This window comes from Kocuria sp. ICS0012, assembly GCF_001665945.1.
GTDB lineage: Bacteria > Actinomycetota > Actinomycetes > Actinomycetales > Micrococcaceae > Kocuria > Kocuria marina.
Genome location: NZ_LZMM01000024.1, coordinates 57,113 through 114,579, shown reverse-complemented (window position 1 = coordinate 114,579; position 57,467 = coordinate 57,113). Strand labels below are relative to the sequence as shown.

The window sequence follows — 57,467 nt, the reverse complement described above, 5'->3', positions numbered from 1 at the left end:
CACCATCGATGAGCTTCCCGGTGAGATCGTCGCGGACCTGCGTGTGAGCGATGCCCGTCCCCTGAGCGGCGGGGACACCGCCCACGCCTACTGGCTCGAGACCCCGGACGGGCCCCTGTTCGCCAAGACCATGCCGGGTGCCCCGGCGGGCGTGTTGGCGTTGGAGGCGGCGGGACTCGAGGCGCTGCGCGCCGTCGCCCCCGCCGAGGTGCGGGTGCCCAGGGTGCATCACGTGGGCGATGAGGCCCTGGTGCTTGAGTGGATCGACGAGGGTCCCGGACGGCAGGACCGTGCCACGGAACGCAGCATGGGGGCCGGTCTCGCGGCCATCCACCGCGCGCGAGCCCCGCACGTCGGGTGGCTCTCGGCGGAGCTGCCGGAACGCATCGGCTCGTTCCCGGTGGATCTCACGCCCACGGACGACTGGGCCGACTTCCTGTTGCACCGCCGCATCGAGCCGTTACTGCGCGCGGCGATCGACGCGGGACACCTGGACCCCGCGGCGTCGGACCTGCTGGCGCGCGTGGCGCCGCGAGCGGACGAACTCGCGGGCCCTCCCGAGCCCCCGAGCCTGCTGCACGGTGACCTGTGGGCAGGCAACCGCGTGGTCGATCGCAACGGGACGAACTGGCTCATCGATCCGTCCTCGTTCTACGGACACCGCGAGTACGACCTGGCCATGATGCAGCTCTTCGGCGGTTTCGGGCGGGAATGCTTCGCGGCGTACGACGACGTCTACCCCCTCGCGGACGGCTGGCACGACCGGGTGCCGTGGTACCAGTTGCCGCCGCTGCTGGTGCATGCGATCAGGTTCGACGGTGGTTACGGCGGGGCGGTCCTGCGGGCCCTGCGCAGTCTGATGTGACACTACGGGGCGCGTCCATCACCCGCTGAGGACAGGGCGTTCTCGGCCGATGACCGCGACAAGGCAGGTGCGGACAACGTTTTCCACCCGCGTGACATGGTTGGACACGTCCCCCGCACGTGCAGCATGATGTTTACTAGATTGTCTAGTTACCCACAACGCGAGGAACGCGATGGAGAGCAGTGCAACGTGGTACGGGCCGGTGAGCCCGCAGTCGCGTGCGCTGCGCCGGGTGGTCGTGCTCAACGCGGAGATCGCGTACGAGATCCGCCGCATCTTGGGGCTCAAGGGAACCGATTACGCGGCCATGGCCATGCTCATAGTCCATTCCATGGGGCCCACGGAACTGGCTCACGCGCTGCACATCACGACGGCCTCCGCGACCGCGGTGGTGGACCGACTGGTGCGCGCGGGTCACGTGGTCCGGGAGCCCGTGGAGGGGGATCGACGCCGGATGACTGTGCGCGCGGTGACCTCGTCCAGGGAGCGGACCCGGGAGCACGTCGTGCCGGTAATCGGGATGGTCGAGGACGAGCTCGACGCCTTGGATGAGCCCGGGCGTGAGGCCGTCCTCCGGTTCCTGAGAGGTACCGAGTCCCGTCTGGAGGAGTACTTGGAAGACTTGCGCGGGCGCGCGGACCAGGCGTCCCAGGACGATCCCAGGGCGGGTGGGTCATGACCGAACGCGTACGCACCGCCCGGTCCCGTGAATCCCACCGAGCGGCTCTGGGGATCCCGTCCGTTGCCGATCCTGGGGCCTCCCCGAGTGTCGCCCCCGCTGACGACGCCGCCTGGCGCCGTTTCCGCACCGCCGTGGGGGAAGAGCTGGACGCGTTCTTCGCGGCCCCCGCGAATCGAGTTCCCACCAGCCCGGGTTTCGGGGTGCTGTGGGAGCGGGTGCGCGAGCACATGGTGGGCGGCAAGCTCATCCGGCCGCGACTGACGTGGATCGCGTGGTCCTCCTTCGCCGGGGGCGCGGGGGATGAATCGAGCGCGCCTGACCCGCTCGTCGCGCCGGACGCCGGGGATGCCGCGGAGACGCCGGGTGTGCGCGACGCGGCCGGAGACGGGAACCACACGGCGGGCGACCGAAAGACAGAGGCGCCGGACCCCGAGTGCGTGCGCCTGGCGGCGTCGTTCGAGATGCTGCACGCGGCCCTACTGGTCCACGACGACGTGGTGGACCGCGACTGGCTGCGCCGGGGCATGCCCACGGTGGGAGAGCTGTTCCGCCGTGACGCGGCCCGCGCCGGCGCACCCGAGCACGAAGCGGAACACGCGGGGGCCTCGGCGGCGATCCTCGCGGGGGACCTGTTGTTGGCGGGGGCACTGCGGCTCGCGACCACGTGCGCATCGGACCTCGCGCGGTGTCGCGCCGTGGCGGACGTGGTGTTCGACGCCGTGACCGCCTCCGCGGCCGGGGAGCTGGATGACGTGCTGTTGTCCCTGCATCGCTTCGGCGCCGAGCACCCCGGGGTGCAGGACATCCTGGACATGGAGCGGCTCAAGACCGCCACGTATTCGTTCGAGGCCCCGCTGCGGGCCGGCGCACTGCTCGCGGGTGCTCCCGCGGACGTCGCGGAGCGGCTGGCCCAGGCCGGCGCCATGCTGGGCGTGGGGTACCAGGTGGTGGACGACGTCCTGGGGACGTTCGGTGACCCGGGACTGACCGGCAAATCGGTGGACGCGGATCTACGTTCGGGCAAGGCCACCGTGCTCACCGCCCACGGGATGGGAGTACCCACGGTCCGCCGGGTCCTCAGGGACCTCGCGGCGGAACGCACCACGGTGCATCACGCGCGGGAAGCGCTCACGGCCTCCGGCGCCAAGGACGTGGCCGTGGAACTGGCCACGGATCTCGTGGACCGCGCCCGGACCACCCTGGACGAACTGCCCCTGCCCGCGGCGCAGCGCGATCAGCTCGTCGCGCTGTGCCACCACGTCCTGAACAGACACTCGTAGTGAGGACCCCCATGCCGGATTCGGACGCGCCGCCCCTCGCGTCGCTTCGCCTGTACACCGCCACGGCCCTCGCGGCCTCCGGGTCGGTCATCGGCCGGTACTCCACCTCCTTCTCGCTGGCGTGCCGCACCCTGCCGTCCGCCGTGCGCCGGGACATCGCGGGGATCTACGCGCTCGTGCGCGTCGCGGACGAGGTCGTGGACGGCACCGCGGGCGCCGCGGGCCTCGAAGCCGCCCGCGTGCGCACCGCCCTGGACGGGTACGAAGCGGCTGTGAACTCGGCCCTGGCCACGGGATTCGCCACGGACCTGGTGATCCACGGCTTCGCGGACGTCGCCCGCCGTCACGGTTTCGGGCGGGAGCTGACCGAACCGTTCTTCGCGTCCATGCGCGCCGACCTGGACGTGGCCGAGCACGACGGCGCGTCGCTCGAGTCGTACATCTACGGTTCCGCGGAGGTCGTGGGACTCATGTGCCTCGAGGTGTTCATGGACATGCCCGGCACACGGGCGGACACCCCTGAGCAGCGGGACATGCTGCGGGCCACGGCCCGGCGGCTGGGAGCGGCCTTCCAGAAGGTGAATTTCCTGCGTGACCTCGGGGCGGACCACGACCAGCTCGGTCGCACGTACTTCCCGGGCGCGGACCCCGCCCACCTGGACGAGACCCAGAAGGCGCAGCTGCTCGCGGACCTCAATGCGGATCTCGACGCCGCGATGCCCGGGATCCTGGCCCTGGACCGGCGCGCTCGCCGGGCGGTCCTGATTGCGCACGGACTGTTCGCGGAACTGTCCCGGCGGATCGAACGCGTCCCCGCGCGGGAACTGACCAGACAACGCATCAGCGTGCCCACCGCGGTGAAACTGCGGATCGCGGCGCGCTCCCTCTCGGATTCGGTGGTGACACGATGACACGGACGGTGGTGATCGGCGGCGGTTTCGCGGGCCTGGCCACGGCGGGGCTGCTCGCCCAGGACGGGCACCGCGTGACCCTTCTGGAACAACAGGACATCCTGGGTGGGCGCTCCGGGCGGTGGTCCGCGGAGGGCTTCTCGTTCGACACCGGCCCCAGTTGGTACCTCATGCCGGAGGTCATCGACCGGTGGTTCCGGCTCATGGGCTCCAGCGCCGCAGCAGAACTGGACCTGCGCACCCTGAGCCCGGGCTACCGCACGTTCTTCGAGGAGCACCTGGACGAGCCACCGACGGACGTGGTCAGCGGGCACGCGGAGGAACTGTTCGAGCAACTGGACCCGGGATCCTCCCGCGCGCTGCGCATGTACCTGGACTCCGGCGCGGAGGTCTACGAGCTCGCCAAGAAGTACTTTCTCTACACGGATTTCGCGCACCCCCGTGAGCTCATGACCCCGCAGGTGCTCAAGAACCTCCCGCGGCTCGGCACACTGCTGACCCGGTCCATGAAGGGCTACATCGACCAGCGGTTCACCGATCCGCGGGAACGCCAGATCCTGGGGTACCCCGCGGTGTTCCTGGGCGCCTCGCCCTCGAGCGCTCCGGCCATGTACCACCTCATGAGTCACCTCGATCTCACGGACGGAGTGCGGTACCCCGTGGGTGGGTTCAGCGCGCTCGTGGACGCGATGGTCGAGCTGGTGCGCGCGGCCGGGGTCGAGATCGTGACCGGGGCGACCGTCACGGGGATCGACGTCGAGCGGGCACCGCGCTCCGTGCGTTCCCAGGTGGCGGCCGCCCGTTCACGACGTCGCTCGGCCGGCTCCGTGCGCGGCGTACGCTACCGCGCGACGTCATCGGCCTCGAATGCGCCGCGGACGGCGGCCGACGGTGCGGAGACCACCGTGCCCGCCGATCTCGTGGTGGGTGCCACGGACCTGCACCACATCCAGACCAGGTTGCTGCCCGAGCGGTACCGGGCCCCGGAATCGCGGTGGAAGCGCCGGGACCCGGGGCCGTCCGGGGTGCTCGTGTGCCTGGGCGTGCGGGGGAAATTGCCGCAATTGGCCCACCACAACCTGCTGTTCACGGCGGACTGGGACGACAACTTCGCGCGCATCGGTACCGGGCGGGAGCTCGCGGAGGAGACCTCGATCTATGTGTCCATGACGTCGGCCACGGACCCCGCCACTGCGCCCGAGGGGGACGAGAACCTCTTCATCCTGGTGCCCGCACCGGCCGTCCCCGAGTGGGGTCGCGGCGGGATCAGCACGCCGGAACGCCACGAACCGGGTTCGGAACAGGTCGAGCGGGTCGCGGACGCGGCCGTGGCGCAACTGGCCCGCTGGGCGAAGATCCCGGATCTCGAGTCCCGGGTCGTGGTGCGGCGCACGTACGGGCCGGGGGACTTCGTCGCCCAGTTCAACGCGTGGCGCGGTTCCCTCCTGGGCCCTGGTCACACGCTCGGCCAGTCCGCGATGCTGCGCCCCGGTGTGACCGATCCCGGGATCCGGGGCCTGTTCTACGCGGGGTCCTCGGTGCGCCCGGGGATCGGCGTGCCCATGTGCTTGATCTCATCCCAGGTGGTGTGGGACGCCATCCGCGAGGACAGCGGGGTGTCCTGATGTATTTGCTCATGCTGCTCGTGTTCCTGGGGTGCTACGCGCTGATCGACCGGCGGTGGAACCTTTACTTCTGGTCGGGGCACAAACTGCGGGCGTGGCTCGTGCTCGTCGTGGGGGTTCTGTTCTTCCTCGCGTGGGACGTTGTGGGGATCGTCAACGGGCTGTTCTGGCACGGCGAGAACTCACTGACCCTGGGGATCTTGGTGGCCCCCGAACTGCCCCTCGAAGAGGTCTTCTTCCTGGCATTCCTGTGCTACCAGACCATGATCTACGTGATCGGGGCACCCGTGCTGTGGCGGTGGCTGCGCGACCGGCGGGGCACCGCGGCGTCGTCGTCCGAACTGCGAGGAGGTCACGGATCGTGACGTACTGGAGCGTGAACTTCATCTTCTTGGGCATCTCGGCAGTGGTGCTGCTCGTGGCCGTGCTCGTGCGGCGGCCGCGGGGGCTGTTCTGGGGATCCCTGGTGGCGTCCTTCGTGCTGCTCGGGGTGCTCACCGCGATCTTCGACAACCTCATGATCGCCGCCGGGATCATGACCTACACGGAGCACAACATCTCCGGCGCGCAGATCGGACTGGCCCCGCTCGAGGACTTCGCGTACCCGTTCGCGGGGGTGCTCCTGCTGCCGGCGCTGTGGTTGTTGCTCGGTGGTGCCCGCCAAGAACGCGGTGCCCGTGAAGAACGTCGTGTCGGCGACGGACGCGGGGCGCACGACGGACGCGGCGCTCGCGGTGCCCGAACGCCGGGGGCTGAGGAAAGGGGAGTCCGTGCTGAGTAAGCTCTTCTGGGCCTCGCGCCCCCTGAGCTGGGTGAACACCGCGTACCCGTTCACCGCGGCGGTGCTGTTGACCGGGGGCATCCCGTGGTGGCTCGTGGTGCTCGGCACGGTGTTCTTCCTGGTGCCCTACAACCTGGCCATGTACGGCATCAACGACGTCTTCGACTACGAGTCCGATCTGCGCAATCCCCGCAAGGGCGGTGTGGAGGGTGCCGTGGTGGACCGTGCCGCGCAGCGCCCCGTGTTGCTGGCCTCGTGCCTGGTCCCGGTGCCCTTCGTCCTGGTGCTCCTGGGCTACGCGGTGGTCACGGGCAACTGGGTGTCCATCGCGGTGCTCGCGGTCTCGCTGTTCGCCGTGGTGGCGTACTCGTGGGCCGGGCTGCGGTTCAAGGAACGCCCGTTCGTGGACGCGATGACGAGTGCCACCCACTTCGTCTCGCCCGCGGTCTACGGCCTGACGCTGGCGGGCGCCACGTTCACACCGGGACTGTGGGCGCTGCTCATCGGGTTCTTCCTGTGGGGCATGGCCTCCCAGATGTTCGGCGCGGTCCAGGACGTGGTCCCGGACCGGGAGGGCGGACTCGCGTCCGTGGCCACGGTGCTCGGGGCCCGGCCCACCGTGTGGGTGGCCGCGCTGCTGTACGCCCTGGCGGGCGGGCTCATGATGTTCACCGAGTGGCCAGGCCAGCTCGCCGCGCTGCTCGCGGTGCCGTACCTGCTCAACGTGCTGCGCTTCAGCGGTGTCACGGACACCGATTCCGGGCAGGCCAACGCGGGGTGGAAGACCTTCCTGTGGTTGAACTACCTCACCGGTTTCCTGGTGACCATGCTGCTCATCTGGTGGGCCGCGGTGCGCCCGGTCTGACCCCGGCCGGTCGCTCGACGCCGCTCGCCCCCTCCCGGGGGCGGGCGGCGTCGTCGTTCTCGTCCTGATCCGATCCGTGAACCCTTGACCGCCTCGCCGGTTATGTGGTTCATTAGTAAAGTAATGAACCAAGGAGCTGGAAGTTCTCCATGACACCCAAACAAGACGGTCGCCCGATCTTCATGGTCCTGGCCGACCAGATCGCGGACGACATCCTCCAGGGCAACTACCCGGTGGATTCCGCGGTGCCATCCACCAACGAACTCGCCGCGTTCTACCGCATCAACCCCGCGACGGCGGGAAAAGCGCTGGGACGCTTGGTGGATCAGGGAGTCGTGGAGCGGCGTCGTGGGATCGGGACGTTCGTGGCCGCGGATGGCCCGGACATCCTGCGAGCGCAGCGCCGGGAGGCGTTCCATGAAGACTTCATCCAACCCGCCGTGGCCGAGGCCCGGAGGCTCGGACTCACACTCGACGACATGGTCGCACTCATCAGAAAGGTCTCGCCATGAGTTCTCCCGTACGACACGCGGATCACCGCGAGAGCGCGCCGGGGCAGGGGATCCGGATCAGGAACCTGAACAAGTCCTTCGGCAAGAAACACGTGCTGCGGGACATCACCGTGGATTTCGCGCCCGATCGGGTGCACGGGCTGCTCGGGGCCAACGGCGTGGGCAAGACCACGCTGATGTCCGTGATCCTCAATCACACGTTCCGCAGCTCCGGTGAGGTGCTGATCGACGGTGAGGATCCGCGGGAGAACGCGCGGTTGCTCGAACGCACGTGCTTCGTCCACGAGGACCAGAAGTTCCACGACGACGACACCCCGGCCTCCCTGCTGCGCATCCTGCCCACGTTCTACCCCACGTGGGACACCGACCTGGCCGAGCGCCTGGCGCCCCGGTTCAAGCTGCCGATGAGCACGCGCACCACCAAGCTCTCCCGCGGGCAGCGCAGCGCGCTGGCGATCGTCATCTCGCTGGCCGCGCGGGCGCCGTACACCTTCATGGACGAGCCGTACCTGGGGCTCGACCCCGGGCACCGCGCCCTGTTTTACGAGGAGTTCGCCCGCGCCATGGCCGAACACCCGCGCACCGTGATCCTCTCCACGCACCTGATCGACGAGGTGTCCGACCTGCTCGAGAACGTGGTCATGATCGAGGACGGCCGGGTCACGGTGGACGCGGACATCGACGACGCCCGGGACAGCGCGTTCGTGCTGCGCGGACTCGAACCCGTGGTCCGGGACGTCGTGGGCGCTCGCAGGGTCCTGCGCGAGTACCGACTCGGCAACATCCTCTCCATCACCGTGGACGGCACCGCGACCGCTGAGGACCGGCGCCGCGCGGACGCCGCCAATGTCTCGTTGGAACCCGTCACCTTGCAGGAACTCGTGGCCGCGCGGGGCATGCGCGGCACCGACGACGCAGAAATGAGTGTGTGATGCAGTACGCCCGCCGGAACCTCGCGCTGTACCTGACCAACCGACTCAACTCCTTCGTGGTGGCCCCGGCCATCCTGATCCTGGTCGCGATCCTCACGGTCGTGATCGGGCTGATCATCGGCATCCGCACCGGTCTGCCCCTACCGCGGCCTGTCCAGGACGGATTCCAAGCCAACCTGGCCGTGTTCTGGGCCCTCCCGGGCTTCCTGATCTCCCACGGCGCGCTGACCGCCAACCGGGGTTTCGCCGGCGCGCTCGCGTTCGGCAGCACCCGCCGGAACTTCTGGGCGGGCACGGCCATGGGTTTCATGATCACGTCCCTGGTGGTCGCAGCCGTGGGTCTCGTGATCCTAGCCGCGGAGGCCGCGACCGGGTTCGGGCTGGGGATCAGTTTCCTCACCATTCACGCCCTGGGTGACGGCAACCCCCTGATCGTGGCCGTGACATTGTTCCTGCTGAGTCTCATGAGCCTCTTCGCGGGCATGAGTTTCGGCGGGATCTACCGCGCGGCCGGGGTGATCTGGACCGTGATCTCGATCGTGGCCGTGGTGCTCGTGGCACTGGGTCTGCTCGCCGCGATCGTGGCCTGGCCGGACTTGTGGTTGGACCTCGCGAGCGAGCTCGGACGGTGGGGCATCCCGCTCGGCCTCGTGGTCGTCACGCTGATCGCCGGTCTCGCGAGCCGCGCGGTGGTGCGGTACGCGGAGATCTGAGCTCCCGGTACGACGCCGCTCGCTCTCTTCCCGGGGGTGGGCGTCGTCGTCGTGTGCGGGCCGTGTCGTGCGGGCGGTGCGTGGACTGCACCCCTGACATCACCCGCTCCCGGGCCACCCCACCTGACATCATGGCCCCATGAGCCGATCGACATTCACCACGCACACCGCCCACGTCAACGACACCGAGCTGGCCTACACGGACGAGGGCCGGGGCGAGTCCGTCGTGCTGCTGCACGGCCACGCGTACGACCGCTCCATGTGGGACGGGCAGGTCACGACTCTCGCGGAGCAGGGGTGGCGCGTGATCGCCCCGGACCTGCGCGGGTTCGGCGAGTCCCAGGTCACCGAGGGGATCGTGTATACCGAGGAGTTCGCCGCGGACATCGTCGCGCTGCTGGACGAGCTCGGCCTGGAGACCGTGATCCTGTTGGGCTTCTCGATGTCCGGTCAGGTGGCCATGCAGATCGCCGCGTCGTACCCCGAACGGGTGAGCGCGCTGATCATCAACGACACGGTGCCCACGTCCGAGGACGCGGCAGGGCGGCGGCGTCGTCATGTGGCGGCGGACGGGATCGTGCGGGACGGCATGGAGACCTACGCGCAGAACGTGCTGTCCAAGATGATCGCGGAGGAGAACGTGGAGCGGCTGCCGGAGGTCGCCGAGCGCGTGTGTGAGATGATCCGGACTGCCCCGCTCGAGGGCTCCACCGCGGCCATGCGCGGGCGGGCCGAACGCAACGATTTCACCGAGACGCTGCGCGCGTGGGAAAAGCCCGCGCTCGTGATCGTGGGGGACTCGGACGCGTTCGACAACGGCGCGGGCCAGGTCATGAGCGAGCTGCTGCGCCACGGTGAGCTCGTGGTGGTCCCCGCGAGCGGGCACACGCCCAACATGGAGAACCCCTCGGAGTACGACGCCGCTCTGGGTGCCTTCCTCTCGCGCCTCGTCTGATCGGGCGGCTCGCGGGTGCCGCTCACGGGCGGAATGGCGGGCGAACATCTGAGTCCCGAGAATGCCTCGGAATCGCGATCCGGGTGCTTTATCGGGGCATGGATGTACCCGGGGATGCCCGGCGCTCAGTTCCAGTTGTCGGCGAGCAACTCCATGGCTGTGAGGACGTCCGGTTGACGCGTGGCGGTGGGGGAGATCATCAGCTCGTCCGCATCAGCGTGTTCTGCGAACCGGTGCAGGTAGTCCACCACGGTGTCCGGGGTGCCCGCGCCGGTGTAACTGATCATGTGCAGGATCTGCGCGGCAGCGGGGGAGGCCATGACCATGTCCATCTCCTCGTCCGTGAACTCCCGGCCGCGGCCCACCATGGCCTTGACCCGGGAGCGCTGGGTCGCTTCCAGCTGACGGGCGGCGTTCTGCGCGTCCTCGGAAATGATCACGTTCACCGCGGCGATCACGTACGGCTCCGCGAGCTGTTCGGACGGCTGGAACTGGGCCCGGTACGCGGCCACGGCGTCCACGAGGGCGTCCGGCGCGAAGTGCGATGCGAACGCATAGGGCAGCCCGTAGGCCGCGGCCAGCTGGGCCCCGAACAGGGACGAGCCCAGGATGGTCAGCGGCACGTCGGTCCCCGCACCCGGCATCGCCTGCACTCCCGGGATGAGTGAGTTGCCGGTCAGGTAGCCCCGCAGTTCCTTGACGTCCTGGGGGAAGCTCTCGGCGGATTCGGGGGAACGACGCAGTGCGCGCAGCGTGCGCGGATCCGTCCCCGGGGCGCGACCGAGCCCCAGGTCGATCCGGCCGGGATGCAGCTCCGCGAGGGTGCCGAATTGTTCCGCGATCGTGAGCGGGGAGTGATTGGGCAGCATGACGCCGCCCGAACCGAGCCGGATGCGTTCCGTGTGCGCGGCCACGTGGGCGATCAACACTGCCGGTGCGGAGGACGCGATCGTGGGCATGTTGTGGTGCTCCGCGTACCAGACCCGCGTGTATCCCAACCGCTCCGCGTGCCGGGCAAGGGTCACGGAATCCGCGAAACTCTCACCCACCGATTGGTTCTCGCGCACGGTGGCGAAGTCGATGACCGATAGAGGCAGTGCCATGAATGAAACCCTTTCCAGAGAAAACTTGCTGTAGGAATAACGGGCTCACGGGGCCCGATATTCCGCGGGCCGCTGCTCTCCCGGGTGTGCTGAACGGGTTGCTTGGGGTGGGAGGGGATGAGCGGGGGAGCGGGATGAGGGAGCGCCTACCCGCAGACTCGGGGCCACCACCGGACCCGGACTTGCCGGTTCAGTTCTCGGGGCGCCCTGCTCGGATCGCCCCAGCCGGCGCCGGGCGGCGCGCGGTGTGGGTGTCGGGGGTCGGTCCTAGGCTCACGGGCATGGCCGAGTACGAGGTCACCGAGCTGTTCACCGTCCCCCGCGAGCCCACCGTGCTCGCGCCCGGGGCCGTGCACGTTCCCGATTGGCTCCCCGTCGCCCGGCAGCACGATCTCGTGGCCGCGTGCCGTGACTGGGTGCGCTCGGCCCCCATGCGTCACCAGGTGATGCCGGGCGGCGGTCGGATGTCCGTGCAGTCGGTCATGCTCGGCGCGAATCGGACCCCCTACCGCTACGGGGCCACCGGGGGAGCGGAGGTCGCGGCCCTGCCGGACTGGCTCGTGGACCTGGGTGCGCGGGCCGTGGCGGACGCGTACGGGGTGGTGGACGCGGGAGATGTGGGCGTCCCCGAAGTCGAGGACGTCGTCCGCGGTTTCGTCCCCGACTCCGCGCTGGTCAACTACTACGACGGCGCCGCGCACATGGGGATGCACCAGGACAAGGACGAGTTCTCGGCGGCGCCCATCGTGTCCCTGTCCCTGGGGGACACGTGCACGTTCCGCTTCGGCAACACCGAGACCCGCACGGCTCCGTACCGGGACGTGGAACTGCGCTCGGGGGACCTGTTCGTGTTCGGCGGACCCTCCCGGTACGCGTTCCACGGCGTGCCCAAAGTGTTCCCCGGCACGGGTGGCCTGCACCTGGGGTTGAAGAACGGCGGGCGGTTGAACATCACGCTACGCATGACGGGTGGACACCGGCGAGCACGCTGACGTGCTGAGAGCGACCCCGTCTGTCGGCAGACGGGGTCGGGCGCCCCGCTCGAACGCGAGGGTCTGCGTGCGGCTCGGCCACGAGAACCGGTGCCCCGCTCGGACCCGGGGCCGCGACGAGCGCGATGACACACTGGGGTCATGCAGAACGAGACCCTGGATCCCCGCCCCACGGACGTGCAAGTGGAGCGCTACCGCACCCTGGCCGCCGATCACGCGGTGGGGGTGGGCGTGGTGTGCTCGCGCTACCGGGGCAAGGACCACGCGATCACCGTCACGGCGTTCGCGGACGTCTCCTACGATCCGCCCACCATGCTCGTGTGCCTGTACGACATGGGGCGGATGTGCGAGGCCGTGGAGGGCTCCGGATCCTGGGCACTGTCCCTGCTGAACGCGGATCAGCGCTCCGTGGCGAATTGGCTCGCGAGTCCGGGCAACCCCGTGGACGGACTGCTGGACACCGTCCCGTTCCACCGCACCGAGCGCACGGGGACGCCTGTGATCGACGGGTGCCTGAGCTGGTTCGAGCTGGACACCGTGTCCACCCACACCGCGGCAACCCACCTGGTGGTCGTGGGGCGTGTCACGGCCATGGGCCGAGGGGTGGACGCGGGTGCCGCGGACCGTCCCCTGATCCATTTCGCGAGGGAGTACAAGAGCATCGGGTGATCCCGGCCGCGGGTGAGCGTACGGTGAGAAGTGGGGGATCGCTCGTCGCACGGTGCGTAGCGGTGGTGTCCCCCCAATGTGACGTCTCATTGCGCCGTGTGGCCCAGAATGTGGACTACGAAACCATGTGTTGGACATGAGATGCCTGGCAGGATTTAGCCTGTCCGGATAACGGCGGCCGGACCGCCGATCCGGGAACACAGCCGTGTGAGAGGACCCACCATGCCGGACCGCGTCAGCCAGAACACCTCAGCCGATCCCGAGACCCCCGACCCCGACCAGGGGTTGGACGGTGTCCCGGCATCCGGGGGTGAGGCAGAACGGGTCGCCGCACATGCCGTGGACCTCGTGGCCCCCACGGAGGCGCTGCACAGCGATCCGCGCCTGACGGAAGGGTTCAAGTCCGCGTTCGGTCAGCATCCTGCGGGCATCGCGATCATCACGGTCGCCGGGCCGGAAGGCCCCGTGGGCCTCACGGCGTCCTCCGTCTCCTCCATCTCCGCCGACCCCCCGATCCTCGGCTTCTCACTGCAGGCCAAGCGCGGTTCGGCGGCCGTCGTGGCAACGGCCGATTCCTTCGTGGTGCATTTCCTGGATTCGGACAACGTGGAACTCGCACGTTCCTTCGCCATTTCGGGTGCACCCCGTTTCGGGGACGACATGGAGTGGACCACGCTGTCCACAGGCGAGCCCCGCTTGCTCGGGGTGCGCCGCGTGCTGCGGGCCATCCCGCTCGCGCGGATCAAGGCCGGGTCGGCGCTCGTGTTCAATGCCGCCGTCGTGGAGGTCCTGGGTGAAGAGGGCTCGGGCAGCCCGCTTGTGTACCACCAGCGGCAGTTCCACGGCCTCAGCGACAGCTCGGTGCTGGACCTACACCTCTGACGGGCGGGCCTTCGCCGTGCCGTGTGTGACGCTGTTCACCCAAAGTTTTCTCCAGAATAGGTTGACGCATCAAACAGTGGGTCGTAAATTAGTTTCCGAAGCAACCAATTGGGCCGTCCGACGACGGCCCGCCCGATGCCAAGGAGGAACGAATGACCACGCTCGAAGGTATGACCCCCGGAACCTGGACCCTGGACCCCGCCCACACGGAGGTCGCGTTCTCCGTCCGCCACGCCGGTATCTCCAAGGTGCGCGGCGTGTTCAGCGACGTCTCCGGTGAACTCAACGTGGCCAAGGACGCTTCGCAGTCCAACGGCCAGGTGACCGTGGGGATGAACTCCGTGGACACCAAGAACGAGACCCGCGACAACCACGTGCGCTCGGCCGAGTTCTTCGACGTGGAGAACCACCCGCAGATGACCTACAAGATCACCGGCCTGGAGCTCAACGACGGTGAGGGCACCGTGACCGGCGAGCTCACCCTGCGTGGCGTGACCAAGCCCGTGAAGCTGGACGCCGAGTTCAACGGCGTGGCCGTGGACGCCTTCGGCACCACCCGCGCGGGCTTCACCGCCTCCACCTCGATTTCCCGCAAGGAGTTCAACGTGACCTGGAACGCAGCCCTGGAGGCCGGCGGGGTCATGGTCTCCGACAAGGTGCGCATCGACCTGGACGTGGAGTTCACCGCTCCGGAGTCCACCAACTGAACGACTCGCACCTGAGCATCTCGCGCCCGAGCGACTCGCTCCCCGCGTGAACAGTGCCCCACCGGTTGTCCGACCGATGGGGCACTTGCGTTCCGCGGGGCAGGAGCGCGGCTAGCGCAACGACTGCACGATGAAGTAGATCAGCGGCACGAGCACGAGTCCCACGAGCGCGATGCGCCGCACCCGCACCTCCATACGCGCGGGGTTGATCCGGTACCCCTCGCGGCGGGTTCCGTTCGCGCCGCGGCGCGACGACGCCTCGGACAGGGGCCCCGGAGCGGCGTCGTCGTCCGGGAAGTTCCGATCGGGGGGCCCGGCGCCCCGCCCGTCATCGGGTGACGAGGGGTGAGGGGAAGTGTTCACGAGGCCTCCTGCGGGGCGCGAGTGCGGATCGGTGGCAGGGTCAACGCCATCTGGTGGTCATGATGAGCCCCGCCAGCATGAACCCGAGCCCGATCACCAGATTCCACACGCTGATCCCGGGGATGGGCACCATGCCCTGGAACAGGTAGTAGGTGATGATCCACAACAGCCCCAGGATCATCAACCCGATCATGACCACCTTGTACCACAGCGGCGTGGGCTGGTAGTCGGTGGACCGGCGCTCGCGCTTCTCCGCCTTGGCGGCCTTCGCCGCACGACGTCGCTCGTCCCGCTGCAGCTTCTTGCGCGCCGCGGGCGTCTCCGCGTCCTCGCTCGTATCGGACGTGCCGGCGCCCGGCTCGTCGGTGGACCCGGCCTCGCCGGATGCGTCCGCTCCGGACGTACCGGCCCGGGCCACCTTCATGCCGGATTCGTTCGCTACAGCGGTCCCGGAAGCGGACACGGATGCCGCGGTCGCCCGCTTCTTCCCCGCCCGGCCCTTACCGACGGACGTCGTCTTGCCAGCGGGCACAGCCGGGTCACCGGACGCATCCCCGGTACCGGGCGCAGCGGCGTCGTCGGCGAGACCGTGGTCGGTCGCCGCATCCTTGGTGGAGACGGCCGAGGACCCGGACTTGCGCGCGGCAGAACGCTCGAAGGACGCGGCGGCGCTGTTGCGGGGAAGGCTCTCCGCCGCGAGGGCGGCGAGTTCGCGGTCCCGTTCCGTGAGGGCGAAGTCCTGTGTGTCGTCCTGCGACTTACGGGATCGACCGAAGCGCTTCTTGGGCTCAGACACTGGCGTTCTTTCCTCCTGCTGCGTGGGCACCACGTCCGGGCGTGGCCCGGGGGTGGGTTCGCGGCCGTGGCGGCCCGCGGGTGCGGCGGGGACCGGTTCCTGCCGCGAGATCGGCGTTCAGTCTATCCGCCCGAGCGGGCGTAGACTGGCGCGAGTTCTGTCAATTGGTGAACGTGCAGGAGTTCTTGAGTGTCTGTGAAGATTCTCGTCGTGGATAACTACGACAGCTTTGTCTACACCTTGGTGGGGTATCTGCAGCAATTGGGGGCCCAGACGACCGTGGTGCGCAACGACGACCTGGACGTCGCCGCGGCCACCGCTCTCGCCGGTGAACACCAAGGTGTCCTGCTGTCCCCCGGCCCCGGTGCCCCCGCGGACGCCGGCGTGTGCGCGGACCTGATCCGCTGGGCGGAGCACACCAGGACACCGTTGCTCGGCGTGTGCCTGGGCCACCAGGCGCTCGGTGAAGTCTACGGCGCTCGCGTGGGCCACGCCCAACAGCTCATGCACGGCAAGACGTCCCAGTTGGTGCACCACGGGGACAGCGTCTTCCCCTCGGTCCCGTCGCCGTTCACCGCGACCCGGTACCACTCGCTCGCCGTGGCCGCGGACACCGTCCCGGACTGCCTCGAGGTCACCGCGACCACCGAAGACGGGCAGGTTGTCATGGGTCTCAAGCACCGCTCCGCCCCGCTGCACGGCGTGCAGTTCCACCCTGAGTCCGTGCTCACGGAGGGTGGCTACCTCATGCTCGGCAACTGGCTCGAGGAAGTGGGCCAGCACGGTGCCGCCGCAGCGGCCGCGGGGTTGTCCCCGCTCATGACCGCCTGAGAACCAGTTCCGTCAGAGGCACCCGGACCGCACACTCCGTCGGAGCGAGGTCCGTCGAAGCAGGGCCCCGCACAATAAGACCCGGCCGATCTCAGCCGTCGCCCCCGCGGGATGCGGTGGGGCGACTCGTGGGCTGGGGCTGCGTGGGTTGGGGTGCGGCATCCGTGGGTTCGGCGGGAGTCGTGGGTTCGACGGGAGTCGTGGGTTCCGCCGTGGGCTCGTCCTCGTTCGTCGGGGACGGGGTGGGGCTCGGCGTGGGCGTCACCTTCCGGGCCACCGTGAGCGTGATCGTGGACCCCTGGCTCACGGAGGACCCCGCGGGAGCGGACTGCCGCAGCACCGTGCCAGCCTCAGCATCCTCGGTCTCGCGGATCTCCACGTCGTAGTTGAGTCGCACGTCGTCCGCCCGCAAGGCCTGTTCGGCCTCCGCGCGGCTGCGGCCGACGACGTCCGGGACCGTGACCTTGCCCGTGGACACCTGCAGTTTGACCGCGCTGTCCCGGGCCACCGAGGCGCCCTGTCCGGGATCGGTCGAGAGCACCACGTTGTGGGGCACGGTGGCGCTGTTGACCGTGCTGACCGGGCCCGCCGTGAGGCCGGCCTGCTGCAGGGACTGGCGGGCGTAGTCCAAGGATTGGCCCACGAGATCGTTGGGCACGGTCACGTTCTCGGGCCCCTCGGAGACCACGACGGCCACCGAGGACCCCTGGTCCACCTGGGCCCCCGCGGCGGGGCTCATGCTGATCACGTGCTTGTCCGGCACACTGTCACTGTGCTGCGTGGTGAACGTGGGGTTCAGCCCCGCGTCCCGCAGGGTGTTCTCCGCCGTGGTGCTGTCCATCCCCGTGACCTGGGGGACGCTCACCTGCGCGACCTGTTCGACCTGCTGGTCCTGCCACCACCGCACGCCCAGCACGGTTCCGCCGACCAGCAGCGCGAGCACGAGCAGCAGCACCACGGGCACGACCCACAGGGGCCTGCGACGGCGCCGTTCGTACCGCGCGGAGGCGGACGCGGGGGCGGCGACGGGCGCTGGGTCGTCGGCCGCGGCGTCGTCGTCGAACCGGCCGTACTGTGCGGAGACGGTGGGCTCGGCGTCTTCGCTGCGTCCCGCGGCGGTCACGGCGGCGCCCGGGGTACCGGCGCCCACTGCGGGCAGGGTCTTGGTGTGAGAGTCGGCAGTGTGGGCGACGTTGATGGGCTGGGTCGCCCCGAGGTTGCCGGGCAGTTGCCCGCCGAGTTCCCGCAGCGCCCGGCGCATCTGCCCGGCGTCCACGAACCGGTCCCGGGGGTCCTTGGCCAGGGCGCGCTCCATGAACCGGTCCACGGCGGGCGGCAACTGCGGGTTCACCGCCGACGGCGCGGGCGGCGCGTCCCGCACGTGCTGCGCGGCGATCGCCACGGAGGATTCCCCCACGAACGGCGCGCGCCCGGTCAGCAACTCGAAGAGCACGCACGCGGCGGAGTACAGGTCCGAACGGGGATCCACCGCGGCCCCGCTGGCCTGTTCGGGGGAAAGGTACTGTGCGGTGCCGAGCACCGCCTGGGACTGGGTCAGCGCGGCCTGCGTGTCCTCCACGGCACGCGCGATCCCGAAGTCCATGACCTTGACGCTGCCGTCCGGGGTGACCTTGACGTTGGCGGGTTTGATGTCCCGGTGCACGATCCCCGCGCGGTGGCTGAAGGACAGGGCGTCCATGATGCCGAGCATGTACTCGATGGCCTGTTCCGGAGTGACCCCCGGCCCGTGCATGAGTTCCCGCAGTGTGCGCCCGGGGACGTATTCCATGACGATGTAGGGGCGCAGGACACCGTCCGGGCCCTGGGGGCGGATTTCCCCGGTGTCGTAGATGGCCACGATCGAGTGGTGGTTGAGGGACGCCACGGCGTGGGCCTCGCGCTGGAACCGCTCGTGGAACGTCTCGTCCGCGGCCAGTTCCGGACGCAGGATCTTGATGGCCACGCGGCGGCCCAGGCGCACGTCCTGTCCCACGTGCACCGTGGCCATGCCACCGCGGCCGATGACCTCACCGACCTCGTACCGGTCGTTGATCAGATCCGGCAGTCCCGACGTCCCCATGCGTGTCAGCCGCCCGCGCCGCTGCCGGGAGCGCTCGGAGCCGCGAGCGCCCCGTCACCGGTGCCCTGCACGGGGTTGGACTGCCCGGATCCTGCCTCGGTGCGGGCGCTCTGATCCGTGGTCCCCTGGGCACCGGTGTCCGCCTGGGTGTTCGCCCCGTTCTGGCCGGTCTCCCCGGCGCCGTTGGTGGCTCCGTTACCGGCCCCGCCGTTGTCCGCGCCGTCGCCGTTACCGGCGCCGTTGCCCCCGCCGTTGGTGGGAGCGGGCTGAGCGGTCTGCTGCGGTGCCTGGGTGTTCTGGTTCTGCTCGGGCTGTTGCTGCGGTGACTGCGTGGCACCGGTGCCCCCGGTCCCGGCACCCGGGGTCGTCTGGGCACCCGGGGTCCACGCGACGTACATCACCACGGTGGAACCGACCTTCACCCGCGAACCGGCCGCGGGTTCCACGGAGACCACGGTGTTCTCCGCCTGACCCGTGCTCTGCTGCAGCCGCTTGTCCACGTTCACGCCCATGGCGGTGATCTCGGAGGCGACCTGGTCCGCGTCGCGGCCCACCATGTTGGCGGGCAACACCATGGTGTTCGCGGTGGGGCTCACGGTGGAGGACGTGACGGTGCCCGGTGCGGGGGAGCCGGAATCGTCCCGCGAGGAGAAGAAGTACACCCCGGCCACGGCCAGGGCCACCAGAAGTGCAAGCAGCGGCAACAACCACGCCCACACGGACGTCTTGCGCCGCTCACCCTGCGGGGTGGAACCGCGCTGCGAGCTCGGTGGCCGGTTCACGGCGTCGAACTGTGCGGTAGAGGGGTGGGCGCTGTACTTGGGGTCCGGCTGGGCCGCGGCCGCGGCCGAACCGGTCACTCCCGCGGCGGCCGTCCCGGACATGGGCCGGGTGCTCGGTCCCGAGACCGGTGCGATGGCCTCGGTGGGTTGCTCGTCGGAGAAGTCCTGGGACAGGAACGGCTGCATCCCCGGGACCATCGTGACCGCGGCCGTGACGTCCCCGCGGCGCAGCGCATCCACGGCGTTGGCGAGCTTGCCCGCGTTCTCCGGGCGTTCCTCCGGGTCCTTGGCGAGCATGGACATGATGAGGGCGCGCACCGGGTCCGGGATGGAGTCCGGCAGCGCGGGAGGGTTGTCGTTGACCTGGGCCAGGGCGATCGCGATCTGGGATTCCCCCGTGAAGGGGCGCCGGCCGGCGAGCAGTTCGTAGCCGATGATCCCCAGGGAGTAGATGTCCGAGGAGCCCGTGGCGGTCTGACCGGTGGCCTGCTCGGGGGCCAGGTACTGGGCCGTGCCCATGACCTGGCCGGTGGCCGTGAGCGGCACCTGGTCCGCGAGCCGGGCGATGCCGAAGTCGGTGACCTTGACGCGGTTGTCCGGGGTGATGATCAGGTTGCCGGGCTTCACGTCCCGGTGCACGAGCCCTTGCGCGTGCGCGGCGGCCAGGGCGCGGGCGGTCTGGCCGATGTAGTTCAGGACCGTGTCCGGGTCCAACGACTTCTGCCGGTCGATGATGTTGGACAGCGGTTCGCCGGGCACGAGTTCCATGACCAGGAACGCGGAGCCCTCGTCCTCGCCGTAGTCGAAGACGTTGGCCACACCCGGGTGGTTGAGCAGGGCGGTGTGGCGGGCCTCCGCCCGGAACCGCTGAAGGAACGTGGGATCCCCGTTGTACTCGTCCTTGAGGATCTTCACCGCGACGATCCGACCCAGGACCTGATCCTTGGCCTTCCACACCTCGCCCATGCCGCCGATGGCAATTCGTTCCGTCAGGGCGTAACGACCGCCCAGGGTGGTGTTCGACGATGGTCTCACTTGTTCAACACCGCCTCGAAGAGTTGCCGTGCACTGGGGCTGGTCAGGGAAGACCCTGTGGTGACGTCCACGTCCTCGACCACCACGGCCACCGCCAACTGGGGGTCGTCGGCGGGCGCGAATCCAGTGAACCACGAATCGTTCAATCCGTCCCTGCCGATCTCCGCCGTGCCGGTCTTCCCGGCCACCTGCACGCCGGGCACGGCCGCGCCGGACGCGATGCCGTTACTGACCACGGAGGTCATCAGGTCCTTGACGGTGCGCGCGGTCTCTGCGTCCGTGGAGCGGCGCAGCTGCTCGGCCTGGAACTGGTCGATCACGGACAGGTCCGAGGAGCGCACGGTCTTGATGAGGCTGGGACGCATCATCACACCGTCGTTGGCTATAGCCGCGGAGGCCATGGCCACCTGCAGCGGGGTGGTGCGGACGTCGTACTGCCCGATCGAGGACAGGGCGAGTTGGGCCTGGTTCATGTCCTCGGGGAACACGGACGGGGTGACCTGCAGCGGGATGTCCAGGTTCTGGCCGTAGCCGAAGTTCTGTGCTGTCTGGCGGATCTTGTCCTGGCCCAGGTCCATGGCGATGTGCGCGAACGGGGTGTTGCAGGACTGCTCGAGCGCGAAGCGCAGGTCCACCTGGGAGCGCGCGGCACACCCGCCCTGGCGGTAGTTGGGCAGGCTAACTGTCGTGTCCGGGAGCGGGAGCTCATTGGGGTTCGGCAGCGTGGTGTCGGTCGTGTACTTCCCGGACTCCAGCGCGGCCACGGTGTCGATGATCTTGAACGTGGAACCGGGGGAGTACAGGTCCCCGCTGATCGCGCGGTTCACGAGCGGCTTGTCCGGGTCCGCGTTCAGGGACTGGGCGGCTGCGACCACCTGGTTCGTGTCGTGCGAGGACAGGGCGTTCGCGTCGTAGCTCTTGCGGGAGACCATGGCCTTGATCTCGCCGGTCTTGGGGTCCACGGCCACGATGGAGCCGTTGTGACCCTCCAGTGCGTTGTACGCGATGCGCTGCAGCTCGGGGTCCAGGGTCAGCTCCACCGAGGCGCCCTTGGGCTGGTTCCCGGAGAACAGGGACACCACGCGGTCGTAGAACTGGTCGTCGGACGCGCCCGAGAGTTGGTCACCCATGGCGGATTCGAGTCCCGTGGCCCCGTAGACCAGGGAGAAGTACCCGGTGAGGTTCGCGTACAGGGGGGAGTCCGAGTAGACGCGCTGGTGCGCGAAATCGCCGTCCGCGGGCACGGAGCGAGCGATCTCCTTCCCGCCCACGAGGATCGAGCCGCGGTCCCGGCCGAACTGTTCGTACAGCGTGCGGTTGTTCCACGGGTTGGCCTGGAGGGCGTTGGCCGCGAAGAACTGCACGTACGTCAGTGTCAGTAGCAGCACCACCATGATGGCCACGGCCATGAGCCACATGCGCCGGATCGCCTTGTTCATCGGGTCCCCCCTTCCTGATCGTGCGCGTTGCCGCCGGATGCGCCGCGTTCACCGGACGACGACGCCGCGTCACCCCCGGTGCGGTCGCTCCGGGAGGCGCGCGTGGCGCCGTGGCCGGCGGAACCGCTCGAGCGATGCGTGATCCGCGAGATCGCCTCGGTCGCGGATGCCGATTCCACCGCGCCCGGGGACTCCGCGGCGTCGTGGGATACGGACGTGGTCCGCGACAGCAACGGGGTGGGCTCCGTGGCCGGCCCCCGGCCCGGGGCGGCGTCGGCGCCGTCGGTGCGGGTGCGCTCGTCGTCGCGGCGTTCCTCGCGGGCGCGGAGGCGGCGCTCGAAGGTCGCGAGGTCCTCGTCCGTGGCGGGGCCGGTGACCACGGGGCGCCGCGCGCTGTGGGAGATGGCCAGCAGAATCGCCACGATGATCCAGTTGGACAGTAGGGACGAGCCACCGGCGGACATGAACGGGGTGGTCAGACCGGTCAGCGGCAGCAACCGCGTGACACCGCCGATCACCACGAGCAACTGCAGCACCATGAGCGAGGACAGGCCCGCGGCCAACAGCTTGCCGAACGCATCACGGGTACCCAGGGCCGCGCGCAACCCGCGGGTCGCGAAGAGCAGGAACATTACCAGGATCGCGCCGAGCCCGATCAGCCCGAGCTCCTCGCCGAACGCCGTGATGATCATGTCCGAATTGGAATAGGAGACCAGGTCCGGGCGCCCCTGACCCAGGCCCTGACCGAACAGTCCGCCGGAGGCCAGACCGAACAGTCCCTGCACGATCTGCGCCGAGCCACCGGGGGAGCGGTTGTAGACGTCCGGGTTGAAGGCGTCCAGCCACGCGTCCAGGCGCAGGGCCACGTGGGAGAACATGCGGCTCGCGGCGAAACCTCCCACGGCCATGAGCAGCACGCCCAGCACGATCCAGCCCAGGCGTCCCGTGGCCAGGTAGACCATGGCCAGGAACAGGCCGAAGAACATGATGGCGGTACCCATGTCCTTCTGCAGCACCAGCACGCCGATCGCGATCACCCACGCCGCGAGCATGGGGGCGATGTCCCGGAACCGGGGCAGGCGCACGGGGCCGATCTTGCGCCCAGCCAGCAGGATCAGGTCCCGGTTGGTCGAGAGGTAGCCCGCGAAGAAGATGGCCAGCGTGATCTTGGCGATCTCACCGGGCTGGAACGTGCGCCCGGCCACCGAGATCCACAGTCGGGCGCCGTTGATCTCCACGCCGAGGCCCGGGATCATGGGCAGCAGCAGGAGCACGGCGGAGAGCAGCAACATGATGTACGTGACGTTGCGCAGTCGCCGGTGGTCCTTGAGCAACCACAGCACCACGCAGCACGCGAGCATGGCCACGCCGGTCCACACCACCTGGGTGTTGGCGGCACTCTGGTTGGTGGACAGGTCGATGCGGTGGATCATCGCCAGCCCGAGCCCGTTGAGCGCCACGGCCAGCGGGAGCAGGTAGGGGTCCGCGTAGCGCGCACGGATCCACAGCACCACGTGCACCAGCAGGGCGCCCACGCCCAGCACGGTGCCGCTCATGATGATGTGGCGGGGATCCGCTTGGGCGCGTTCGGGATCCACCAGGATGTTGGCGCCCACGCCGATCGCCAGGGCCACGAGCAGCAACAGCAACTCGGTGATCCGCCGCGGCCTGGGGCGCACGGGAGCCTCTGTGCCGCGCTCGGGCGCGGCGTTCACGGTCGAACTCATCGGTTCTCACCCCCGGGGGTCCCCGAGGCACCGGGGGACGTGCGCGGGGTGGCCGAGCCACTCGGCGACGCGCTCGCGGACGGGTTCGGTGTGGGGGTCGTGACCGTCACCCGGCCCGTGGGGCGGGGTTCGGGTCCGCGCGAGGACTCCAGGTCCGCGACGATCTGTTCGGCCTCCTCGCGGCTGCCCGCGGGGATCGTGGCGCGCACGCGGTCCTGCGCGTACTGGGACAGGGAGTCCACGGGGATCTCGGTGGTCGCGCTCAACTCGCTCAGCGAAATGGGACCCAGGGACTGCGAGACCCCCTGGAACACGGCCACGTGACCCCGGTCCTCACCCACGTAGTACTGGGACGAGGTCCACGCGCGCGCACCCCACCCGCCGAGCAGCAGCGCGAGGGCGAGCACGACGACGCCCACGATCCACGCCGCACGACGGCGTTTGGTCCCGCGCGCGGGGTCGTCACCCTTGCGACGCAACAGGCTGCGTACCTCGGCGGGATCGGTGGTCACGTCCAGCGTGGAGGTCGCGAGCATCGTGGCGCGGCGCTGGATCGCCGAATCCGAGACGGTAGGGATACGCCCCGTCTGGGTCGCGTTCGCCGCGGCACCCACGAGCAGGTGGGGACGCTCGGCCAGGTCCCGGCGCAGCACGGAGGCCGAGGACTGGGTGGGCTGCGATGTGGTGTGGGGGTAGCCGGGTTCGCGGTAGTCGGTGCCGCCGCCGGCCACGGGGGAGTCCATGGGTCCGTCCCAGTGCTCCACCTCGGACTCGCTCATGAGTTGCTCGTCCGACGTGCGGGACTGATCCGGTACGGCCCCCTGGCTCTCCCCGGTCATGGGGTGGGCCTCGCTGCCCTGGGGGATCTCGTCCACCTGCACCACAACCACGGTCACGTTGTCCGGGGCCCCGCGGTCCAGGGTCAGTTCCACGAGGGAGTTCACGATCTGGTTCAGATCCCCCGTGGAGCGCATCACGTTCTCGATGGTCTGAGCGTTCACCACCGCGTTGAGGCCGTCGGAGCACAGCAACCAGCGCTCACCCACGGCCGGGCGCACGGTGCGCACCTCGAGTTCGGGGGAGGCGTCCACGTCACCGAGCACCCGCATGAGCACGTTCTTGTGGGGGTGGGTCTCGGCCTCCTCGGGCTGCAACCGGCCCTCGTCGATCAGCCGCTGGACGAACGTGTGGTCGGTAGTGACCTGCTCGAAACCCTCGGCCTCGGACAACCGGTACGCGCGGGAGTCCCCGATGTGCGCCACGCAGATCACGTCCCCGTCGATCAGCAGGGACGTCACGGTGGTGCCCATCCCGCCCAACCGTGGATTGGACTGCACGAGTTTCGCGAGGTTCTGGTTGGCGTTCTGGATCTCGTCCGCGAGCACGGTCTCGGCGTCGCCATCGTAGCCGGCGTGGTCCAGGTGGGTCAGGTCGATCACCGCGGAGGCCGAGGCGACGTCACCCCCCACGTGACCACCCATCCCGTCCGCGACGACGGCCAGGTAGCGGCCGGCGTAGGCGGAGTCGTCGTTCTTGGAACGGGCCCGGCCCACGTCGGAGCGAGCAGCATATCGGAAAGCAATGGGCATGGGCTACGGCCTCAGTTCCATCACGGTGCGCCCCACCCGGAACCGGGCGCCCGGGTCCACCACGGTGGCGCGGGACAGTCGCTGGTCCTGCAGGTAGGTGCCGTTCGTGGACCCGAGGTCCTCCAGGAACCACTTGGATCCCTGCGCGAACAGGCGGGCGTGGCGCCCCGAGGCGTAGTCGTCCTCGAGCGGGATGGTGGCCTCTGTGGAACGGCCCAGCATCACGGGGGCCGATCCCAGTTGGAAGCTACGCCCGGCGAGCGGGCCGTCCACGACCACGAGCTGTTGCGCGCGCGTACGCGCACCCCCTGTGGTGGGGGCGGCGGGGCGGGGGTTCTGGGGTGCCTCCTGGCGGGGTTCCCGTGCGCGGGCGTCACGCAGTTTCTCGCGGCCACCGCGCACGGCCGCGCGGGCCTTGCCGCCCACGGTCAGGTCACGCGCCTGGGAGAAGACCACGGCGGCGATGAAGATCCACAGCAGCGCCAGGAATCCGTAGCGCAGCAGGGTCACGGTCAGTTCGGACACGTCAGCGCCTCTCCCTCGGGAGCATCAGTCGGAAGGTCAACCTGGTGCGCCCCACGGTGATCACGGAACCGTCCACGAGCTGGGCTCTGCCCTGGATCCGCTGGCCGTCCACATAGGAACCGTTTGTGGAACCGAGGTCCACAGCCAGGAAATGGTCCCCTTGGCGCCGGATTTCGAGGTGCTCGCGGGAGACCCCCGTGTCCTCCACGGTCACGTCCGCCTGCGCGGAGCGGCCCACGCTCACGCGGTCCGCGTTGAGCGTGAAACGTTCGGCGCCCACCTGGATCACGGGCACCGGTTGCAGCCCGGCCTGGTCGTCGACCGGGTCGTGGTAGCCGCCGGGAACGTGGCCCGCAGCGTTGTCGTCGGTCGAATGAGCGGCTTGGTCCTCGCGCGGGCGGGCGTGCGGGGCGGGCGCCGGGGGTTGGGGTGCGCGCGCGGAGGTCCCGGCGTCCGCGGGAACCTCCGGTGTGCTCGTGCGCTCGAACGAGGACAGGATGTCGAAGTGGCCGGCCTCGAGTTCGGACTGGCGCGTGAAGCTCACGCGCACCGCGCCCTGCAGGGTATAGGCCTGCGAGCGCGCGTGACGGATGACGACGTCGCACAGTTCCTCGGCCAGTTGGACGCCCCATTCCTGGGCCCGGGGGAAGTCGTCGTCGGAGAACTCCACGGTGAAGACGTTGGGTGCCATGGTGCGGCCCGCGGGAACGGTGAAGGACTCCTGGTCCAGTTCACGGCGCAGGGCGCTTGCGATCTCCACGGCCTCGACCCGCTTGCGAGAACCCGCGGTGAAGGCGGTGCGGACCACCTTCTCGATCCCGTTCTCCAGCCCGGTCCAGAAACCCATCCCGCCTCCTTCCTCGGTCAGCCAGTGGCGCTGCGCGGCGTGCGACCGCAGGGGGCGGCGGTACACACGGTCATGGACAGTGTTCAGAATAGTAGCCGGGCAGGCTGAGTGGGCGGTGACAGCGCGCGTGATCCCGCTGGGAGCGCGCCCGGCCGGGCAGGACGCGGTGGCCGGCCCGGCGCGTCGCGGCGTACCGCGGTGCAGCGCGGGTGGTCAACACACTGCGACTTCTACCGACGGACCCTCGACCCGGTCCCCCGGGGCGGGCGATACTCGGGACCATGAAGCGACCCCAGAAGATCCTGACCCTCGGTTCCGCCGCACTGCTGAGCGCCTCGTTGCTCGTGGGCTGCGGGAACACCACCCAGAACCAGGCCCCCGCGCAGAACGCGACCCAGGGCGCCGGGGACGCCACCCCGGCGGCCACCGGCACCACGCAGGACGCGGCCACGCCCGACGCGACCGGTGCATCCCCGTCCGACACCGCGTCCGCCACGGACAGCGCCTCGCCGTCCGAGAGCGCCTCGCCCATGAGCAGCGCGTCCGGCAGCGCGAGCCCGAGCGGTTCGGCGTCCGGCGCGGCCGTCAACGGCGGGCAGGCGGCCGCGCTGGCCGCCGTTGACTCCGCGCTGGCCCAGCACCAGGGTGGTGACGTGGTGGAGATCGACTACGACCGCCGCGCGGACAAGTTTGAGGTGGACCTGATCGCGGACGGTAACGCCCACCAGGTCACGGTGGACGGCACGGGCAAGAACGTCCAGGAGGACCGTGCGGACGGCCGCGCGGATGAGGACGACGTGGCCGAGCTGCGTGCCGCGTCCGTGGGCGCGAAGGACGCGATCAAGCGGGTCTTCGAGTCCGCCGAGTCCGAGTCGGGCACCAAGGTGCTGGACGAGGCCTCCCTGGACGAGGACGACGACGTCGTGCGCTGGGAAGTCGAGCTCGACATCGACAACCGGGACAAGGAGTACACGGTCAACGTGCAGGACGGCAGCGTCACCGCGCGCTGACGTCCCGGGGCGCCGCTTACATACCGTCTTGCCCCCCTCGCGCCTGTCGCTTCGTGGGGGGAGGCGGGGGCGGATCACCGGGGACGCCCCTATGAGCCGCTGACCGAGCGCCCCGCTGCACACTGACAGCGGGGCGTTCTGTGATCGCGTCGTGACTGCGACGCCGTATCAGGGCAGCGACGCGGCCAGTTCCACGGCCTCACGGATCGCGCGTTTCGCGTCCAGTTCCGCCGCCACGTGCGCGCCGCCCACCACGTGCACGGGGCGCTCCCCGTTCTCTCCCGCGAGTTCCCGGGCGAGCTCGGCGCGGGGTTCCTGGCCCGCGCACAGCACCACGGTGTCCGCGGGGATGATCCGTTCGATCCGGTCCTCGGTGTCCGGGTCGCCGGTCTGCGACGCATCCCGCTGCGCGGGCGCCAGGACGTGCACGCCCTGTTCGTCGATCCGCACGTACTGCACCCCGGTTACGAACTCCACGTCCGCCATGCGCAGTTCGGCGCGGTGGATCCACCCCGTGGTGGTGCCCAGTCGCGCTCCGGGCTTACCGGCGCTGCGCTGCAGCAGGGTCACGCGCCGTCTTGGTTTCGACGGCGCCGGGGCGAGCAACCCGCCCCGCGCTTCCAGCGAGCGGTCCACTCCCCACTCGGTGTAGAAGTCGGAGTGCGGGTCGTGCGTGAGGAAGTGCGCGACGTCGAATCCGATCCCGCCGCCGCCGACGACCGCCACGCGCTCACCCACGGGGGCGCCGGCCAAGACGTCCTTGTACCCGAGCACCGTGGGGCCGTCCTCCCCGGGGATGCCGGGGACGCGCGGGGTCACGCCGGTGGCCACGACCACGCGGTCCGCGAAGGCCACGTCCTGCGCGGTGGCGGTGTGCCCCGTGTGCACGGTGACCCCCAGCTCGGCCAGGCGCGTGCTGAAGTAGCGCACGGTGTGGGCGTAGTCCTCCTTGCCCGGGATGCGCAGCGCCAACTGGAACTGGCCGCCCAACTCCGGTTGCTCCTCGAACAGGGTCACCCGGTGACCCCGCTGCGCCGCGGCCTCCGCGAAGGCCAGCCCGGCCGGTCCGGCACCCACCACCGCGATCCGCTCCGCGGTGCGCGTGGGGCCCAGCACCAGCTCGTCCTCGCGCATCGCGCGCGGGTTCACGAGGCATGACATGCGGCGGCCCGAGAAGGTGTGGTCCAGGCACGCCTGGTTGCACGCGATGCACGTGTTGATCTCCGCGGGGCGCTGCGCGCGGGCCTTGGCCACGAATTGCGGGTCCGCCAGGAACGGGCGGGCCAGGCACACGAGGTCTGCGTCCCCGCGTTCGATCACCGCTTCCCCGATTTCCGGGGTGTTGATCCGGTTGACCGCGGCCACGGGTAAGCTCAGGTGCTCGCGCAGTGCCCTGCTGACCCATGTGAACCCCGCGGGCGGCACGCTCGTGGCGATCGTGGGGATCCGGGCCTCGTGCCACCCGATCCCCGTGTTGATGATCGACGCCCCCGCGGCCTCGATCTCCCGGCCGAGCTCCAGGACCTGCGCGAACTGCTGGGCGTCCGGCACGAGGTCCAGCGCGGAGAGCCGGTACATGATGAGGAAGTCCGGGCCCGTGGCCTCGCGCACGCGCCGGACGATCTCGGTGGCGAACCGGCGGCGAGCGGCGTCGGACCCGCCGTACCGGTCGGTGCGCTCGTTCGTGTGGGCCACGAGGAACTCGTTGATCAGGTACCCCTCGGAGCCCATGATCTCCACGCCGTCGTAGCCCGCGCGCTGCGCGAGGTGCGCGGCGTTCGCGAAGTCCTCGACCGTACGCTCGACCTCCGCCGTACTCAGCTCGCGCGGCGTGACCTTGTTGATGGGAGCGCGGATGGCCGACGGCGCCACGGCGTCCTCGTGCATCGCGTACCGTCCGCTGTGCATCAGCTGCAGTGCGATCAGCCCGCCCTCGCCATGTACCGCGTCCGTGACCGTGCGGTGCGGATCCAGTTGGTCCTCGCGGCTGAGGTGCGCACCGCCGCGGCGGGCAGCGCCCTCCGGGTTGGGGGAGATCCCGCCCGTGACGATTAGCCCGGCGCCGCCGCGCACGCGTTCCACGTAGAAGCGCGCGAGCTCGTGCTCACCGCCCGGGACCTCCTCGAGGCCGGTATGCATGGACCCCATGATCACGCGGTGGGGCAGGGTCAGCGAACCCACGCGCAGCGGGGACAGAAGATGGGGATAGGAACTCATCCGATACTCCAGGTCTCAGGTATTTCTTCCACCCTAGAGCCCGTGAGCTGGATCACCAATCCGACCGGGCCGTGGCAACCACAACTGGACCACGGATCACGCCACCGCCGTGAGGGGGTACCGCCAGGGCGGGGCCCACGATGGGGATGAACGCTCCCAGGAACATGAGCATGGTCAGCGGGGTCGCGAGCGGCACACCGAGCAACCACAGCCGACCGCGATCGCGAGCATCTCGATCACCGCCACCGCAGCGGTGCCCCGCACGTAAACACCCAGGATGCGCACGGTGTCCCGGTCGGTCCGGCGTAGCTTCTCGGTGTGGCGCGGCGGGAACCAGTTCAGCAGGAAACCCCCGATCCGCTCGGCGTCCGCGGCGGAATGGGTCGAGGGGTCGGTTCAGGCGGAGTTCACAGCCCGCATCCGGGCGGCTCGCGGATTCCCGCTCGCGTTCCGTCAGCGGGGTGTCGTGCCGCCGCACCGTACAGGCGCTCCGGAGCCAGAGCACCGTGGAGACGCTTCGGGACCAGAGCGCCGTCTGGCCGATCTTCCGGGCACACCGAGGCCACGAACGCCCCAGGGCGGTGGCTCCCGAGTGACCCCTGGTGCAATGCTCGCGTCCTTGTTATTCTGAATACATCAAAATAAGACGGCATGGTGTGGTTCCACCCCGGGACCACCGCCCCACGAGGAGGTTGTCATGGCCAAGAAATCCACGAAGAACGCCAACTACACCGTTCCGGGTCTCACCACGGAGCAGGGCCACGGTGTGGCCGAGATCCTGCAGCAGCGGCTGCACGCGCTCAACGACCTGCAACTGACCCTCAAGCACGCCCACTGGAACGTGGTGGGTCCCAACTTCATCTCCGTCCACGAGATGCTGGACCCGCAGATCGAGGAGGTCCGCGGGTACGTGGACGAGCTCGCGGAGCGCATGGCCACCCTGGGTGTGTCGCCGAATGGTCTGCCCGGCGCCATCGCGGCCGAGCGCACGTGGGACGACTACGACGTCCAGCGCGCCTCCGGCGTGGAGCACCTCGCGGCACTGGACCTCGTCTACGACGGCGTCATCACCGACCATCGGGATGCCCTGGCCCGCATCAGCGACGTGGATCCCATCACCGAGGACATGCTGATCGCCCAGGTCCGCGGGCTCGAGCTCTTCCAGTGGTTCATGCGCTCGCACATCGAGTCCGATTCCGGCGTGCTGGAGAACTCCGCCGCCCGCACGGAGAAGGACGCCGCCAAGGCCGTCAAGCGCGGCCGGGTCGCCAAGAAGAAGTAACCACACATGTAGTAGAAGGACCCCCGGATCCGCATCATGCGGGTCCGGGGGTCCTTCCTCTGCGGTCGGGTGCCGCCGCACGCTGTCGTATGCCTTGGAGAACGACGACGCCGCTTGCGGTCACCCTGCTAAGGCGGCGCCGCGCCGTCGTCGCCGGATGGGCGACCGCGGGTCAGAACGCCAGGTTGAACACCCACACGCCCAGGGTCATGGTCGTGGCGGTGATCAGGACCAGGGCGATCAGGTTGAGCCCGATCCCGCCCTTGATCATCTGCCCGATGGTCACGTACCCGGAACCGAACGCGATGGCGTTGGGCGGGGTGGCCACCGGCAGCATGAACGCGCACGTGGCGGCGAGCGCCACGGGGATCGCCAGGAGCATGGGGTCCACGCCGATCCCCATGGCCACACCGCCGGCCACGGGCAGGAACGTGGCCGCGGTGGCCGTGTTGGACGTGAGCTCGGTGAGCAGCAGGATGCCGCCGGCCATGATGAGCACGAGCAACACCACGGGCAGTCCGCCGAGACCCTGGGCGCGCTCGCCGATCCACTCGGTGAGCCCGGAGGTGGAGAACTGCGCGGAGAGGGCCAGGCCACCGCCGAACAGCAACAGCACGCTCCACGGCAACTTGACCGCGGAGTCCCAGTCCAGCAGGCGCACGCCCGGTGCCGCACCGGCCGGGCACAGGAACAACAGCAGCCCCACGGCCATGGCGATGCCCGCGTCGGAGATGATGGGATCCGCGAAGAGCACCGGCACGAAGACCCAGGACAGCGCGGCGAGCACGAAGATGGTCAGCACACGCTTCTCACCCGGGGACATAGGGCCGAGCTTGGCGAGTTCGTCGTTGATGAGTTCCTTGCCGCCGGGGATCTCGGTGATCTCGGGCTTGAACAACACCTTGGTCAGCAGCACCCAGCACAGCGCGAGCAGCACCACGGCCAGGGGCACGCCCACGAGCATCCACTGACCGAAACCGATCGTGATGTCGTGCGCATCCGAGAGGTAGCCGGCCATCAGGGTGTTGGGCGGGGTGCCGATGATGGTTCCCAACGAACCGATCGACGCCGCGTACGCGATCCCGAGCATCAGCGCGGTGCCGAAGTTGGACTTGACGATCTCTTCCTTGACCTCGCTGTCCTGGGGGTCGATCTCCTCCGGGGCGGGCGCGGCGGAAGTGCCCTGCGCGGTGTCGGCACCGGAACCGATCTTGGTCACGAGCAGCAGCACGGACACGCCGATCGGCAGCATCATCACGGCGGTCGCGGTGTTGGACACCCACATGGACAGGAAGCCCGTGGCCACCATGAATCCCGCGATCATCTGTGTGGGCTTGGTACCGATCACCTTGACGGTGAGCAGGGCGATCCGCCGGTGCAGGTTCCAGCGCTGCATCGCGAGCGCGAGCAGGAACCCGCCCATGAACAGGAAGATGACGTTGTTGCCGTAGGACGCCCCGACGGCGTCGAACTTCACGTCCGTGCCGAGCGTGGGGAACACCACCAGGGGGACCAGGGCGGTCGCGGGCAACGGCAGGGCCTCGGTCATCCACCACACGCCCATGAGCACGGCCGTGGCGGCCGTGAGCCGGGCGGCGTGGGGGACGTCCTGCGGCATCAGGGTGTAGATGAGCACCGCGAGCAACAGACCGCCCGCCAGGCCGATCCAGCGCACGGTGCGGGTGCGGGGTTTCTCCGCCTCCGCCCGCTCGCCCGGGGACTGGAAGTCCACCTCCTCACCGCGGTGAGGGTCCGGATCCATATTCTGCAGGTGTGCGCCGGGTACGGCCGGGTGACTCATGATGTCTCCACATCGTTGTGGGGAAAAGGTCGGTCATCCCAGCGTACGGCAGCGCGGCTCAGCTGACCGTGGCCACCCGGATGGTTTCGGGCAGGGCCTTGACGGCCGCCACGACGTCCTCCGTGACACCGTTGCCGCAGTCCGTGACCAGGTAACCCATCTGCCCCTTGGTCACGAGCTGCTGGCGGTCCACGTTGATCCCGTGCTCGCCGAGCACCGCGTTCACGCGAGCCAGCATGCCGGGCAGGTTGCTGTGGATGTGCAGCAACCGGGTGCCGTGGATGTGGGGGTCCAGCTGCACCTCGGGGAAGTTCACGGACAGGCTCGTGGTGCCGTAGCGGCAGTAGTCGATGAGCTTGCCGGAGACGAAACCGCCGATGTTCTCCTGGGCCTCCGCCGTGGAACCACCCACGTGCGGGGTGAGGATCACATTGGGCAGCCCCTGCAGCGGGGACTCGAACGCCTCGCCAGCGACCTTGGGTTCGGACGGGTAGACGTCCAGGCCCGCCCCGGCCAGGTGGCCGGAGACGAGGGCCTCGCGCAGGGCCTCGATGTCCACCACGTGACCGCGGGACAGGTTGAGGAACAGGGAACGGGGGCGCATCTGGCGGAACTGCTCCCGGCCGAACATGTTGGTGTTGCTCTCGCGCCCGTCCACGTGCAGGGTCACAGTCTCCACCGTGTTCAGCAGTTGCTCCAGGGAATCGCACTTGGTCGCGTTGCCCATGGCCAGGCGGTCCACGATGTCGTAGAAGTAGACGTTCATTCCGAAGGCCTCCGCCACGACCGACAACTGCTTGCCGATGTTGCCGTAGCCCACAATCCCCAGGGTGCGGCCCCGCACCTCGTGGGAGCCCTTGGCGGACTTGTCCCACACGCCCTGGTGCATCGCGGAGTTCTTGTCCGTGAGGTGACGCGCCAGCGCGATGATCTCACCCAGCGCGAGCTCCACCACGGAACGCGTGTTGGAGTACGGCGCGTTGAACACGGCCGTGGCGGTGTCCGTGGCGGCGGTGAGATCGATCTGGTTGGTCCCGATGCAGAACGCACCCACGGCCTTGAGGGTGGGGTGCGCCTCGAACACTTCGCGGGTCACGCGCGTCTTGGAGCGGATCCCCAGCAGGTCCACGCCGTCCAGCGCGGCCATCAGTTCCTGCGGGTCCAGGGCACCCTTGCGGGTCTCCACCTCGAAGCCGCGGCTACGCAGCGAGTCGACGGCGTCGGTATGAATGTTCTCGAGCAGTAAGGCCTTCACCCGTCCATCCTATGGGGTGGGGCGCGGGCGCCCCGTTTCACGACGTAGCATTCCGGGTCACCCCCGAGCGCGGCGCTCGCGCGCGGGGTGACCCGACGGCGTCGTCCTCCGGGACCGCGCCGTCCGCTCAGTCCCGGTACGCGCCCAGCAGCTTCTCGACGACGGCGCGCATCCCGTACTCGCGCGCGATCGTGTCCGCGGCCGCCCGACCCGCTCGCCGTCGCCGCTCGGGATCGGCGATCAGCTGCGCGAGGGCATCTTCGAGGGATGGCTGGGTGTCGTCCACGACCGCGCCGGACCTCGTTCGCGCGACCGTGGGCGCGAGCCCGCACGTGTCCGTCACGACCACGGGCAGCCCCGCGGACATGGCCTCGAGAACCGACATGGGGTACGGCTCGTGGACGGAGGGCAGGACGTACACGTCCGATTCCGCCATCCACTGCGCCGCGCCCGCGGAGTCCACCGGGCCGGCCCACGTGAGGCGCTCGCCGAGGCCCGCGGCCGCGATCGCCGCGCGCACCGCGTCCCCCTGGCCCTCATCCGGGCCCACGAGCGTGAACGTGGCGCGCGGGAACCGCTCGGCCAGGGATCGCGCGGCGGCCACGAACGCGAGCGGACGCTTGCGCTCCTGCAGACGCGCGAGGAACAGCACGCGACACTCGTCGTCTTCCCGCGGCACGCGGGGGCGCGAGGATACGGGCATCCCATTGTGCAGTTCCATGAGGTTCACGGGCCCGCGGGCGACCTCGGTGAGGTCCTGTTCCTCCTGGGGGGTGAGATAGCAGACCCGGTGCGCGTCCCGCAGCACCCGCCGGGTCAGCAGTGCATCCAGGGGCCCCGCGAGGGGATTCTCGGACGGGTCGATCATCCCGTGGGTCTGCAGGACGGTTCGGGTGCCCGCGCGCTCCGCGAGCCACGCGGTCGGCAGGGTCAGCAGGTCACGCGCCGTGTGCACGTGCACCACGTCCGCGGTCGGCGCGACCCGGCGCAGCCACGACAGCATGGCCGGCGAGGTGAGACCCGCGAAACCCGCACCCGGCAGGGCCTGGACGGGACGGAAGAGCTGCGTGCGCACGCCGTCGCGTTCGGTGGGCAGGGGCGCGCCCAGATCGGAGCCGGTCGCGGCGAGGATCACGTCGTGTCCGGCGTCGGCGAGCGCGCGGCACTGGTTGAGGGCCACCGTGGTGGGCCCGCCGTACGCGTTGGTGCCCGAGACCAGGGCGACGACCTGCAGGATCCGCATGCCGCTCACGCCTTCGTGGCCACGGGGGCGAGCACGCGCGCCCCGGCCGGGACGTCCCGCGTGACGAGCGCGGTGGCTCCCACGACGGCGCCCTCGCCCACCGTGACGCCGCGCAGGACGGTGGCTCGCAGGGCGATCCATGCGCCGTCGGCCACGGTGATGGGGGCGTTGTCGAACTCGAAGGCCGGGTCGTCCGCGCGGTGGCTGCCCGTGCACAGCATGGCGCCCTGCGACACGCACACGTCCGAGCCGATCGTGATGGGCTCCAGATTGAGCAACCATGCGCCCACGCCGATCCACGAGTTCTCGCCCACGGTCAGTTTCCACGGCCAGTGGATCCGCACGTCGTGGCGGATCAGTGTGCCCTCCCCGATCTGCGCGCCGAAGGCCCGCAGGATCCGGGTGCGTACGCTCGGCGGGCACAGGACGGACCGTTGCAGCGGTTCCGCCACGAGGGCCCACGCGGCGCACTGCAGCGTTCCCCGGCCCTTGTCGTAGCCGCGGCCGGTGAAGGTGGCCAGGCGTCTCGTCGTGTGTGTCATGGTCTCCCCCTGTCGTCGAGCCGCAAATAGGGCTGCGCTCTGCGCGCAACCGGTCCGCTCTCCCCGCGGGCGCGCGGCTACGGGATCCAAGCTTGGCACACTGCGCTCGTCGATCCGCCTGCTTCTGACCCCATAAGTGGAGACACCGGGGGTAATGCCGTCGCTTCGTCCTCGATATCTCCTCGACGCCGACGGGCGCCTGGGGCGGGGTCCTTGCCCGCATGCGTACGGGAAGACTTTCCGCAAAGGCGCAGGTCGCGTACTGTCTCGTTGCTGAGGGCAACGTACTTGTCGTGGGAATGTTTCTGATTCTGCGAACAGTTATGCAGCCCTCATTTCCTGCGGGTTCCAATTGCTGTCGAGATCTGCCGATGAAGGTTTATCCCCCAATTCGGGTACAAAATAATTCCAGAGAAACTACCTGCGTGTTCATCGACATGATTTCGCGCGTTAGACTGAGGCCCATTACAGGGGAGCGATGAAGAGACTGGTGGGACGTGCTCGGGGGCTGGGCAGCGTCCGAGACGAACCGTCTTTCATTGTGATCAGGGGCTGGGAGGGCACATGACGCTGCATGATTACGTCGATATTTTGAAGAAATGGTGGAAAACCGTCATCACACTGACCGTGGTGGGCTTGTTGGCCGGGGGGATCTACGCCTTGGTGTCTCCGGACACGTACAAGGCCACGTCATCCCTCTACGTCTCCATTCCCGCGAGTGACTCCGCCACGGAGTTGAACCAGGCAGCTACGTACCTTTCGCGAGAGCTGAAGTCGTACGCGACCGTGGCGACGTCCCCCTACATCCTCAAACCCGTCGTCGAGGACACGGGTGTGGATAAGACGGTCGCGCAATTGCAGGACATGTTGGACGTCACCAATCCGACGGCCACCTCCATCATCCAGGTCGATGCCACCGCGGACTCACCTCAGGAGGCCCAGACGGTTGCCAACGGGGTCGCGGATCAATTGACCAGAGGGGTCGGGTCACTGTCCCCCGAGGTCGCCAACCGGGGAGGCGCCGTTCAGGCCACGGTTCTCAGCCGGGCGCAGCTCCCGGATGAAACCAGTGGCCTGCCGTCGTGGCTCTATCCGTTGTTCGGTGTGGTCGGCGGCGCGCTGTTGGGCGTGATCCTCGCCTTCGTGTTGGAGAGTCTGGTTCGGCGGCCGCGGACCACGACGGAGCTGCGTCGTGTGCCGGGTGCGTCGCTGGTCGCGTCCGTTCCGCGACTGAAGCACAGGACTGACGCGCGCAGCTTCTTTCCCGCGGGTGGCGAATCCGCGCCGGCGCGGGAGGTGTCACCTCACGTCACTTCGCTGCGCTCGCGCATCCAACAAGGTCATGCCGAGGTCCTGCCCCATGTGGCCGGCTGCGCGGTACTGGTGGTGACCGGTCAGCGTTCGGGCGACGGTGCCACCACGGTCGCCGTGGAACTCGCGCGTAGCTTTGCCGGTCTGGGCAGCCGCGTGGCTCTCGTGGATGCCAACCTCTCCGACCGCGGGGCAACTGTTTTGCTGGCCCAGCACAATCACCTCGGTGTCTCGGATCTCGTGGAACGTCGGGCCGGGGCAGACCAGAGCACTGTTCGTCTCGAGATGGGGCTGACCTTCCTACCCGCGGGTACGCCGACGCCGCGCCCGAGTGACCTGGTGTGCTCGGAACCGATGGCTGCGTTGGTGGGTGAGTTGCGTTCGGAATTCGACGTGGTCGTCCTCGATTGTTCCCCGTTGCAGGACTCCGTGGACGCGGCGGTGCTGGGCGAACTGGCGGATGAGGTCCTGCTGGTCACGGTGCCCGGGAAGACCTCGACCGATCAGCTGCAGTTCTCGGTTCAGGGATTCCGCGAAACGCCCGTGGCATTGGTGGCCAACCAGGTGCGCCCTTCGCGCGCACACTCCGGCGTTCTCTGAAGCCCACGATGAACACGATGACTCCTTTCGGCTGGGCCGTGTTCCTCCTGGGGGCCACGACCGCCGTGGGTGCGCTCGCGCTCATCCACATCTGGACCAGGGACCGGGTGGACGGGCTGAACCTGCGGATGTGGCTCGTGATCAACTTCCTCGTGGCCAACGTCCTGTCCGGATTCGCCCATGTATTGGGGTGGTCCAGGGACCGCGGATTCTACGAGGCCATGTCCGGTACTCCCGCAGGTGCTACATCCGGCTTGACCACGGCCGCCTGGTCGACCTTCTTGGGCATGTGTGCCCTCTGGGCGGGGCTGACGATCCCGCGGCCGCGGATCCTGGCCGCACACCGTGGTCCCCGACAGGTTCCCCGGCGCCCTCTGATACCCGAACAGTTGTATTCCTTCGTATCCCATCACCGGGTCAGCATGGGGGGCCTGGCTCTCGTACTCGTAGCAGCGGGCGCCGTGGGACTCGTGCGAGTGATGGGCGCCACGACCGACCAGACCGGCGGGCGGATCATTTCCGTGGACGGCGGCAATGCCCGCTACGCATTCCTGGCGGGTTGGCTGCCGTGGGGCATTACGATCCTGGTCTTGGCGCTCGCGAGCCGGAAGCGTGTGCCCGGCCCAGCGGTGTGGAACACCATCATCCTGGTGGCCGGGTTGGCCGCATTGGGCGTCAGCGCCACGTGGAACGGTGGGCGTTCCGAGATCGCCTACGTGGCATTTCCTCTGCTGGCTCTGATGCTGCCCCGGATCAACGTCCTGCGGTGGCCGCTGATCGTGGTGGGCGTGACCGTGTTCGTGGGGTTTATCATCGCGACCACGGCCCGGCGCGTAGGTGCCACCACGGACCCGTGGTCGTTCGTGGATTGGCAATGGGGGCGGTTCTCCATGGCCGCCTGGGCCGAGAACCACGTCCAGTTCCACGGGGCGCTCCACGGTGAGACCCTGTTGAGCGCCCTGCTCAACGTCCCGCTTGCGCTTCTGCATTTCGCGGGTATCCCGGCGGAGAATCCTTTCCGGTCCATGGTGCAGGTCTCGGGATACGACTTGTTGGGTGGGGAAGACCAGATTTACGTGGTTCCGGGGCTCAGCGCAGAAATGATCCTGAATTTCGGCCTGCTCGGTGCGATCGTCGGCTACTTCGTGTTGGGGCTGGTGTCTGCCATGGTCTCCGATGCCTACAGTCGCAGCCGGAGTGAAACCAATCGGTTGTTGTTGGCCACCGTAGGATCCACGCTCGTCTTCCAGGGCATCGTGGGGCAGCTGGAGTCCCTCGAGGTGTTCTTGACGTTGTCGATCCTGCCACTGTGGGGGTTGTGGATCGTTGAACGCATCTTCGGCCGTGGTGATACGAAATCACCGCCCGCGGGAATAAGATCTTCACCGGCCACGGAGCTTTCACCGCGGACACCGGCAGTTCACAAATAAATCAGCTCAACGGGTGTGGAGGGGCGACCTCCGCGTTCCCGGGGCTTCATCAACGGGGAGTGGACCACTTTGCCCAGGCTTACTGTCATCATGCCCGCCTATCGGGCGGGCGCCACCGTGGAGAGCGCCATGCGTTCCACGCTGCGGGCCATGCCGCGGGACGCGGAGTTGGTGGTGGCCGTGGACGGCCCGGACGGCGAGACCGAACGCGCGGCACGCCGCGTGACGGACCGCCGCGTCGTCGTGCGTGCCAACCCGGTCAATCGGGGCACCGTGGCATGCATGCGTCACGCCCTGGAGACGACGGACAGCGAACTCGTGGCGAAGATGGACGCCGACGACGTGTGTTTGCCGTGGCGGTTCCGTGTTGAGCTCGCGGCCATGCAGCACGCGGACATCGTGTGCGGCAGCGGCATCCGGTTCGGCCATCGCGCCGTCCCTCGACCCTCATACCTGGGGTCGCTCACGAGCAAGGAGGTGGGGCTTCTGTTGCCGTTCACGAATCCGTTGTTCCACCCGAGTCTGTTGGCCCGGCGGCAGACACTTCTGGACGCCAACGCGTACGCCACGCCCTCGGCTGCGGAGGACTACGTTCTATGGGTCGATGCGCTACTCAATGGGTCCACGATCCACAAGACGGCCACCGCGGTGATCGCGTATCGGATCAGTGCGAACCAGATCTCCGGCGCCCCAGACTACCTACGGCGGGTCAAGGACGATCCCCAGGTCGATCGCGCCTATCGCGCCTGGGTGGAGGCCTTGGGGATGTCTTGGCTGATGGACAACGGGGGAGGGACCATGCACCCCGTGGCCACGCGGGCGCAGCTCGAGGACGTAGTAGAGCGAGCCCGGCCACGGACCCGGCCCTATATGCGCCGACAGTTGTGGAGGAACGCCACGCTCATCCCGGCGCCGGCATGCTGAACCAGATCAAGTCGCTCATCGAGCGCGCGATCCCGCGGATGTCCTCCGCGATCGTGATCCTCACGCTCGCCGCGTTCACGTCCCCGCACTACGTGGGTATCTACAACGTGGTGACCCTGCTCTACACGGCCATCCAGGTCACGATCGACTCCGGGGCCCGGTTCGCGGTGATCCGCGTGCTGACCGAACCCGGGGGCATGAAGATCATGAACCGCTACCGGGTGATCATGCCCGTCCTGGCCTTCGTGATCCTTACCGGGCTCATGCTGTTCCTTCTGCACAACGGGACGCTCGAGAACTGGGGCGAGTTCTTCCAGGTGCTGCCCGTGGCGCTCGCGCCCGGTTTCGGGGCCCTGGGTCTGCTGTACGTGGGCACGCTGCAGGCCACCAACCAGTGGGGGACCCTGGCCCGGATGCAGTTGCGGGCCTCCCTCGTGGGTCTGCTCGTGGGCGGGACCATCCTGGTGCTGACCCACTCGCTGCTGGGCCCGGCCCTGCAGCTGGCCGTCACGGAGGGCATGTTCGCCCTGCTGTGCTGGCGCCGTGCGCGCCGTAACACCCAGCCCCTGCCGCACTCCACGCCGGGCGAGCGTTCGATCCTCTCCGACATGGGCACGATGTCCGGCTACGCGCTGGTGTCCTGGTTCCAGGGCCAGGCCGAGCGACTGTTCATGGCCGTGTTCGCCGGCACCGCCGTCCTCGGTACCTACACCGCGGGCAGCGCCGTGGGCCGCGCCCCGGGGGACGCCCTGGCCGCGTCCACCGCGAACGTGGTGCGTGTGGGGATCGCGGACAAGGAGACCCCGGAGGAGATCCGGAGCGCGAGTGACCATTTGTTGCTGCGCGCGCTCATGCTCGCGTTCGCGTGCGTGCTGATCGCCCTCACGGCGAGCGTGGTCCTCACGCCCCTGCTGGGTGGCGACTGGAAACCCGCGATGTCCATGGTGCCGTTCATCGCCATGGTGTCCTTCCCCGTAGTACTGTCCTGGGCGGCCTCCGTGCTGCTCGTGCGCACCGGTGCGGCCTGGAAGACGTTCGTGGGTCCGGTGATCGGCGTGGTCTTCGGTGCGCTGATCGCATGGGTCGCGTCGTTCGACCTGCACCTCGCGGCCACGCTGCTGGTCATCCGTGAGTTCGCCGTGGTCCTCGTCGCATACGTCCTGGTGGGACGCAGTGCGCCGTGGCGGTCGTTCCTGGTGGCTGCGGTCCTCTCGACCATCGGGCTGGCGGGCTGCTGGCTCCTGGTGGCGTAGGGCCAACGCACAACCCGTTCCCGGTCTGCGGACGCAGCATGACGCCATGACCACCTCGACCCCGGCGACCGGCCGGTCCACCTTCCTGCGCGGGCGCCTCGACGAGCCCGCGGTCACCGGCGGCGGGTCCCGCGGCGGCGTCGTCCTTTGAGGCCGCAACGGGTACGACGACCCCGCGCCCCTCCCGCTCCCCGCTCACCCGATGGTGGGTGGCCGCGGCGGGGGTGGTGCTGATCGGGGTGGTCGCGTTCAGTCGGCTCTACCTGGGGTACCACTGGCTCACGGACGTGACGGCCTCGCTGCTGCTGGTGATCGCGATCCTCGGCCTGGTCGTGGGCGTGGACGCGTGGCGCCCCACGGCGCGGCGGGGGGTGCTCCCTCGAGCGTGAGCACCGCCTCGATGGCCTCCTCGAGCACGGCGATCACACCGGTGCATTCGATGGCGTAGTCCGCTGCCCCTCCGGTGATCTCCCGGATCCGTTCCAGCGAGTCCTCCTTCCCGGAGGTGATCACGTGCGTGGCCCCGTAGCGCTGGGCGAGCTCCAGGCGGGAGTCATGCAGGTCCACCGCGATGATCGTGGCCGCGGCCGAATTGCGGGCAGCCCTGATGGCCCCGAGCCCCACGGCACCCACACCGTAGACCACCACGGATTCACCCGGGCCGGGATTCGCGGTGTTGAGCACGGCTCCCGCCCCGGTGGTGATACCGCACGCGAGGGGGCCCGCGAGTTCCAGGGGAACGGACTCGTCCACGGCCACGTTCTCCACGCCCGCGCCGATCTTCGTGACGATTCCGGCACCCTCGTGGCCCAGCACTCCGGGCAGAGGCAGCGGCATGTTGCCCGCTTAGGTGTTCAGGTCCGTGTGGCACAGGCCCGTGGCCACGATCTTAACCACAGCCTCACCGGGACCCGGCTCGTCCACGGTGAGTTCTTCCCACCGGAACGGCGCATCGACGTGATCGACCACGTAGGCGTGGATGTTCATGGCCGCCTTCTCGAGCAGGGCGCTCGGCTCTGAACGCCGGGCTCCCATGCTATTTGCGGTCGGCACGCCGCGGCCATCCCCGCGGGGCAGCGGAGATGGCCCGCATCGCGTGGGGCATCCGGTCGCTCAGACGCCCCGCGCCTGCTCGCGATTCGCGCGGTACCAGGCCACGGCGTCGTCGAGCCCGGTGGGCAGGTCGATCGAGGCGGACCAGCCCAGCGAGCGCAACAGGGAGACGTCCATAAGCTTGCGGGGCGTCCCGTCCGGCTTGGAGGTGTCCCACGAGGTGGTGCCCTCGTACCCGGTGGCCGAGGCCACGAGGCCGGCGAGTTCCTTGATGGTCACGTCCTCGCCGGTGCCCACGTTGACCTGCTGGGGCCCGTCGTAATGCTCCATGAGGTACAGGCACGCCGTGGCCAGGTCCGACACGTGCAGGAACTCGCGCCGCGGTGAACCCGAACCCCAGTTGGTGATCTCGGTGTCACCGGCACGCACGGCCTCGTCGTAGCGGCGGATCATGGCGGGCAGCACGTGGGAGCCGGACGGGGAGAAGTTGTCCCCGGGGCCGTAGAGGTTGGTGGGCATCGCAGAGATCCACGGCAGCCCGTACTGGCGTCGCATCGACTGCACGTGCAGGATGCCGGCGATCTTGGCGATCGCGTAGGCGTCGTTGGTGGGCTCCAGGTACCCCGTGAGCAGCGAGTCCTCGCGCAGCGGTTGTTCCGCGAGTTTGGGGTAGATGCAGGAGGAACCCAGGAACAGCACGCGTTCCACGCCGGCGGTGCGCGCGGCGTCCAGGATGTTGAGCTGGATCCGCAGGTTGTCGGACAGGAAGTCCACGGGCTGGGAATTGTTCGCGCCGATCCCGCCCACCTTGGCCGCCGCGAGCACGAGGTAGCGCGGCCTGTGCTCGGCTATGAACGCCTCCACGGCCGCACGGTCCCGCAGGTCCAGCTCATGGGAGCTCGCACCGATCAGGTTCTCGAAACCCTCGTCCTGGAGGTGACGCCAGATGGCGGAACCCACGAGACCGCGGTGACCGGCCACGTAGAACGGCGCGGAGCGGTCCAGCGCGCCGGGGGTGTAGGCGACGTCGTCGGTCGTGCGGGCATCGGCCGGGTCGCTCACCGTGTGCGGCCAGTGCTCCTGGCCGGCAGCGGTGTCCCGGCGGTTCGTCACGTCCGCGCTCACGCCGCGTGCTCCGGCGTCCAGATGCGCTCGGACACGGTGTCGATCCACGGGGAACCGGCGCACTCCAGGGCAGCGCGGTCCGCGTCCACCATGATCCGCGCGAGCTCCGGGGCGTGCACCGTGGCCTTCCACCCGAGCTTCTGCTCGGCCTTGGACGGGTCACCGATGAGCGCGTCCACCTCGGTGGGGCGCAGGTAACGGTCGTCGAAGCGGACGTGCTTCTCCCAGTCCAGCCCAGCGTGCTCGAACGCGGTCTCCAGGAACTCGCGCACCGTGGACGGGCGGCCCGTGGCTAGCACGAAGTCCTCCGGTTCGTCCACCTGGAGCATGCGCCACATGCCCTCCACGTACTCCGCCGCGTAGCCCCAGTCGCGCACGGCGTCCAGGTTGCCCATGTAGAGCAGGTCCTGCTTGCCCGCCGCGATCGCGGCCACGGCACGCGTGATCTTGCGCGTCACGAACGTCTCGCCGCGGCGCGGGGACTCGTGGTTGAAGAGGATCCCGTTCACGGCGAACATGTCGTACGCCTCGCGGTAGTTCTTGGTGATCCAGTAGGAGTAGATCTTGGCCGCGCCGTACGGGGAGCGCGGGTAGAACGGGGTGTCCTCGTTCTGCGGCGGGGGAGTGGCCCCGAACAGCTCGGACGTGGAGGCCTGGTAGAAGCGGCACTTCACCCCGGCGCGGCGCACGGCCTCGAGCAGACGGACCGTGCCGAGGCCCGTGGTGTCACCCGTGTGCTCGGGCTCGTCGAAGGACACGCGCACGTGCGACTGGGCCGCGAGGTTGTAGACCTCATCCGGGTCTATCTCGCCCAGCAGCGTGACCAGACGGGCGGCGTCGGAAAGATCGCCGTAGTGCAGGAACAACCGCGCCTGCGGGTCGTGCGGGTCCTGGTACAGGTGGTCGATGCGGGACGTGTTGAACGTGGACGCGCGGCGGATCAGGCCGTGGACCTCGTAGCCCTTGGCGAGCAACAGCTCCGCGAGGTAGGAACCGTCCTGCCCGGTGATGCCGGTGATGAGTGCTTTCTTGGTCATGAGTGGTCTCCCCTGTGTGACGTGGTACGTCGGGACGGGTGTCCCGGCCGATCAGGAATGCAGTGCCGCCGCAGGCGCGGTGGTCTCGGTGGGTAGCAGTGCGCGCAGCGCGGTGCTGAAGGCGCGGACCGCGGCGCCGGCGCTGAGCACGTCGCGCACGTAGCGGCGTCCGCCGCGGTGCGTGGCGCCGCCGGTCGCGATCCACTCCTCGTGCAGTTGCAGGGCGCCCGCCACGAGTGCCTCGGGATCCCCGGGCGCCACACGGATGCCCGCGTCCGCGGCGTCGAGCTCGGCGGCGGACGGGCTCTCGGCCTCGACGGCCGCGAGCACGGGACGGCCAGCGGTGAAGTAGCTCGTGAGCTTGCTCGGGACGCACATCTCCTTGAGCCCTGGTCGTTCGTTGACCAGCAGGACGTCCGCGGCGCGCAGCAGTCCGGCGTAGGTCTCGTCGTCGACCCCGGGCAGGACCTCGAAGCGCGGCGTGCGCCGGGCCAGCTCCTCGAGCTGCGGGCGCTGGTGCCCGCCGCCCACGAGCACGAATCGCAGCGGCGCTCCCGTGCGCTCGGCCACGTCCGCGGCCGCGGCGACGTTCGCGAGGTCCTGTTTGGCCCCCATGTTGCCCGTGTGCAGGACGACGACGTCGCCCGCGCCCCACCCGAAACGACGCCGTAGTTCGTCGGTGTCCACCGAGGGGGTCTGGGAGATGTGGGTCCAGTTGCGCACGGTGCTGATCCGGCGCGCGGGCACGGCCATCTCGCGGCGCAGGTAGTCCGAGAAGCGGTCGTGGATCACGACCACCCCCTGGCACGAGCGCAGGAAGGTGCTCTCGATACCGCGCATGACGCGCGCCACGGGTCCGCTCGCCGCGCCGGTCTCGGTGAGCCCGGCGGTGTAGATGTCCTGCACCCACGCGATTACCGGCGTGCGGCTCAGCGCGGCGCGCACCCGCACGATCGCGGACGAGAACAGGGCGGGGCTCACGACCACGACGGCGTCGGGATCGCCCCACGCGGCGGTCGCGGCACGCAGACCGAAGACGATCTCCATTCCCAGCCGGTGCAGCTGTCCGGCGTCGTGGGGAACGGGGTGCGGCACGCGCAGGACGGGTACGCCGTCGATCTCCTCGTGCGCGGCGCGGCGGTGCGAATACCCTTCGTGGACGCGCCACTGCGGGTAGTGCGGGAGACCCGTGATGACCCGGGCGTCCCATCCCTCCTCGCGCAGCGCGCGAGCCATGCCGGCGGTGTACGGCGCGATGCCCGTGTGTTCCGGTGAATAGTTGAGTCCGATGATCAGGACGCGTGCTGCCACGCTATCTCCTCCCCCATGAAAAGCGGAGCAGCTCAGCCGCTGCCGCTTTTCCCGAATGGGCGGACTTCCCCAGTCCGCCTCCGCGCCACGTGGTGCAGCGATGCCTCATGGCTGTCCCACCGGGAGCGGTGAATGTCGCCGAAACACGAATCCCGCGTGTCCCGACGTTTGCCATCATAATCGTGTGCACAAGCACCTAACACCACAGTGGTGACAATTCTGTGTGGGCTCATATAGGTACACGTCGGTATCGCCTCAGGTGGGAGCGCGAAAAACAGTGATCTTGATGTAAAACCACACATTAGGGGACGGTAATCTCGGTCACGACCGGCGTCTCCCTGGCTATGCTTTATGAGTGCAAACATGCACGACTCCCGCGGGGAACGCCGAAGCGACGCGGAGTTCGGGGCATCGATCCGCACTTCGGGGTGGGGCCCGGTCTTCGAGAGGGCACCCCATCGCCACGGGGGACGTGCGAAGGGGCGCGGCTGAGGCGCACCGGAGCAGAACTGGGGGAGATTTCATGCGTATTGCCGGGCAGGCAACTTTCTTGACGGACCACGACCACACCATCCACGCGTGGGTCCACGGCCCCGCGGACGATCGTGTGCGCGGCGCCGTGATCGTGGCGCCGGCCTTGGCGCGCGAGGAGGTCGTGAGTCACCGCAGCATGCGCCTCGTGGCCGCGCGCGCCGCGGAATCCGGGTGGCTCGTGATCCGCCTGGCGTGGAGCGGGACCTCCGAATCCGGTGCGCGTCCGGCCCTGAGCAACCCGCTCGAGGTGTGGCACGAGGACCTTGCGGTGGCCCACCGTGCCGCGCGGGAGCTCGTAGGACCTGCTCTGCCCGTGCACGGGATCGGGCTGCGCATCGGTGCGGGTGTGCTCGCGACCTCACCCCTGCCGTTCGATCGGCGCGTGCTGTGGGAACCGGTCTCGGGCGCCGTCTACATGCGCCAGTACACGGGCCTGCGGCGCACGAGCGGGTTGATCCTGCCGCCCGAGGTCCCCGATGGCGTGGAGATCGGCGGCGCACACTTCACCGACGCCGAAGCCGCGGCCATCCGCGCCCTACCGGATCCCCGCAAGATCAAGACCCCGGGTCTGATCATGGTGCGCGAGGAGGACCGGCGCATCGCCAAGAAGTTATACGGCGTGGCCGCGATCTACGCGAAGGCGAGCCCGGAGGCGATCGCCGCCCTCGTGGGTCGACTGGACGATTCCGTCCCCACCACGTCCCACAGGGAGGACTGGGTGGACGTGAGCGGCTGGCGTCCCACGACGACCGCGTGCTTCCATGTGGCGGAGTTCGGCGCGGAGGTCCAGGAGGACCTGCTGGAGCTGGGCCCGGACCACTTGCCGGCCTCCTACACCCACCCCGTGGGCCGCGACGGCACCGGGGCCGGCGCGGTGGTGCTCGCACCGCCGTCCGCGGACCCCAAGGACGGGCCCACGGGACTGTGGACCGTGCAGGCACGCCGACTCGCCGCGCGCGGTGTCCCCGCGCTGCGCATCGAGCGTCACCACTGCGGTGACGCCGCTGGCCTGGACGAGGTCAAGGACATCAACCCTTACACGGGGCAGGGCGTGGCGGACCTGGACCTGGGTGCCGCGTGGCTGGCCGAGCGCACCGGGGAAAAAGTCACCGGGGTGGGGCTGTGCGTGGGCGGCTGGCTGGTCGCCATGGCCCCGCCCACGAGCGCCATGACCACCCGCGTGGTGCTCAACAACGTGGCGTGGCGCGCGGCGGAGAGCTACTACGACAAGCTCTATCGCAACTGGGACGTGGACGCCGTGCTGGAACAGCTGCGCACCATGAGCGACGTGGAGGTCACCACGAGCTGGCGCACGCGCGCCAAGGACCGGGTGCGCCGCCGCATGCCGTACATCGCGTGGCTCGTGCTGGGCCGGCGCAACATCCCCAACGTTCCCGAGGTGGTCATGGAGTACGCGTCCCGGGGCGCCGAGGTCACGTTCTACTTCGGGCCGGAGGACGGTCTGCTCTTCCAGCAGGAACGCGGGGAGGAGGGTCTGGCCCGGTTGCAGCGCCAGGGCCGCCGGATCAGGGTGGCCCACGTGCCCGCCCTGGACCACTCCCTCCAGGCCCACGCCTCACGCCTCACGGCCCTCGAGATCGTGGACGCCGCCCTGGGCCTGAGCCCCTCACCCGCCGAGGAGGTCGTCCCGTGCGCCGTCTGAGAACACGCAGCGCCCGCGCGCTCGCCGGGTGCGCCCTCACGGCCGTGCTGCTGAGCGGCTGCGCGGCCGGCGGGTCCGGCGACCACGCGCCGTCCTCCTCCGGTGAGAGCCTGGGTTTCGACGACGCCGCGCTGTCCCGGGTGGGTTTCGCGGACCCGCAGCAACTCACGCAACCGTCCCACGGGATCACCGTGACGGGTGCGCGGGGGCTCTCGGAGCGGGCCGCGGAACTCGCGGTGAGCACGGACCAGGTCTCTGCCGAGGCCCCGGGCGGGCGCAACTCGGTGGTGGTGATCACCCCGCAGGACTACGACCCCGCGAAGAAGTACCCGGTGGTGTATCTCCTCCCGGGCAGCGGTGCCACGGAGGCCCCTGCCCTGCAGTGGTACGAGGCGGGTCAGGCCGAGCAGCTCACCCAGGGTCTGCCCGTGATCACTGTCATCGTGAGCGGGGGCAAGGTGGGCTGGTACTCGGACTGGGCGTCCCAGGAGGAACTCACGCAGAACTGGGAGACATTCCACCTGGACCAGGTGGTGCCGTGGGTGGATCAGCACCTGTCCACCAGGGCGGACCGCGAGCACCGCGTGATCATCGGCAACTCGATGGGCGGGTACGGCGCCATGCGCTACGCCGAGCAACGTCCCGATCTCTTCGGGGAGGCCGTGAGCCTGTCCGGGTTGCTGGACCTGTCCTCGGATGAGGCCAAGCAGACGATCGCCACGGGATCCCAGGAGGCCACGGGCCGCACCGATTCGGTGTTCGGCAACGGCTCGGTCACGACCGAGGAACAGTGGCGTGCGAACGATCCCGCGGTCCGGAGCGGGGAGCTCAAGAGTGTCCACGTGCAACTCTTCGCCGGCCGGGGCAACGGCCAGGAGGGGGACATCGAACCCGCTCTGAAGGACACCACGGTGACCATGGCGCGCGAGCTCGAGTCACAGGGAGTGGATTACCAGTACACCGAGTACGGCCAGGCGGGCCAGTGCAACGGCGGCCACGAGTTCCCGTGCTGGACCCCCGCGGCCACGGTCGCCCTCGGGCGCTGGGCCGATCGGGTGGGCGTGAAGCGCACCTCGCCCCAGCCGTCGGTGCCCTCGGCATTCGAGGACGTGACCTCACGGAGCTCGTCATGACGAGCGCGCCCGTGACCGTGACACGCGGGACCGAGGCAGGGGACGGCGTCGTCGGCGTACCCCGCGTGGGCTGCGACCTGCAGGAGGTCGCGCCCGTGGCCGAAGCGCTCGCGCAGCGCGGGCAGCGGTACCTGCGGGCACTGTTCGCGCCCGAGGAGATCGCCGACCTCACGCGTCCGGACGGACGCCCGCTCGCGGCGGAGTCCGTGGCGGGGCGCTTCGCGGCCAAGGAGGCCGTGCTGAAGGTCTTGCGCCCGAGCGCCGACGACGCCGTGGCCTGGCCCCAAATCATGATCCGCGCGGACGCCCACGGTGCCCCTCGCGTGGAACTGCGGGGCACGGCCGCCCGCCTGGCCCGCGGCGCCGGACTCGGGGCGTGGAGCGTGAGCACGTCCCACGACGGAGGCTTCGCGATGGCCGTGGCCCTGGCCATCCGCTCACCCCAGCCCTGACCGGAGGCCAGACCACCGCGCCGACCGGTACCCGGGGCGCGGACATCGAAAACCACCACATCAACCGAAAGAGGTTCACCCCATGGATTCCACCGCCATCGAGACCACCGTCCGCTCCGTGCTGGGCCAGCACGGGAAGCTGTCCGAGGACGCCGGGACGATCGCCGCGGATGCGGACCTGTACCGCGCAGGCATGACCTCCCACGCGTCCGTGAACGTGATGCTGGGCCTGGAGGACGAGTTCGACATCGAGTTCCCCGAGGAGCGCCTGACCAAGGCCACGTTCACGTCCATCAACTCCATCACCGAGGCCGTGGAGGCGATCAACAATGACTGATCATGCGGTACTGACCGACACCCCGCAGCGGGGTGCCGAGGACACCGACCGGGCCGAGCGGGTCGCCGCGCGCGCGGAGGCCGTGGCCGCCGTGGCGCGCGAGTTCGCGGACGCGGTGGACTCGGAGTCCCGGTTCCCGCGGGAGGCCATCGAGGAGGCCCGCGCCCAGGGCCTGTTGGCCGCGCCGATCCCGGAGGCGGACGGCGGGCTGGGCTACAGCATCACCGAGCTGTGCCGGATGCTCGAGCGCGTGGGTCGGGAGTGCACCTCCACGGCCATGATCCTGGCCATGCACCACTCCCAGGTGCTGTGCCTCACCCGCCACGCGGACACCGACTTCCTGCGGGGCTACACCCGCCGTGTGGCCGCCGAGGGGCTGTTGTTGGCCTCCGCCACGACCGAGGCCCAGATCGGCGGGGACACCCGCAATTCCACGTGCGCCGTGCGCCCGATCGAGGACGGCCGGGTGGCCCTGCACAAGAGCTGCCCCGTGATCTCCTACGGTGCGTACGCGGATGCGATCCTGGTGACCGCGCGGCGCAGCGAGGACGCGGCGTCGAGCGACCAGGTGCTGTTGGTGGTCGAGGCCGAGAACCTGCAGCTGGACCGCCAGCGTGGCTGGGACGCCCTGGGGATGCGGGGCACGTGCTCCGAGTCCTTCGAGCTGGACGCCACCACGCCCGCGGACGCCATGTTCACGGTGCTGTTCGAGACGATCTCCGCGCAGACCATGCTCCCGGCGGCCCACTGCCTGTGGGCCTCCGCGTGGTTGGGCATGGCTACCCAGGCCGGGCTCACCGCCCGGTCCGTGGTGCAGAAGGCCGCGCGCAAGACCCCGGGGACCACACCGCCGTCCGCGCTGCGGCTCGCGGAACTCGAGGTGCAGCTGCAGTCCATGACGGACGTGGTGCGCGCGAGCGTGGCCCGCTACGAGGCCGCGTGGGACGATCCGGCCGTGACCGAGTCCATGCAGTTCGCGATCGCCATGAACACCCTCAAGGTCTCGGGCGCGGAAGCAGTGCGCCGGATCGTGGGGGACGCCATGGTGATCGTGGGCATCACCGCTTTCGCCAATCGTTCGCCCGTGAGCCTGGCCCGGTTGTACCGGGACAGCATCGGGCCCTCGGTCATGGTCAACAACGACCGCATCCTGCTCCACACCGCCACACTCCAACTCGTTTCCAGGGGGCAACGATGAGCGCCACGGACACCACACAGGACCTCTCCCAGCTGCAGGACACCTTCCGCGGGGGCCTCGAGGCCCACGGCTGGTTCCTGCCCACCCTCGGGGACGGCGTGACCGGGCTCGGTCCGCAGGCCGAGGACGTCGTGCAGGGCATCGCCGCCGCGGCCCGCAAGGTCGCGGCGCGGCTGTCCCCGGACGCCGGCACGCGCCGGTTGCGCTTCCCACCGGTCAACGGGACCCGGTTGCTCGAGCGCACGGACTACGTCGCGTCCTTCCCACAACTGCTCGGGACCATCTCCGCGTTCGAGGGCGACAACAAGGCTCACCGTGAGCTGCTCGCCACGTACGAGGAGCACGGTGACTGGTCCGCCCAGCTCACCCCGGCCGGCCACGCGCTGGTCCCCGCGGTGTGCCACCCCTTGTACGCGTACCTCGAGGGCTCGCAGGTGGACGGCTCGGTGTTCGAGCTCGTGGGCGAGTGCTACCGCCACGAGCCCAGCCCGGACCCCATGCGTTTCGTGACCTTCCGGATGTTCGAGGCGGTGTGCCTGGGCACGCCGCAGGAGGCCCGGGAGCACCGCGAGAAGTGGCTCGAGGCGGGGACCAACCTGCTGAGCTCCCTGGGGCTCGAGGTCCAGGCGGACACCGCCAACGACCCGTTCTTCGGCCGCGCGGGGCGCCTGCTCAGCGCGGGTCAGCGCGAGGCGCAGTTGAAGTTCGAGATCCTCACGGAGGTCTACCCGGGGCATCCCACCGCGATCGCCTCCGCGAACCTGCACGAGGACCACTTCGGGGAGAGCTTCCACCTGCACACCGCCGACGGCGCCGTGGCCCACTCCGCGTGCTTCGGCTTCGGTCTGGAGCGGGTGGCCCTGGCCCTGGCCATGCGCCACGGTTTCGACACCGCCGCGTGGCCCGCGACCGTGCGTCAGGAACTGGGGTTGCCATGACCGCCGTGACCGTGAACCACGGTGGGTCGGCGGGTACCGCGTCCGTGCGGGAGCCCTTCGGCCACGAGGTCCTGGCCGTGCGCGGGTGCGAGTCGCTCACCGTGGCGAACGCACCGCGCTCCGTCCTGCACGACCCGGCGGAACCGTGGTCACCCACGAACTGCTACATGGACGTGTGGATCGGTCTCACCGCGACCCTCGGGTTGGACCCGCTGCCCATGCTCGGGGCCGCGTTCAGCGCGGACTTCCTGGGGGACCAGTGGGAGTTCCTCAAGCCCCGGCAGGAGGACCTTGAGACGCTCTACGGCCTCACGGTGGGGGAGTACGACACGTGGCGGCCCCTGGCCGAACACGTGCAGCTGGTGATGTCCCGCGGGGACGCCCTGATCGTGGAGGTGGACGCTTATCACCTCCCGGATACCGAGGGCGTGTCCTACGGGCGGGCCCATACCAAGACGTCCATCGTGCCGTTGCGCCTGGATCCGGTCGCGGGGGAACTCGTCTACCTGCACAACGACGGTGTCCACGTGCTGCACGGGGAGGACCTCGACAACGCGCTGGGCACGGGTGTGGGTTCCGGGTGGGTCCCGTACCCGTACGTGGAACTCGTGCGACTGGACGGCATCCGGTCCCTGGCGCCCGAGGCGCTGTGGCAGCGCGCCGTCGAGATCGCGCGGGGGCACCTGCGCCGCGCCCCGGACGCCGGGACGGGCAATACCGCGCACCCCGATCCGGCCGACCGGCTCGTGGCCGCGATCCGGGAGCACGTCCCGGTGCTCGCCGAGCGGGGCATGGAGTACTTCCACCAGTACTCGTTCGCGACGACGCGCCAGGCCGGTCTCACGTCCGGGCTCGCCGCCCACGCGTGCCGGTACCTGTCCCGCGGTGCGCAGGAGTGGCCGAGCGACTTGGACGCGGAGCAGCTGATCGAGGCCGCCGAGCAGTTCGACGCCGCCGCCGGCGCCGCCAAGGCCCTGCAGTTCAAGCTCGCCCGGGCGGCCTCGGGCAGGACACCGCGGATCGACTCGTCCGCGGAGGCGTTCGTGGCCGGGCACACCGCGGGCATGCGCGTGGTGCGTGAGGCCCTGGGCCTGGGGGAGTGACCGGGGTGCGCGACGCCGCGTGGACGCTCCGGCGCCTCGACCCGTCGCAGGACCCGGGCGATGCCCTCGCTCGTGGGATTCCCGCGCGGGTCCCGGGGACGGTGTCCGGTGCCCTGCGGGACGCCCTCGGGGAGGACCGCGTGGCCACCGTGCTGGCCACTGACGGTCCCGACACAGTGTGGGAGTACCGCACCCGGGTCACCACCGCCGGTAGTCGGCACCGGTTCATGTCCACGGGCGTGGCCACCGTGGCGCAGCTGCTGGTCGCGGACCGGGTCGTGCACGAGTCCCACAGTGCCTTCGCACCGTGGGACGTGATCGTGGAGCTACCGTCCGGGCCGTGTGAGATCGCCCTGCGGGTCCTGCCCACGGCGTCCGTGAGTGTGCCGCGCAAGCCGCGCGCCCGCTGGTTGTCGCCGCTCGTGTCCGACCGCTCCCTGCGGTGGCGCCGCACCCCGCTGATCGGCTCGATCGACTGGCCCGGTGCGCTGCCCGTCCTGGGTCCGTGGGGCGGCCTGCGCGCTGTCCCACTTCTTTCTTCCGCCGACGACGACACCCCCCACCCCTCGCTCGGACTCGTACCGCGCGCGGTGCGCACGCGGGTCGGGGAGGACGGTAGCGGCGTCGTGACCGTGGAACTCGGCCCGACCACGGGTACGACCCCGGATCTTTACGCGGACACGGCCGGGAGCGCGGGCGCGGCCGCGGAGCTGGCGGACGTCGGATGCTCAGCGGACCCGGACGTTCCGGTGGCCCGCGGCGCTGCGGTGGAACATGCGCGTGAAACCGTACACATCACCGTGGAGCCTCCCTATGAGGTGGACGCGCAGCCGGTGACCGCCGAGCGCGTCGTGACCGCGTCCGATGCCACATCGCGCGAAACGTTCACCGTGGACGTGACCGTGCCCGACCCCGCGATGTGGTGGCCGCACGGGATGGGCGAGCAACCGCTGTACCGGGTGCGGGTGCGCACCGGGCAGGGGGAATGCACGTACGCCGTGGGGTTCCGGTCGGTGTGTGCCGAACCGCGGGACCGGGACCATCGCGGTTTGGCCCTGCGGATCAATGACGTCCCCGTGTTCGCGAGGGGTGCCGTGTGGGCCGGTGCGGACCCCTTCGAGGTGGCCGCAGACCCGCAGCGCACCCGCGACGTGCTGGAACGCCTGCACGCGGGCGGCAGCACCATGATCCGCGTCCCGGGAACGGCGTGCTACGAGACCGAGGACTTCCACCGCGCGTGCGACGAGCTGGGTCTCATGGTCTGGCAAGACGTGGCCCTGGGGCCTCAGGACCCGCCGGACGATTCCGAGTGGCGCGCCGGGCTGCGCCACGAGGTCCGATACCTCGCCTCGCGGTTGGCCTCTCATCCGTCCACGGTCGTGATCTCCGGGGGCACCGAGGTCATCCAGGCCCCCGTGCTCGCAGGCCGGCCCGCCGAGCAGTGGCGCACGGACGTGGTCCTGCGGGACGTTCCCCGTGCGGTCGGGGAGGCCGATGCGGACGTGGTGGTCGTTCCGTCCTCTCCGTGCTCGGACGCGGACCTGGACGCCGCACAGCACGCGTACGAGACGGGCGAGGCCTCGGGGGAGCGGGCGGCGTCGTCGTCGGTGCCGACCGTCGCTCCCACGGACGCGGCCGACGGCGTGTCCCACTACTTCGGGGTGGGGGCCTACGGGCGACCGCTCGAGGACGCGGTGACCCGCGGGGTGCGGTTCGCGGCGGAGGCGCTGGCCTTCGCGGTGCCGCCGGAACCCGCCGCGGTGCGGGAGCAATTCGGGACGGACGGTCCGCTGGACGATGGGGATTCCGCGGACGCGTGGCGCGCCGGTGTGGCCCACGACCCGGGGGCGGAATGGACCTTCGAGGACACCACCGCGATCTATGTCCACCGACTGTTCCTGGACCGGGACAGCGATCCGGACGCCGGTCTGGCGACCCCGGGGCAGCCCGCGTCCGACAGCGCAGGGACGGGTCACGTCGAGCGCCTCGAGTACGAGCGCGCCGCGCTCGCCCACGTGTTCCAGCGGACTTTCGCCCAGTGGCGCAGCGAGGAGTCGCCGTGCCAGGGAGCGCTCGTGCTCTCGGCGCTGTCCATGGCCGCGGGGCCCGGGTGGGGTGTCCTGGATGCTTCCGGGCGGCCCACCGCCGCGTGGTACGGGATGCGCCGGGCGTGCGCGCCCGTGGCCGTGTCCTTCCTCCCCGCCGGCGGCGACGGACTACCCGTCCATGTCTGGAACGACGGCCCGACCCCGCTCACGGCCACGCTGCGACTGACCGTGGCCACGGTGCACGGCGGCTGCCAGCAACCCCTCGACATCCCGGTCACGGTGCCCGCGCGCGGCGAGACCGTGATCCGCGCGGACCTCGCGGACGGTACGTTCCGGGACCTTGACCACGCGTACGGTTTCGGCGAGCGGGAGTACGACGCCGTGTCCGCCCAGCTCGTGAACCCCTCCGGGTGTGTGCTCGCCCGGGACGTCCACCTGACCGGCGGACCGCGACGCAACGATGCACCCGATCCGGGACTCGACGCTCACTGGGTCAGGACGGAACAGGGGGAGTGGTCGGTGGCCGTGACGGCGTTCGGACTTGCGCGATTCGTGGCACTGGACCTGCCCCGCGGGGCCGTGGCCGAGGACGGCTACGTCCATGTGCTCCCGGGTGAGACGGTGCACGTTCCGGTCAGCGGAGCCCTCACCGACGAGGGTCGTGCGGCCACGCGGGTGCGGGCGCTGGGCGTCCCATCGGTTCCGGTGGGCGCCGAGTCCGAGTAGCCGACGATCTATCAACGGGCCGGGTGAAGCGTCACCTCATGACGGCCCCATGAGCCGTATCGACGAGAGAGCCCCGCACGTGCTGGCAACGCCACCCGTGCGGGGCTCCTGAGTCATTTGCCGGCGGCTGTCATCGGCCCGCTGTCCCGTACACGCCGCGGTTCACACCTCGGGCACGTACGCCAGGACGTAATCCACCATCCGGCGGCACGATTCCGTGGCGAACAGCGAGTGGTCCAACGGGTCCAGGACGGTGAGCGTGCTGCGCGGGCCCAGGCGCTGAGGTGTGACCCCGCAGTGCTTGGCATCGGCGGGTCCGAAGACCGCGTCCACCGTGAGTCCGGGGATCTTGGCGAGCCGGCGCAGCGTGGGTTGCGGGACGTCGATGACCCCCACCCCGGCCGCGAGCGCATTGACCCGAGGTGACGCGTTGCGGGCGCGGTGACGGGTGCCGCGTACCACGGTGCGCGCCGTCGTCCCCACGTAGGCGTTGAGCCCGGCCAGGACGGCATCCCAGCGGGAGCCGGCGGGTGCGTCGTCGGCGGCGGGAGCGGACGACGGCGCTGCCGCCGCCTCGTCCTGCCCGGGCAGGGTTGGGGCCAGGGGGCCGCCGCGCAGGCCCTGGCGCCAGTAGCGCCACGGTGCCCGCTGCCACGCAACGTTGTTGATGACCATGAGCGTGAGTCGTTCGCTCACGGTTGCGGGCAGTCCGTGGGCCGAGGCCACCAGGCCCCACGCGCCCAGACAGATGCCCGCCCCCAGGAGCGGACCGTCCGTGAGTTCGCTCAGGTGCATCACGAGTTCCCGGGACTCGGTGAGCGTGTGGTGAGCGTACGGGTTGGAGTCCTGCGTGATGTCCGAGCGCACGAGCTCACCGGTGTCGGAGCGTTCGGCGAGCAAGCACACGGCGCCGCGCGCGGACGCGAGCAGCGCGGTGCGCAGCCACAGACCGCCGGAGGCCTCCATGACCTCCGAACCCGGGGAGATGAACGCCAGCCCGGGGGCGTCGTGGTCGCGGGTCACCGGCTCGGTGATGATGGCCGGGCGTCGGGCGGCCCCGCTGGTCGAGCGCCGCAGCACCACGGGTGTCCCGGCCACGTCCACGGTGATCTCCTGCTCGGGGACCAGGCCGTCCCCGTCGGGACGAGCGGTGTCATCCGGCGTCGTCCCGGCCGAGGCGGCGTCCAGCGCGGTGCGCACGGTGGCGATCAGACGGGCGGGGACGGCAGCCGCGCGGGGGTGCACGTTGATCGGGAGGGCGCCTGCTTCTTCGTCGGACAGGATGCGGATCCGACGATCGGGACCGTCCGCGGGCTCGGGAAGCGCCTTGAGCGCGGCCGCGCCGTGCGAGGACAGCTGCAGGTTCATCAGTTCCGTGCCCTCGCTCACGCGGGGCGGTAGGTCGGGCCCGCCCATGCGGCGCAGCGCGCTCTGGTGGCGCACCCACTGCTTA

52 protein-coding genes and 1 pseudogene (2 of these 53 running past the window's edge) are annotated in these 57,467 nt (G+C 69.7%); 32 read left to right on the top strand and 21 right to left on the bottom strand.

The annotated features are described in order from the left end of the window. The 12 genes from A5728_RS03085 to A5728_RS03030 all read left to right on the top strand — a co-directional run. Positions 1-865, top strand: partial view of a fructosamine kinase family protein gene (locus A5728_RS03085; protein ID WP_064845649.1) — the 3' portion only. 5 nt of this gene lie to the left of the window's left edge; the window shows 865 of its 870 coding nt (coding positions 6-870); its start codon lies off the left edge, out of view; the stop codon is at positions 863-865. A gap of 172 nt (positions 866-1,037) precedes the next feature. Then, the gene (locus A5728_RS03080; RefSeq protein ID WP_064845648.1) at positions 1,038-1,544 is read left to right on the top strand and encodes a MarR family winged helix-turn-helix transcriptional regulator; all 507 of its coding nucleotides are present in this window, start codon (positions 1,038-1,040) and stop codon (positions 1,542-1,544) included. After that, positions 1,541-2,827: a polyprenyl synthetase family protein gene (locus A5728_RS03075; RefSeq protein ID WP_156523362.1), complete on the top strand. Its 1,287-nt coding sequence runs from the start codon at positions 1,541-1,543 to the stop codon at positions 2,825-2,827. The genes A5728_RS03080 and A5728_RS03075 overlap by 4 nt, the downstream gene beginning before the upstream one ends. Before the next feature lie 11 nt (positions 2,828-2,838). Continuing rightward, the gene (locus A5728_RS03070) at positions 2,839-3,738 is read left to right on the top strand and encodes a phytoene/squalene synthase family protein (RefSeq protein WP_064845647.1); all 900 of its coding nucleotides are present in this window, start codon (positions 2,839-2,841) and stop codon (positions 3,736-3,738) included. Beyond that, positions 3,735-5,363, top strand: coding sequence for a phytoene desaturase family protein (gene crtI / locus A5728_RS03065; protein ID WP_064845646.1), 1,629 nt, complete (start codon positions 3,735-3,737; stop codon positions 5,361-5,363). Before A5728_RS03070 ends, crtI begins: the two co-directional genes overlap by 4 nt. Continuing rightward, positions 5,363-5,728: a lycopene cyclase domain-containing protein gene (locus A5728_RS03060; protein WP_082943190.1), complete on the top strand. Its 366-nt coding sequence runs from the start codon at positions 5,363-5,365 to the stop codon at positions 5,726-5,728. The genes crtI and A5728_RS03060 overlap by 1 nt, the downstream gene beginning before the upstream one ends. Next, entirely contained in the window at positions 5,725-6,144 is a 420-nt protein-coding gene (locus tag A5728_RS03055) for a lycopene cyclase domain-containing protein (RefSeq protein ID WP_064845644.1), read from the top strand. The genes A5728_RS03060 and A5728_RS03055 overlap by 4 nt, the downstream gene beginning before the upstream one ends. After that, positions 6,134-7,009 carry a prenyltransferase gene (locus A5728_RS03050; protein WP_064845643.1) on the top strand — a complete coding sequence of 292 codons (876 nt, stop codon included), beginning with the start codon at positions 6,134-6,136 and terminating at the stop codon, positions 7,007-7,009. Before A5728_RS03055 ends, A5728_RS03050 begins: the two co-directional genes overlap by 11 nt. A gap of 149 nt (positions 7,010-7,158) precedes the next feature. Beyond that, a complete protein-coding gene (locus tag A5728_RS03045) occupies positions 7,159-7,521 on the top strand; it encodes a GntR family transcriptional regulator (RefSeq protein WP_064845642.1) in 363 nt (120 codons plus the stop codon). Then, entirely contained in the window at positions 7,518-8,453 is a 936-nt protein-coding gene (locus tag A5728_RS03040; RefSeq protein WP_064845641.1) for an ABC transporter ATP-binding protein, read from the top strand. The genes A5728_RS03045 and A5728_RS03040 overlap by 4 nt, the downstream gene beginning before the upstream one ends. Next, a complete protein-coding gene (locus A5728_RS03035) occupies positions 8,453-9,166 on the top strand; it encodes a hypothetical protein (protein ID WP_064845640.1) in 714 nt (237 codons plus the stop codon). The genes A5728_RS03040 and A5728_RS03035 overlap by 1 nt, the downstream gene beginning before the upstream one ends. A 139-nt stretch (positions 9,167-9,305) precedes the next feature. Beyond that, positions 9,306-10,121, top strand: coding sequence for an alpha/beta fold hydrolase (locus tag A5728_RS03030; RefSeq protein WP_064845639.1), 816 nt, complete (start codon positions 9,306-9,308; stop codon positions 10,119-10,121). 125 nt (positions 10,122-10,246) lie between these two features. Here the strand turns inward: A5728_RS03030 and A5728_RS03025 are convergent, their stop codons facing one another. Further along, a complete protein-coding gene (locus tag A5728_RS03025; protein ID WP_064845638.1) occupies positions 10,247-11,224 on the bottom strand; it encodes an LLM class flavin-dependent oxidoreductase in 978 nt (325 codons plus the stop codon). A 281-nt stretch (positions 11,225-11,505) separates the two neighbouring features. Here A5728_RS03025 and A5728_RS03020 point away from each other — a divergent pair, with 281 nt between their 5' ends. The 4 genes from A5728_RS03020 to A5728_RS03005 all read left to right on the top strand — a co-directional run bounded on the left by A5728_RS03020 (position 11,506) and on the right by A5728_RS03005 (position 14,474). Further along, a complete protein-coding gene (locus A5728_RS03020; protein WP_064845637.1) occupies positions 11,506-12,216 on the top strand; it encodes an alpha-ketoglutarate-dependent dioxygenase AlkB in 711 nt (236 codons plus the stop codon). A 141-nt stretch (positions 12,217-12,357) separates the two neighbouring features. Next, positions 12,358-12,885 carry a flavin reductase family protein gene (locus A5728_RS03015; protein WP_064845636.1) on the top strand — a complete coding sequence of 176 codons (528 nt, stop codon included), beginning with the start codon at positions 12,358-12,360 and terminating at the stop codon, positions 12,883-12,885. Positions 12,886-13,107: 222 nt separating this feature from the next. After that, positions 13,108-13,767: a flavin reductase family protein gene (locus A5728_RS03010; RefSeq protein WP_197493070.1), complete on the top strand. Its 660-nt coding sequence runs from the start codon at positions 13,108-13,110 to the stop codon at positions 13,765-13,767. A gap of 152 nt (positions 13,768-13,919) precedes the next feature. After that, positions 13,920-14,474: a YceI family protein gene (locus A5728_RS03005; protein WP_064845635.1), complete on the top strand. Its 555-nt coding sequence runs from the start codon at positions 13,920-13,922 to the stop codon at positions 14,472-14,474. A gap of 111 nt (positions 14,475-14,585) precedes the next feature. On the opposite strand, the gene A5728_RS03000 is transcribed toward A5728_RS03005, so the two are convergent. Together A5728_RS03000 and A5728_RS14410 are read right to left on the bottom strand one after the other, a co-directional pair. Continuing rightward, on the bottom strand, positions 14,586-14,837 hold the full coding sequence (locus A5728_RS03000; RefSeq protein ID WP_064845634.1) for a hypothetical protein: 252 nt from the start codon (positions 14,835-14,837) through the stop codon (positions 14,586-14,588). A 40-nt stretch (positions 14,838-14,877) separates the two neighbouring features. After that, complete coding sequence (locus A5728_RS14410; protein ID WP_197493068.1) at positions 14,878-15,633, bottom strand: cell division protein CrgA; 756 nt, start codon at positions 15,631-15,633, stop codon at positions 14,878-14,880. Between the two features lie 189 nt (positions 15,634-15,822). Here A5728_RS14410 and A5728_RS02990 point away from each other — a divergent pair, with 189 nt between their 5' ends. After that, positions 15,823-16,464 (top strand): aminodeoxychorismate/anthranilate synthase component II, encoded by a 642-nt coding sequence (locus A5728_RS02990; protein ID WP_064845633.1) that lies wholly within the window; start codon positions 15,823-15,825, stop codon positions 16,462-16,464. 91 nt (positions 16,465-16,555) lie between these two features. On the opposite strand, the gene pknB is transcribed toward A5728_RS02990, so the two are convergent. The 7 genes from pknB to A5728_RS02955 are packed head-to-tail and all read right to left on the bottom strand — an operon-like array spanning position 16,556 to position 26,488. Further along, positions 16,556-18,544: a Stk1 family PASTA domain-containing Ser/Thr kinase gene (gene pknB / locus A5728_RS02985; RefSeq protein ID WP_064845632.1), complete on the bottom strand. Its 1,989-nt coding sequence runs from the start codon at positions 18,542-18,544 to the stop codon at positions 16,556-16,558. A 5-nt stretch (positions 18,545-18,549) separates the two neighbouring features. Continuing rightward, positions 18,550-20,361, bottom strand: coding sequence for a protein kinase (locus A5728_RS02980; protein WP_064845631.1), 1,812 nt, complete (start codon positions 20,359-20,361; stop codon positions 18,550-18,552). Beyond that, on the bottom strand, positions 20,358-21,800 hold the full coding sequence (locus A5728_RS02975) for a penicillin-binding protein 2 (protein WP_064845630.1): 1,443 nt from the start codon (positions 21,798-21,800) through the stop codon (positions 20,358-20,360). Before A5728_RS02975 ends, A5728_RS02980 begins: the two co-directional genes overlap by 4 nt. Then, a complete protein-coding gene (locus tag A5728_RS02970) occupies positions 21,797-23,527 on the bottom strand; it encodes an FtsW/RodA/SpoVE family cell cycle protein (RefSeq protein ID WP_064845629.1) in 1,731 nt (576 codons plus the stop codon). The genes A5728_RS02975 and A5728_RS02970 overlap by 4 nt, the downstream gene beginning before the upstream one ends. Next, positions 23,524-25,116 carry a PP2C family serine/threonine-protein phosphatase gene (locus tag A5728_RS02965; protein ID WP_064845628.1) on the bottom strand — a complete coding sequence of 531 codons (1,593 nt, stop codon included), beginning with the start codon at positions 25,114-25,116 and terminating at the stop codon, positions 23,524-23,526. Before A5728_RS02965 ends, A5728_RS02970 begins: the two co-directional genes overlap by 4 nt. Positions 25,117-25,119: 3 nt before the next feature. After that, entirely contained in the window at positions 25,120-25,641 is a 522-nt protein-coding gene (locus A5728_RS02960; RefSeq protein ID WP_064845627.1) for an FHA domain-containing protein, read from the bottom strand. Between the two features lies 1 nt (position 25,642). Further along, on the bottom strand, positions 25,643-26,488 hold the full coding sequence (locus A5728_RS02955; protein WP_064845626.1) for a DUF3662 and FHA domain-containing protein: 846 nt from the start codon (positions 26,486-26,488) through the stop codon (positions 25,643-25,645). Between the two features lie 281 nt (positions 26,489-26,769). On the opposite strand from A5728_RS02955, the gene A5728_RS02950 reads away from it, so the two are divergent. Next, entirely contained in the window at positions 26,770-27,498 is a 729-nt protein-coding gene (locus A5728_RS02950) for a hypothetical protein (protein ID WP_064845625.1), read from the top strand. Positions 27,499-27,666: 168 nt separating this feature from the next. Here the strand turns inward: A5728_RS02950 and A5728_RS02945 are convergent, their stop codons facing one another. Beyond that, complete coding sequence (locus tag A5728_RS02945; RefSeq protein WP_064845624.1) at positions 27,667-29,715, bottom strand: NADPH-dependent 2,4-dienoyl-CoA reductase; 2,049 nt, start codon at positions 29,713-29,715, stop codon at positions 27,667-27,669. A 697-nt stretch (positions 29,716-30,412) separates the two neighbouring features. On the opposite strand from A5728_RS02945, the gene A5728_RS02940 reads away from it, so the two are divergent. Beyond that, positions 30,413-30,997: a Dps family protein gene (locus A5728_RS02940; protein WP_035964961.1), complete on the top strand. Its 585-nt coding sequence runs from the start codon at positions 30,413-30,415 to the stop codon at positions 30,995-30,997. Between the two features lie 172 nt (positions 30,998-31,169). On the opposite strand, the gene A5728_RS02935 is transcribed toward A5728_RS02940, so the two are convergent. The 4 genes from A5728_RS02935 to A5728_RS02920 all read right to left on the bottom strand — a co-directional run bounded on the left by A5728_RS02935 (position 31,170) and on the right by A5728_RS02920 (position 35,838). Beyond that, positions 31,170-32,798: a DASS family sodium-coupled anion symporter gene (locus A5728_RS02935; RefSeq protein ID WP_064845623.1), complete on the bottom strand. Its 1,629-nt coding sequence runs from the start codon at positions 32,796-32,798 to the stop codon at positions 31,170-31,172. A gap of 58 nt (positions 32,799-32,856) precedes the next feature. After that, entirely contained in the window at positions 32,857-34,053 is a 1,197-nt protein-coding gene (gene serA, locus A5728_RS02930) for a phosphoglycerate dehydrogenase (protein WP_064845622.1), read from the bottom strand. A 127-nt stretch (positions 34,054-34,180) separates the two neighbouring features. Continuing rightward, positions 34,181-35,296 carry a glycosyltransferase gene (locus tag A5728_RS02925; RefSeq protein ID WP_064845621.1) on the bottom strand — a complete coding sequence of 372 codons (1,116 nt, stop codon included), beginning with the start codon at positions 35,294-35,296 and terminating at the stop codon, positions 34,181-34,183. A 5-nt stretch (positions 35,297-35,301) separates the two neighbouring features. Next, positions 35,302-35,838: a DapH/DapD/GlmU-related protein gene (locus tag A5728_RS02920; protein WP_064845620.1), complete on the bottom strand. Its 537-nt coding sequence runs from the start codon at positions 35,836-35,838 to the stop codon at positions 35,302-35,304. Between the two features lie 564 nt (positions 35,839-36,402). On the opposite strand from A5728_RS02920, the gene A5728_RS02915 reads away from it, so the two are divergent. From A5728_RS02915 to A5728_RS15050, 5 genes and pseudogenes are all read left to right on the top strand, one after another. Next, positions 36,403-37,749: a polysaccharide biosynthesis tyrosine autokinase gene (locus A5728_RS02915; RefSeq protein WP_064845619.1), complete on the top strand. Its 1,347-nt coding sequence runs from the start codon at positions 36,403-36,405 to the stop codon at positions 37,747-37,749. Positions 37,750-37,766: 17 nt separating this feature from the next. After that, positions 37,767-39,179 carry a hypothetical protein gene (locus tag A5728_RS02910; RefSeq protein ID WP_064845618.1) on the top strand — a complete coding sequence of 471 codons (1,413 nt, stop codon included), beginning with the start codon at positions 37,767-37,769 and terminating at the stop codon, positions 39,177-39,179. A 15-nt stretch (positions 39,180-39,194) separates the two neighbouring features. Then, positions 39,195-40,103: a glycosyltransferase family 2 protein gene (locus A5728_RS02905; RefSeq protein ID WP_255359871.1), complete on the top strand. Its 909-nt coding sequence runs from the start codon at positions 39,195-39,197 to the stop codon at positions 40,101-40,103. Further along, positions 40,097-41,356 (top strand): lipopolysaccharide biosynthesis protein, encoded by a 1,260-nt coding sequence (locus A5728_RS02900; protein WP_064845616.1) that lies wholly within the window; start codon positions 40,097-40,099, stop codon positions 41,354-41,356. Before A5728_RS02905 ends, A5728_RS02900 begins: the two co-directional genes overlap by 7 nt. A gap of 209 nt (positions 41,357-41,565) precedes the next feature. Next, a pseudogene (locus A5728_RS15050) lies at positions 41,566-41,640 on the top strand (hypothetical protein); the annotation flags it as partial. Here the strand turns inward: A5728_RS15050 and A5728_RS14675 are convergent. From A5728_RS14675 to A5728_RS02880, 5 genes are read right to left on the bottom strand one after another with little or no spacing between them, the layout of a single operon-like run. Then, positions 41,636-42,193: a zinc-binding dehydrogenase gene (locus A5728_RS14675; protein WP_064845615.1), complete on the bottom strand. Its 558-nt coding sequence runs from the start codon at positions 42,191-42,193 to the stop codon at positions 41,636-41,638. The pseudogene A5728_RS15050 and the gene A5728_RS14675 sit on opposite strands and share 5 nt — an antisense overlap. Positions 42,194-42,202: 9 nt before the next feature. After that, entirely contained in the window at positions 42,203-42,409 is a 207-nt protein-coding gene (locus A5728_RS14405; RefSeq protein WP_197493074.1) for a hypothetical protein, read from the bottom strand. A gap of 60 nt (positions 42,410-42,469) precedes the next feature. Beyond that, complete coding sequence (locus A5728_RS02890; RefSeq protein ID WP_064845665.1) at positions 42,470-43,471, bottom strand: GDP-L-fucose synthase; 1,002 nt, start codon at positions 43,469-43,471, stop codon at positions 42,470-42,472. 59 nt (positions 43,472-43,530) lie between these two features. Beyond that, the gene (gmd, locus tag A5728_RS02885) at positions 43,531-44,571 is read right to left on the bottom strand and encodes a GDP-mannose 4,6-dehydratase (RefSeq protein WP_035964951.1); all 1,041 of its coding nucleotides are present in this window, start codon (positions 44,569-44,571) and stop codon (positions 43,531-43,533) included. Positions 44,572-44,622: 51 nt separating this feature from the next. Continuing rightward, positions 44,623-45,882, bottom strand: a complete 1,260-nt coding sequence (locus A5728_RS02880; RefSeq protein WP_064845614.1) for a glycosyltransferase family 4 protein — start codon at positions 45,880-45,882, stop codon at positions 44,623-44,625. 523 nt (positions 45,883-46,405) lie between these two features. Here A5728_RS02880 and A5728_RS02875 point away from each other — a divergent pair. From A5728_RS02875 to A5728_RS02840, 8 genes are all read left to right on the top strand, one after another. Further along, the gene (locus tag A5728_RS02875; RefSeq protein ID WP_231885484.1) at positions 46,406-48,079 is read left to right on the top strand and encodes a hypothetical protein; all 1,674 of its coding nucleotides are present in this window, start codon (positions 46,406-46,408) and stop codon (positions 48,077-48,079) included. Beyond that, positions 48,067-49,212 (top strand): alpha/beta hydrolase family protein, encoded by a 1,146-nt coding sequence (locus tag A5728_RS02870; protein ID WP_064845612.1) that lies wholly within the window; start codon positions 48,067-48,069, stop codon positions 49,210-49,212. Before A5728_RS02875 ends, A5728_RS02870 begins: the two co-directional genes overlap by 13 nt. Continuing rightward, positions 49,209-49,664 carry a holo-ACP synthase gene (locus A5728_RS02865; protein ID WP_064845611.1) on the top strand — a complete coding sequence of 152 codons (456 nt, stop codon included), beginning with the start codon at positions 49,209-49,211 and terminating at the stop codon, positions 49,662-49,664. The genes A5728_RS02870 and A5728_RS02865 overlap by 4 nt, the downstream gene beginning before the upstream one ends. 82 nt (positions 49,665-49,746) lie before the next feature. Then, positions 49,747-50,001 (top strand): acyl carrier protein, encoded by a 255-nt coding sequence (locus tag A5728_RS02860; protein WP_064845610.1) that lies wholly within the window; start codon positions 49,747-49,749, stop codon positions 49,999-50,001. After that, a complete protein-coding gene (locus A5728_RS02855) occupies positions 49,994-51,199 on the top strand; it encodes an acyl-CoA dehydrogenase family protein (RefSeq protein ID WP_082943188.1) in 1,206 nt (401 codons plus the stop codon). The genes A5728_RS02860 and A5728_RS02855 overlap by 8 nt, the downstream gene beginning before the upstream one ends. Continuing rightward, positions 51,196-52,137: a hypothetical protein gene (locus A5728_RS02850; RefSeq protein ID WP_064845609.1), complete on the top strand. Its 942-nt coding sequence runs from the start codon at positions 51,196-51,198 to the stop codon at positions 52,135-52,137. Before A5728_RS02855 ends, A5728_RS02850 begins: the two co-directional genes overlap by 4 nt. Then, positions 52,134-53,240, top strand: a complete 1,107-nt coding sequence (locus tag A5728_RS02845; protein ID WP_064845608.1) for a DUF1839 family protein — start codon at positions 52,134-52,136, stop codon at positions 53,238-53,240. Before A5728_RS02850 ends, A5728_RS02845 begins: the two co-directional genes overlap by 4 nt. Positions 53,241-53,245: 5 nt before the next feature. Continuing rightward, complete coding sequence (locus A5728_RS02840; protein ID WP_231885483.1) at positions 53,246-56,014, top strand: glycoside hydrolase family 2 protein; 2,769 nt, start codon at positions 53,246-53,248, stop codon at positions 56,012-56,014. A gap of 162 nt (positions 56,015-56,176) precedes the next feature. Here the strand turns inward: A5728_RS02840 and A5728_RS02835 are convergent, their stop codons facing one another. Beyond that, positions 56,177-57,467 carry the 3' portion of an alpha/beta hydrolase gene (locus A5728_RS02835; protein ID WP_064845606.1) on the bottom strand. The gene runs 461 nt beyond the window's last position, so 1,291 of the gene's 1,752 nt are visible here — the last part of the coding sequence; its start codon lies beyond the right edge, outside the window — the gene reads right to left on this strand; its stop codon occupies positions 56,177-56,179.

Excerpts from the sequence above, each read along its gene's own strand:
- A5728_RS02965 (WP_064845628.1), bottom strand. The coding sequence starts at position 25,116 with ATGCCCATTGCTTTCCGATATGCTGCTCGCTCCGACGTGGGCCGGGCC.
- A5728_RS02850 (WP_064845609.1), top strand. The coding sequence starts at position 51,196 with ATGAGCGCCACGGACACCACACAGGACCTCTCCCAGCTGCAGGACACC.
- A5728_RS03025 (WP_064845638.1), bottom strand. The coding sequence starts at position 11,224 with ATGGCACTGCCTCTATCGGTCATCGACTTCGCCACCGTGCGCGAGAAC.
- A5728_RS02925 (WP_064845621.1), bottom strand. The coding sequence starts at position 35,296 with ATGCGGATCCTGCAGGTCGTCGCCCTGGTCTCGGGCACCAACGCGTAC.
- A5728_RS02860 (WP_064845610.1), top strand. The coding sequence starts at position 49,747 with ATGGATTCCACCGCCATCGAGACCACCGTCCGCTCCGTGCTGGGCCAG.
- A5728_RS02845 (WP_064845608.1), top strand. The coding sequence starts at position 52,134 with ATGACCGCCGTGACCGTGAACCACGGTGGGTCGGCGGGTACCGCGTCC.
- A5728_RS03060 (WP_082943190.1), top strand. The coding sequence starts at position 5,363 with ATGTATTTGCTCATGCTGCTCGTGTTCCTGGGGTGCTACGCGCTGATC.
- A5728_RS02875 (WP_231885484.1), top strand. The coding sequence starts at position 46,406 with ATGCGTATTGCCGGGCAGGCAACTTTCTTGACGGACCACGACCACACC.
- A5728_RS02915 (WP_064845619.1), top strand. The coding sequence starts at position 36,403 with ATGACGCTGCATGATTACGTCGATATTTTGAAGAAATGGTGGAAAACC.
- A5728_RS03070 (WP_064845647.1), top strand. The coding sequence starts at position 2,839 with ATGCCGGATTCGGACGCGCCGCCCCTCGCGTCGCTTCGCCTGTACACC.
- A5728_RS02945 (WP_064845624.1), bottom strand. The coding sequence starts at position 29,715 with ATGAGTTCCTATCCCCATCTTCTGTCCCCGCTGCGCGTGGGTTCGCTG.
- A5728_RS03005 (WP_064845635.1), top strand. The coding sequence starts at position 13,920 with ATGACCACGCTCGAAGGTATGACCCCCGGAACCTGGACCCTGGACCCC.
- A5728_RS02935 (WP_064845623.1), bottom strand. The coding sequence starts at position 32,798 with ATGAGTCACCCGGCCGTACCCGGCGCACACCTGCAGAATATGGATCCG.
- A5728_RS03035 (WP_064845640.1), top strand. The coding sequence starts at position 8,453 with ATGCAGTACGCCCGCCGGAACCTCGCGCTGTACCTGACCAACCGACTC.
- A5728_RS03080 (WP_064845648.1), top strand. The coding sequence starts at position 1,038 with ATGGAGAGCAGTGCAACGTGGTACGGGCCGGTGAGCCCGCAGTCGCGT.
- A5728_RS03040 (WP_064845641.1), top strand. The coding sequence starts at position 7,518 with ATGAGTTCTCCCGTACGACACGCGGATCACCGCGAGAGCGCGCCGGGG.
- A5728_RS03075 (WP_156523362.1), top strand. The coding sequence starts at position 1,541 with ATGACCGAACGCGTACGCACCGCCCGGTCCCGTGAATCCCACCGAGCG.
- A5728_RS03045 (WP_064845642.1), top strand. The coding sequence starts at position 7,159 with ATGACACCCAAACAAGACGGTCGCCCGATCTTCATGGTCCTGGCCGAC.
- A5728_RS02910 (WP_064845618.1), top strand. The coding sequence starts at position 37,767 with ATGACTCCTTTCGGCTGGGCCGTGTTCCTCCTGGGGGCCACGACCGCC.
- A5728_RS03010 (WP_197493070.1), top strand. The coding sequence starts at position 13,108 with ATGCCGGACCGCGTCAGCCAGAACACCTCAGCCGATCCCGAGACCCCC.
- A5728_RS02900 (WP_064845616.1), top strand. The coding sequence starts at position 40,097 with ATGCTGAACCAGATCAAGTCGCTCATCGAGCGCGCGATCCCGCGGATG.
- crtI (WP_064845646.1), top strand. The coding sequence starts at position 3,735 with ATGACACGGACGGTGGTGATCGGCGGCGGTTTCGCGGGCCTGGCCACG.
- gmd (WP_035964951.1), bottom strand. The coding sequence starts at position 44,571 with ATGACCAAGAAAGCACTCATCACCGGCATCACCGGGCAGGACGGTTCC.
- A5728_RS02970 (WP_064845629.1), bottom strand. The coding sequence starts at position 23,527 with ATGAGTTCGACCGTGAACGCCGCGCCCGAGCGCGGCACAGAGGCTCCC.
- A5728_RS02975 (WP_064845630.1), bottom strand. The coding sequence starts at position 21,800 with ATGAACAAGGCGATCCGGCGCATGTGGCTCATGGCCGTGGCCATCATG.
- A5728_RS02950 (WP_064845625.1), top strand. The coding sequence starts at position 26,770 with ATGAAGCGACCCCAGAAGATCCTGACCCTCGGTTCCGCCGCACTGCTG.
- A5728_RS02865 (WP_064845611.1), top strand. The coding sequence starts at position 49,209 with ATGACGAGCGCGCCCGTGACCGTGACACGCGGGACCGAGGCAGGGGAC.
- A5728_RS03015 (WP_064845636.1), top strand. The coding sequence starts at position 12,358 with ATGCAGAACGAGACCCTGGATCCCCGCCCCACGGACGTGCAAGTGGAG.
- A5728_RS02920 (WP_064845620.1), bottom strand. The coding sequence starts at position 35,838 with ATGACACACACGACGAGACGCCTGGCCACCTTCACCGGCCGCGGCTAC.
- pknB (WP_064845632.1), bottom strand. The coding sequence starts at position 18,544 with ATGGGGACGTCGGGACTGCCGGATCTGATCAACGACCGGTACGAGGTC.
- A5728_RS02855 (WP_082943188.1), top strand. The coding sequence starts at position 49,994 with ATGACTGATCATGCGGTACTGACCGACACCCCGCAGCGGGGTGCCGAG.
- A5728_RS03030 (WP_064845639.1), top strand. The coding sequence starts at position 9,306 with ATGAGCCGATCGACATTCACCACGCACACCGCCCACGTCAACGACACC.
- A5728_RS14675 (WP_064845615.1), bottom strand. The coding sequence starts at position 42,193 with ATGCCGCTGCCTCTGCCCGGAGTGCTGGGCCACGAGGGTGCCGGAATC.
- A5728_RS03020 (WP_064845637.1), top strand. The coding sequence starts at position 11,506 with ATGGCCGAGTACGAGGTCACCGAGCTGTTCACCGTCCCCCGCGAGCCC.
- A5728_RS02955 (WP_064845626.1), bottom strand. The coding sequence starts at position 26,488 with ATGGGTTTCTGGACCGGGCTGGAGAACGGGATCGAGAAGGTGGTCCGC.
- A5728_RS02940 (WP_035964961.1), top strand. The coding sequence starts at position 30,413 with ATGGCCAAGAAATCCACGAAGAACGCCAACTACACCGTTCCGGGTCTC.